This is a genomic window from Paraburkholderia kururiensis JCM 10599 = LMG 19447 (assembly GCF_003986935.1).
GTDB classification, from domain to species: Bacteria; Pseudomonadota; Gammaproteobacteria; order Burkholderiales; family Burkholderiaceae; genus Paraburkholderia; species Paraburkholderia kururiensis.
On record NZ_RJZE01000014.1, the window covers coordinates 113,268 to 169,050 of the forward strand.

The 55,783-nt window shown below is 65.0% G+C and carries 54 protein-coding genes and 1 tRNA gene (1 of these 55 running past the window's edge); 26 read left to right on the forward strand and 29 right to left on the reverse strand.

Annotated features, from left to right (window positions below; genetic code table 11):
- Together clpA and PKKP23_RS18105 are read left to right on the forward strand one after the other, a co-directional pair.
- Positions 1-79: the 3' portion of an ATP-dependent Clp protease ATP-binding subunit ClpA gene (clpA, locus tag PKKP23_RS18100; protein WP_017776807.1), read on the forward strand. Its footprint begins 2,219 nt before the window's first position; the window shows 79 of its 2,298 coding nt (coding positions 2,220-2,298); the start codon falls outside the window, past its left edge; the stop codon is at positions 77-79.
- Positions 80-227: 148 nt separating this feature from the next.
- Positions 228-1,613 carry an amino acid permease gene (locus tag PKKP23_RS18105; RefSeq protein WP_240659055.1) on the forward strand — a complete coding sequence of 462 codons (1,386 nt, stop codon included), beginning with the start codon at positions 228-230 and terminating at the stop codon, positions 1,611-1,613.
- Between the two features lie 34 nt (positions 1,614-1,647).
- Here the strand turns inward: PKKP23_RS18105 and dut are convergent, their stop codons facing one another.
- The 6 genes from dut to PKKP23_RS18135 form a co-directional block, all read right to left on the reverse strand.
- On the reverse strand, positions 1,648-2,094 hold the full coding sequence (dut, locus tag PKKP23_RS18110) for a dUTP diphosphatase (protein ID WP_017776806.1): 447 nt from the start codon (positions 2,092-2,094) through the stop codon (positions 1,648-1,650).
- A 55-nt stretch (positions 2,095-2,149) separates the two neighbouring features.
- The gene (locus tag PKKP23_RS18115; RefSeq protein WP_126877912.1) at positions 2,150-3,151 is read right to left on the reverse strand and encodes an LLM class flavin-dependent oxidoreductase; all 1,002 of its coding nucleotides are present in this window, start codon (positions 3,149-3,151) and stop codon (positions 2,150-2,152) included.
- A 181-nt stretch (positions 3,152-3,332) separates the two neighbouring features.
- Entirely contained in the window at positions 3,333-4,547 is a 1,215-nt protein-coding gene (coaBC, locus tag PKKP23_RS18120) for a bifunctional phosphopantothenoylcysteine decarboxylase/phosphopantothenate--cysteine ligase CoaBC (protein WP_126877913.1), read from the reverse strand.
- Between the two features lie 100 nt (positions 4,548-4,647).
- Positions 4,648-5,148, reverse strand: a complete 501-nt coding sequence (gene lspA / locus PKKP23_RS18125; RefSeq protein ID WP_017776803.1) for a signal peptidase II — start codon at positions 5,146-5,148, stop codon at positions 4,648-4,650.
- Positions 5,148-7,985: an isoleucine--tRNA ligase gene (gene ileS / locus PKKP23_RS18130; protein WP_126877914.1), complete on the reverse strand. Its 2,838-nt coding sequence runs from the start codon at positions 7,983-7,985 to the stop codon at positions 5,148-5,150. The genes lspA and ileS overlap by 1 nt, the downstream gene beginning before the upstream one ends.
- 190 nt (positions 7,986-8,175) lie before the next feature.
- Entirely contained in the window at positions 8,176-9,171 is a 996-nt protein-coding gene (locus tag PKKP23_RS18135; RefSeq protein WP_017776801.1) for a bifunctional riboflavin kinase/FAD synthetase, read from the reverse strand.
- Between the two features lie 150 nt (positions 9,172-9,321).
- Here PKKP23_RS18135 and purN point away from each other — a divergent pair, with 150 nt between their 5' ends.
- The 6 genes from purN (at position 9,322) to nadC (ending at position 16,415) form a co-directional block, all read left to right on the forward strand.
- Positions 9,322-10,005, forward strand: coding sequence for a phosphoribosylglycinamide formyltransferase (gene purN / locus PKKP23_RS18140; RefSeq protein ID WP_126877915.1), 684 nt, complete (start codon positions 9,322-9,324; stop codon positions 10,003-10,005).
- Positions 10,002-11,315, forward strand: coding sequence for an RsmB/NOP family class I SAM-dependent RNA methyltransferase (locus PKKP23_RS18145; RefSeq protein WP_126877916.1), 1,314 nt, complete (start codon positions 10,002-10,004; stop codon positions 11,313-11,315). The genes purN and PKKP23_RS18145 overlap by 4 nt, the downstream gene beginning before the upstream one ends.
- 54 nt (positions 11,316-11,369) lie before the next feature.
- A complete protein-coding gene (locus PKKP23_RS18150) occupies positions 11,370-12,734 on the forward strand; it encodes a mechanosensitive ion channel family protein (RefSeq protein ID WP_126877917.1) in 1,365 nt (454 codons plus the stop codon).
- Between the two features lie 313 nt (positions 12,735-13,047).
- Positions 13,048-14,244 (forward strand): DesA family fatty acid desaturase, encoded by a 1,197-nt coding sequence (locus PKKP23_RS18155; protein ID WP_026121848.1) that lies wholly within the window; start codon positions 13,048-13,050, stop codon positions 14,242-14,244.
- Between the two features lie 141 nt (positions 14,245-14,385).
- The gene (nadA, locus tag PKKP23_RS18160; RefSeq protein WP_126877918.1) at positions 14,386-15,516 is read left to right on the forward strand and encodes a quinolinate synthase NadA; all 1,131 of its coding nucleotides are present in this window, start codon (positions 14,386-14,388) and stop codon (positions 15,514-15,516) included.
- On the forward strand, positions 15,516-16,415 hold the full coding sequence (nadC, locus tag PKKP23_RS18165) for a carboxylating nicotinate-nucleotide diphosphorylase (RefSeq protein ID WP_017776795.1): 900 nt from the start codon (positions 15,516-15,518) through the stop codon (positions 16,413-16,415). Before nadA ends, nadC begins: the two co-directional genes overlap by 1 nt.
- Positions 16,416-16,479: 64 nt before the next feature.
- Here the strand turns inward: nadC and nadB are convergent, their stop codons facing one another.
- The 4 genes from nadB to radC all read right to left on the reverse strand — a co-directional run bounded on the left by nadB (position 16,480) and on the right by radC (position 19,760).
- Positions 16,480-18,078 (reverse strand): L-aspartate oxidase, encoded by a 1,599-nt coding sequence (nadB, locus tag PKKP23_RS18170; RefSeq protein WP_017776794.1) that lies wholly within the window; start codon positions 18,076-18,078, stop codon positions 16,480-16,482.
- Between the two features lie 240 nt (positions 18,079-18,318).
- Complete coding sequence (gene rpmG / locus PKKP23_RS18175; protein ID WP_017776793.1) at positions 18,319-18,486, reverse strand: 50S ribosomal protein L33; 168 nt, start codon at positions 18,484-18,486, stop codon at positions 18,319-18,321.
- Between the two features lie 10 nt (positions 18,487-18,496).
- The gene (gene rpmB, locus PKKP23_RS18180) at positions 18,497-18,730 is read right to left on the reverse strand and encodes a 50S ribosomal protein L28 (protein WP_026121846.1); all 234 of its coding nucleotides are present in this window, start codon (positions 18,728-18,730) and stop codon (positions 18,497-18,499) included.
- A 274-nt stretch (positions 18,731-19,004) separates the two neighbouring features.
- The gene (gene radC / locus PKKP23_RS18185; protein ID WP_017776791.1) at positions 19,005-19,760 is read right to left on the reverse strand and encodes a RadC family protein; all 756 of its coding nucleotides are present in this window, start codon (positions 19,758-19,760) and stop codon (positions 19,005-19,007) included.
- A gap of 201 nt (positions 19,761-19,961) precedes the next feature.
- Here radC and PKKP23_RS18190 point away from each other — a divergent pair, with 201 nt between their 5' ends.
- The 7 genes from PKKP23_RS18190 (at position 19,962) to PKKP23_RS18220 (ending at position 26,504) form a co-directional block, all read left to right on the forward strand.
- A complete protein-coding gene (locus tag PKKP23_RS18190; protein ID WP_126877919.1) occupies positions 19,962-20,417 on the forward strand; it encodes an FKBP-type peptidyl-prolyl cis-trans isomerase in 456 nt (151 codons plus the stop codon).
- 4 nt (positions 20,418-20,421) lie between these two features.
- On the forward strand, positions 20,422-21,381 hold the full coding sequence (gene ispH, locus PKKP23_RS18195) for a 4-hydroxy-3-methylbut-2-enyl diphosphate reductase (RefSeq protein WP_042300145.1): 960 nt from the start codon (positions 20,422-20,424) through the stop codon (positions 21,379-21,381).
- 581 nt (positions 21,382-21,962) lie between these two features.
- Complete coding sequence (locus PKKP23_RS18200) at positions 21,963-22,589, forward strand: hypothetical protein (protein ID WP_126877920.1); 627 nt, start codon at positions 21,963-21,965, stop codon at positions 22,587-22,589.
- 216 nt (positions 22,590-22,805) lie between these two features.
- Positions 22,806-23,756 carry a branched-chain amino acid ABC transporter permease gene (locus PKKP23_RS18205; RefSeq protein WP_017776787.1) on the forward strand — a complete coding sequence of 317 codons (951 nt, stop codon included), beginning with the start codon at positions 22,806-22,808 and terminating at the stop codon, positions 23,754-23,756.
- A gap of 24 nt (positions 23,757-23,780) precedes the next feature.
- A complete protein-coding gene (locus PKKP23_RS18210; RefSeq protein ID WP_017776786.1) occupies positions 23,781-24,950 on the forward strand; it encodes an ABC transporter permease subunit in 1,170 nt (389 codons plus the stop codon).
- A 61-nt stretch (positions 24,951-25,011) separates the two neighbouring features.
- Entirely contained in the window at positions 25,012-25,788 is a 777-nt protein-coding gene (locus tag PKKP23_RS18215; RefSeq protein WP_017776785.1) for an ABC transporter ATP-binding protein, read from the forward strand.
- Entirely contained in the window at positions 25,788-26,504 is a 717-nt protein-coding gene (locus tag PKKP23_RS18220) for an ABC transporter ATP-binding protein (RefSeq protein WP_026121845.1), read from the forward strand. Before PKKP23_RS18215 ends, PKKP23_RS18220 begins: the two co-directional genes overlap by 1 nt.
- Before the next feature lie 191 nt (positions 26,505-26,695).
- Here PKKP23_RS18220 and PKKP23_RS18225 read toward each other — a convergent pair whose 3' ends face one another.
- From PKKP23_RS18225 to PKKP23_RS18235, 3 genes are all read right to left on the reverse strand, one after another.
- Complete coding sequence (locus PKKP23_RS18225; protein ID WP_126877921.1) at positions 26,696-27,178, reverse strand: GNAT family acetyltransferase; 483 nt, start codon at positions 27,176-27,178, stop codon at positions 26,696-26,698.
- 8 nt (positions 27,179-27,186) lie between these two features.
- The gene (locus PKKP23_RS18230) at positions 27,187-28,371 is read right to left on the reverse strand and encodes an acetylornithine transaminase (protein WP_126877922.1); all 1,185 of its coding nucleotides are present in this window, start codon (positions 28,369-28,371) and stop codon (positions 27,187-27,189) included.
- Positions 28,372-28,678: 307 nt separating this feature from the next.
- Positions 28,679-29,710, reverse strand: a complete 1,032-nt coding sequence (locus PKKP23_RS18235) for a CDP-6-deoxy-delta-3,4-glucoseen reductase (RefSeq protein ID WP_126877923.1) — start codon at positions 29,708-29,710, stop codon at positions 28,679-28,681.
- 66 nt (positions 29,711-29,776) lie between these two features.
- Between PKKP23_RS18235 and PKKP23_RS18240 the strand changes: the two genes are divergently transcribed.
- Positions 29,777-30,859, forward strand: coding sequence for an NAD-dependent epimerase/dehydratase family protein (locus tag PKKP23_RS18240; RefSeq protein WP_126877971.1), 1,083 nt, complete (start codon positions 29,777-29,779; stop codon positions 30,857-30,859).
- Between the two features lie 85 nt (positions 30,860-30,944).
- Here PKKP23_RS18240 and PKKP23_RS18245 read toward each other — a convergent pair whose 3' ends face one another.
- Both PKKP23_RS18245 and PKKP23_RS18250 read right to left on the reverse strand, forming a co-directional pair.
- A complete protein-coding gene (locus tag PKKP23_RS18245; protein WP_126877924.1) occupies positions 30,945-31,133 on the reverse strand; it encodes a hypothetical protein in 189 nt (62 codons plus the stop codon).
- 157 nt (positions 31,134-31,290) lie between these two features.
- A complete protein-coding gene (locus tag PKKP23_RS18250; RefSeq protein ID WP_126877925.1) occupies positions 31,291-31,995 on the reverse strand; it encodes a pseudouridine synthase in 705 nt (234 codons plus the stop codon).
- Between the two features lie 509 nt (positions 31,996-32,504).
- Between PKKP23_RS18250 and PKKP23_RS18255 the strand changes: the two genes are divergently transcribed.
- Positions 32,505-33,782 carry an MFS transporter gene (locus PKKP23_RS18255; protein ID WP_126877926.1) on the forward strand — a complete coding sequence of 426 codons (1,278 nt, stop codon included), beginning with the start codon at positions 32,505-32,507 and terminating at the stop codon, positions 33,780-33,782.
- On the opposite strand, the gene PKKP23_RS18260 is transcribed toward PKKP23_RS18255, so the two are convergent.
- Positions 33,783-34,865 (reverse strand): tartrate dehydrogenase, encoded by a 1,083-nt coding sequence (locus PKKP23_RS18260; protein WP_126877927.1) that lies wholly within the window; start codon positions 34,863-34,865, stop codon positions 33,783-33,785.
- 135 nt (positions 34,866-35,000) lie between these two features.
- Between PKKP23_RS18260 and PKKP23_RS18265 the strand changes: the two genes are divergently transcribed.
- Entirely contained in the window at positions 35,001-35,951 is a 951-nt protein-coding gene (locus tag PKKP23_RS18265; RefSeq protein WP_126877928.1) for a LysR substrate-binding domain-containing protein, read from the forward strand.
- Here the strand turns inward: PKKP23_RS18265 and PKKP23_RS18270 are convergent.
- Genes PKKP23_RS18270 through hyfB form a run of 7 tightly spaced genes read right to left on the reverse strand, consistent with a single transcriptional unit; the run spans position 35,932 to position 43,536 of the window.
- Complete coding sequence (locus PKKP23_RS18270) at positions 35,932-36,264, reverse strand: hypothetical protein (RefSeq protein ID WP_017776774.1); 333 nt, start codon at positions 36,262-36,264, stop codon at positions 35,932-35,934. The two genes, PKKP23_RS18265 and PKKP23_RS18270, sit on opposite strands and share 20 nt — an antisense overlap.
- Complete coding sequence (locus tag PKKP23_RS18275; protein ID WP_126877929.1) at positions 36,261-36,863, reverse strand: NADH-quinone oxidoreductase subunit B family protein; 603 nt, start codon at positions 36,861-36,863, stop codon at positions 36,261-36,263. The genes PKKP23_RS18270 and PKKP23_RS18275 overlap by 4 nt, the downstream gene beginning before the upstream one ends.
- Positions 36,863-38,452 (reverse strand): hydrogenase large subunit, encoded by a 1,590-nt coding sequence (locus PKKP23_RS18280; protein ID WP_126877972.1) that lies wholly within the window; start codon positions 38,450-38,452, stop codon positions 36,863-36,865. Before PKKP23_RS18280 ends, PKKP23_RS18275 begins: the two co-directional genes overlap by 1 nt.
- Positions 38,453-38,454: 2 nt before the next feature.
- Entirely contained in the window at positions 38,455-39,918 is a 1,464-nt protein-coding gene (locus PKKP23_RS18285; protein WP_126877930.1) for a hydrogenase 4 subunit F, read from the reverse strand.
- A complete protein-coding gene (locus PKKP23_RS18290; RefSeq protein WP_017774442.1) occupies positions 39,911-40,579 on the reverse strand; it encodes a formate hydrogenlyase in 669 nt (222 codons plus the stop codon). Before PKKP23_RS18290 ends, PKKP23_RS18285 begins: the two co-directional genes overlap by 8 nt.
- Complete coding sequence (locus PKKP23_RS18295) at positions 40,580-41,530, reverse strand: respiratory chain complex I subunit 1 family protein (RefSeq protein ID WP_126877931.1); 951 nt, start codon at positions 41,528-41,530, stop codon at positions 40,580-40,582.
- Positions 41,527-43,536: a hydrogenase 4 subunit B gene (hyfB, locus tag PKKP23_RS18300; protein WP_126877932.1), complete on the reverse strand. Its 2,010-nt coding sequence runs from the start codon at positions 43,534-43,536 to the stop codon at positions 41,527-41,529. Before hyfB ends, PKKP23_RS18295 begins: the two co-directional genes overlap by 4 nt.
- A 326-nt stretch (positions 43,537-43,862) precedes the next feature.
- On the opposite strand from hyfB, the gene PKKP23_RS18305 reads away from it, so the two are divergent.
- The 5 genes from PKKP23_RS18305 (at position 43,863) to PKKP23_RS18325 (ending at position 48,344) form a co-directional block, all read left to right on the forward strand.
- Positions 43,863-44,360: a hypothetical protein gene (locus tag PKKP23_RS18305; protein ID WP_126877933.1), complete on the forward strand. Its 498-nt coding sequence runs from the start codon at positions 43,863-43,865 to the stop codon at positions 44,358-44,360.
- Between the two features lie 91 nt (positions 44,361-44,451).
- Positions 44,452-44,745: an HPr family phosphocarrier protein gene (locus tag PKKP23_RS18310; RefSeq protein ID WP_017774446.1), complete on the forward strand. Its 294-nt coding sequence runs from the start codon at positions 44,452-44,454 to the stop codon at positions 44,743-44,745.
- 130 nt (positions 44,746-44,875) lie between these two features.
- Positions 44,876-45,073 (forward strand): ribbon-helix-helix protein, CopG family, encoded by a 198-nt coding sequence (locus tag PKKP23_RS18315; RefSeq protein ID WP_017774447.1) that lies wholly within the window; start codon positions 44,876-44,878, stop codon positions 45,071-45,073.
- A 278-nt stretch (positions 45,074-45,351) separates the two neighbouring features.
- The gene (locus PKKP23_RS18320) at positions 45,352-47,259 is read left to right on the forward strand and encodes an OmpA family protein (protein WP_126877934.1); all 1,908 of its coding nucleotides are present in this window, start codon (positions 45,352-45,354) and stop codon (positions 47,257-47,259) included.
- 329 nt (positions 47,260-47,588) lie between these two features.
- Positions 47,589-48,344, forward strand: coding sequence for a response regulator transcription factor (locus PKKP23_RS18325; protein WP_161978114.1), 756 nt, complete (start codon positions 47,589-47,591; stop codon positions 48,342-48,344).
- Positions 48,345-48,438: 94 nt separating this feature from the next.
- On the opposite strand, the gene PKKP23_RS18330 is transcribed toward PKKP23_RS18325, so the two are convergent.
- A tRNA-Leu gene (locus tag PKKP23_RS18330) sits at positions 48,439-48,523 on the reverse strand.
- Between the two features lie 90 nt (positions 48,524-48,613).
- A complete protein-coding gene (gene hemN, locus PKKP23_RS18335) occupies positions 48,614-49,999 on the reverse strand; it encodes an oxygen-independent coproporphyrinogen III oxidase (RefSeq protein ID WP_126877936.1) in 1,386 nt (461 codons plus the stop codon).
- A gap of 253 nt (positions 50,000-50,252) precedes the next feature.
- On the opposite strand from hemN, the gene PKKP23_RS18340 reads away from it, so the two are divergent.
- The 3 genes from PKKP23_RS18340 to PKKP23_RS18350 all read left to right on the forward strand — a co-directional run bounded on the left by PKKP23_RS18340 (position 50,253) and on the right by PKKP23_RS18350 (position 52,223).
- The gene (locus PKKP23_RS18340; protein ID WP_240659058.1) at positions 50,253-50,576 is read left to right on the forward strand and encodes a YkgJ family cysteine cluster protein; all 324 of its coding nucleotides are present in this window, start codon (positions 50,253-50,255) and stop codon (positions 50,574-50,576) included.
- Positions 50,577-50,637: 61 nt separating this feature from the next.
- Positions 50,638-51,255, forward strand: a complete 618-nt coding sequence (locus PKKP23_RS18345) for a DUF1439 domain-containing protein (protein WP_420873237.1) — start codon at positions 50,638-50,640, stop codon at positions 51,253-51,255.
- 71 nt (positions 51,256-51,326) lie between these two features.
- A complete protein-coding gene (locus tag PKKP23_RS18350; RefSeq protein ID WP_017774452.1) occupies positions 51,327-52,223 on the forward strand; it encodes an undecaprenyl-diphosphate phosphatase in 897 nt (298 codons plus the stop codon).
- Between the two features lie 46 nt (positions 52,224-52,269).
- Here PKKP23_RS18350 and trmB read toward each other — a convergent pair whose 3' ends face one another.
- The 4 genes from trmB to PKKP23_RS33760 form a co-directional block, all read right to left on the reverse strand.
- Complete coding sequence (gene trmB / locus PKKP23_RS18355; protein WP_126877937.1) at positions 52,270-53,055, reverse strand: tRNA (guanosine(46)-N7)-methyltransferase TrmB; 786 nt, start codon at positions 53,053-53,055, stop codon at positions 52,270-52,272.
- Between the two features lie 528 nt (positions 53,056-53,583).
- A complete protein-coding gene (locus tag PKKP23_RS18360) occupies positions 53,584-54,234 on the reverse strand; it encodes a hypothetical protein (protein WP_017774454.1) in 651 nt (216 codons plus the stop codon).
- A gap of 241 nt (positions 54,235-54,475) precedes the next feature.
- Positions 54,476-55,483 (reverse strand): GlxA family transcriptional regulator, encoded by a 1,008-nt coding sequence (locus PKKP23_RS18365; RefSeq protein WP_126877938.1) that lies wholly within the window; start codon positions 55,481-55,483, stop codon positions 54,476-54,478.
- Between the two features lie 33 nt (positions 55,484-55,516).
- Positions 55,517-55,660: a hypothetical protein gene (locus PKKP23_RS33760; protein ID WP_161978115.1), complete on the reverse strand. Its 144-nt coding sequence runs from the start codon at positions 55,658-55,660 to the stop codon at positions 55,517-55,519.
- Between the last annotated feature and the right edge of the window lie 123 nt (positions 55,661-55,783).

The following is a 55,783-nucleotide window of genomic DNA, read 5'->3' on the forward strand; positions in this document are numbered from 1 at the left end:
GAACGACAAGGTGACCTTGACGTTCGACGAACATCCGGCACCGCGCAATCCGAATCCGGAGGCTGTCGAAGTAGAATAAGCGGTTCGTTTCCGGAACTGTCCATCGCGAAACGGCGCGGGCTCTTGGGCCCGCGCCGTTTCTGTTTGTGCGCCTGCCTGCGCGAATCTCCTCGCCGGGGGAGATCGGCTATGCGGCCCGCCAGGTACACATTGCAAGGGTTTTAGAGTTGTCTACACGTGAACGCGATACGTTCGACTCGATTGTCGAGCGCGAAAAAGGCCTGCAACGGGGGTTGGGCGCGGGCCAGATGACGATGATCGCCATTGGCGGCGCCATCGGAACCGGTCTCTTCCTCGGTAGTGCATTTGCCATTGGATTTGCAGGACCGGCCGTGCTCGTGTCGTATGCAATTGGCGCATTGATCGCGCTGCTGCTGATGGGCGCGCTTGCCGAGATGACGGTCGCGCATCCCACCTCGGGCTCGTTCGGCGCCTACGCCGGGCATTACATCGGTCCGCTCGCCGGTTTTGTGGTGCGCTATGCGTACTGGTCCGCCTACGTGCTCGCCGTGGGCACCGAAGTTTCGGCCATCGCGGTCTACATGAAGTACTGGTTTCCGGCGGTGCCCGGCGCGTGGTGGATCGTCGCTTTCTCGGCGCTCCTGATCGGCGTGAACGCCATGAGCGTGCGCGCGTATGGCGCCATCGAATATGCGTTTTCCAGCTTGAAGATTGCTGCGATTGCGGCGTTCATCGTGCTGGGTAGCTGGTTCGTCTGGCGGGCGCCCACAGGGTCGGGCGTGGGCCTGGCCAATTACACGTCGCACGGCGGCTGGCTACCGAAAGGATGGTGGGGCGTTTGGGTAGGCACCGTCGTGTCGCTCTTCAGCTACCTCGGCGTCGAGACCATTGCTGTGGCCGCCGCCGAGGCGCGCGACCCGCAGCGTGCCGTGACGCGCGCGTTTCGCGCCACGCTCGTGCGGCTCGTGCTGTTTTACCTCGTGACGCTCGCGCTGATGCTCGCCATCGTTCCCTGGACTCAGGCCGGCGCGGACCAAAGTCCCTTCGTGAAGGTGATGGCCGCGACGGGCGTGCCGTACGCTGCAGGCGCCATCAACTTCGTGATACTCGTGGCGGCGCTTTCCGCCATGAACAGCCAGCTCTACATTACGACGCGGATGATGTTCAGCCTCTCGCGCGCAGGCTATGCGCCGGGCCGCTTCGGGCGGCTCAACGGGCACGGCGTGCCCACCGCAGCACTCTGGCTCTCGACCATCGGCATTGCGGTTGCCGCCGTGGTGAATGCGCTGTACCCGCAGACCGCGTTTCCGCTGATGATGTCGATCGCCATGTTCGGCGCGATGTTCACGTGGCTGATGATTTTCGTCACGCACCTCTTTTTCCGGCGCCGCTACGCGGGGCCCGCACCCGCGTTTCGGATGCGCCTGCATCCGGTCGGCAGCGTGGCCGGTGCCGTGTTGATGGCTGCAGTGCTCATCGCTACGGCGTTCACGCGCGAATTCAGGATGACGCTCGTGTACGGCTTCGCGTTCCTGGTCGTGCTGATTGCGGCTTACGCACTGTGGTATCGGCGGGGCGCGCCGCAGCAGTAACCACGGGCGCAAGGTCCGCCCACCGTGCACTTCCTCAATGCTTGCCGGTGCTGCCGAATCCGCCCGCGCCGCGCTCGCTCGTCTCGAATTCATCGACGATGTTGAACTGCGCCTGCACGACCGGCACGATCACGAGCTGCGCGAGCCGTTCCATCGGATTGAGCGTGAACGTGGTGTGGCCGCGGTTCCACGTCGAGATCATCAGTTCGCCCTGGTAGTCCGAATCGATCAGCCCCACCAGGTTGCCCAGCACGATGCCGTGTTTGTGGCCGAGGCCCGACCGCGGCAGGATGAGCGCCGCGTAGCCTGGATCCGCCAGATGAATGGCGAGGCCCGTCGGCACGAGCGCGGTCTGGCCAGGTTCGAGCGAGAGCGGCTTGTCGAGGCAGGCGCGCAGGTCGAGCCCCGCGCTGCCGGGCGTCGCGTACTGGGGAAGCTGGTCGCGCATGCGCGCATCAAGAATCTTCAGGTCGAGTTTCATTGACGTTTCTGGTTCGTGGTGGATATCAAAGGCTTCGTCGGGTGCAACACGTGGGTCAGCGCGGCAACTGGAACGCCTGCGCCAGCAGTTCATACGAACGCAGCCGCGCGGCGTAGCTACCGGCGACCGTCAGCACGATCAGTTCGTTGGCCTGGAACTGTTCCTGCAGCGCATACAGTCTTTCCGTGACCTTTTCCGGCGTGCCGATGATGCTGCGCGGCTTCTCGCGGTCGATCACAAGCTGCTCGCGCTCGCCGTACTCCTGCGCGAGACCTTGCTCGGTGCTCGGAATGGGCGCGTTCAGACCATAAGCCATTTGCACGCGGCGCAGATCGACCGCTTTTTCGAGGTCGGCAGCTTGCTGTTCCGTGTCCGCGCAGATCACGAATACGGCGGCGGCCAGCCAGGGCTGCGCTTCGTGGCCTGCCGTAAAACGCTCACGGTAGGCGTTGGCGACCAGATGACCGAAGTGCGCGTTGATGAAGTGCGCGAACGCGAGGCGGATGCCGAGCTGCGCCGCGAGCGCGCCGCCGAACTCGCTGGAACCCAACATCCAGAGCTGCGGACGCGTGTCGATCTGCGGTTGGAGCACAACGCCGTGAGCCAGGTGGTCGGCAGGCAGCGTGCCGTCCATCAGCCTCACGAGGTCCGTCACCTGTTGCGCGAACAATTCGCCGCGGTTGTAGTCGCCCGCCGCCACAGCCTGCGCGGTACGCATGTCGCCGCCCGGTGCGCGGCCCACGCCGAGATCGACGCGATTCGGGAACAGTGCTTCAAGCATGAGGAACTGTTCGGCGACTTTGAACGGGCTGTAGTAAGGCAGCATGATGCCGCCCGAGCCAATGCGGATGCGCTTCGTCACGCTGCCAATCCGCGCGAGCATCACTTCGGGACAAGGATTCGCGACGCCGAGCAGCCCATGATGCTCCGCGCACCAGTAGCGCGTATAGCCGAGGTCATCGGCGAGCTGGGCGAGTTCCAGGGTGGCCGCGATAGCGTCCGCCGTTGAATGCCCGGCGATCACGGGCGTTTGATCGAGCACGGAAAGTAGCGTCATGGCGTTGCGCTCCTGGGGCTGACTGGGCGGATGAATTCGCGAATGAGCTAACAGACGGGTGGCCGGCAAGCGTGCGGGTGAGCGTGAGCGGTTGGGCAACGCTGCACGTTCGCGGCCTTGCTGGCGGCGACGACTCCCGGCCTTGACTCTTGGCTCCGACTCGCGACCTTCAACTCGCGCGCTACGAAATGAGGCTCGTGTCGGGCAGCCGTTTCGCAATCTCGGCGATCAGCGTGCTGGCGAGTGCCTGCTTGTCCGCGCGCGGCAGCTTCGTTTGCCCGCTGGCTTCGAACAACACGACTTCGTTGTCGTCGCGGCCGAACGTGAGCGGCCCGAGGTTGCCGATCAGAAGCGGCACGTTCTTGCGCGCGCGCTTTTCTTCACCATGCACGTCGAGGTCGCCGCTTTCCGCCGCGAAGCCGACGCAGAACGGCGGATGCGGCAGCCTCGCCACGGCCGCGAGAATGTCGGGGTTCTCGACGAACGTGAACGACGGCAGACGGTGGTCGGCCGTCTTCTTGATCTTGTGATCGCTCGCGTGATCGACGCGCCAGTCCGCCACCGCGGCCACGGCGATGAAGATGTCGTAGTCGGGCACCGCGCGCATCACGGCGTCGTGCATTTGCTGCGCGGTCTGCACGTCTTCGCGGAAGACGCCCCAAGGCGTATCGAGGGCGACCGGACCCGCGACGAGATGCACGTCCGCGCCGGCCTGTTGCGCGGCGCGCGCGAGCGCGAAGCCCATCTTGCCGCTCGAACGGTTGGTGATGCCGCGCACGGGATCGATAGGCTCGAACGTGGGGCCCGCGGTGAGCAACACGCGACGTCCGGCCAGCACCTTCGGCGCGAAGAACGAGGCGATGGCCTCATAGACGGCTTCAGGTTCGAGCATGCGACCGTCGCCCACTTCGCCGCACGCCTGCGGGCCCGAATCCGGCCCGAGCGTTTCGACGCCATCCGCACGCAGTTGCGCCACGTTGCGTTGCGTCGCCGGATTGGCCCACATCTGCCGGTTCATCGCCGGCACGACCAGCAGCGGACACTCGCGCGCCACACAGAGCGTGGTGAGCAGGTCGTCGGCCATGCCGTGTGCGAGCTTCGCGAGAAAGTCGGTGGAGGCAGGGGCGATTACGATGGCGTCCGCTTCACGCGACAGGTCGATGTGCGCCATGTTGTTCGGCACGCGCGCGTCCCACTGGCTCGTGTAGACCGGACGGCCCGAGAGCGCCTGCATGGTGACAGGCGTGATGAATTGCGTGGCCGCTTCGGTCATCACGACCTGCACGGTGGCGCCCGCTTTGACCAGAAGGCGCGTGAGCTCGGCGATCTTGTAGCAGGCGATGCCGCCTGTCATGCCGAGCACGAGATGTTTTCCAGCGAGTTCAGCGGTTGCCAAGGCAGGTCTCCGACACTCACGCCACGCCGGCGAGTGCGCCGGCGGCCGTTGCACTGGGGCGCGAACGCCCCACGTTTCTCAGACGCTCAGCGGCGTGCGCCTAGCGCGAGCCGCGTACGCGCCGCAATTCGTCGAACACGAGCAGCGCGGCGCCGATCGTGATCGCGCTGTCGGCGAGGTTGAACGCCGGCCAGTGCCATGCGCGCACGTGGAAATCGAGGAAGTCGATCACGTGGCCATACGCGAGCCGATCGATCACGTTGCCGAGCGCCCCGCCCAGAATCAGCGAAAGCGCGGTGCAGAAGAGCCGCTGTGCCGCGTGGCGCTTGAGCAGATAGCAGATCACGAGTGCCGCCACGATGCCGAGCGCGGTGAACGCCCAGCGCTGCCAGCCGCCGGCCGCCGCGAGGAAGCTGAACGCGGCGCCGCGGTTGTACACCAGCACGAGGTTGAAGAATGGCGTTATCACGCGTCCTTCGCCGTAGGCGAACACCTTCGCGATGGCGATCTTCGTGAGCTGGTCGCAGAGAATTACGATCAGCGCCACGCCCAGCCAGGGCGCCAGCGAACCGCCGGCTCGCTTCGAAAGGGTTCTGGCCATTATGCCGCGCTCCTCGTTTCGCCGCCGCCGAACAGGTTTGTCACGCACCGGCCGCACAGCGTCGGGTGCGCCGCGTCCACGCCCACGTCGGCGCGGTAGTGCCAGCAGCGCTCGCACTTCAGGTACTTCGAGGTGATCACCTCGACGCCTTCGTCCGCTTCGTTTTCCACCTTCGCGACCGTTGCCGCCGAGGTGATGAGCACGAACTTGAGGTCGTCGCCGAGGCTCGCGAGCGCGTCGTAGCGCGCGCCGCTCGCGCGAATCTCGACTTCGGCCTGCAGCGACGAGCCGATCAGGTTCGCCACGCGCGCTTCTTCGAGCGCCTTGGTGACGTCGCCGCGCACCGCGCGCAGCAGCGTCCATTTTTCGATCAGCACGGCGGCGTCGGGCACGTCTGGGAACGCGTGGAACGTTTCGGTGAAGATGGTTTCGCTGTTCGGCTGGAACACCTTCCACGCTTCTTCGGCCGTGAACGAGAGGAACGGCGCCATCACGCGCAGCAGGCTGTGCGTGACGTGATAGAGCGCGGTCTGCGCGACGCGGCGCGCGGTTGAATCCGGCGCGCTCGTGTAGAGGCGGTCCTTCAGCACGTCGAGGTAGAAGCCGCCCATGTCTTCGGAGCAGAACGTGAGCAGCTTCGCCACCACCGGGTGGAACTCGTAGCGGTCGTAGTGCGCGAGCACGTCGCCCTGCAAACCGGCCGTGAGTGCGACGGCGTATCGGTCGATCTCGAGCCATTCCGAGACCGGCCGCGCGTGCTTGCCGAAGTCGAAGTCCGAGAGGTTCGCGAGCAGGAAGCGCAGCGTGTTGCGAATGCGCCGGTAGCTTTCCGTCACGCGCTTCAGGATTTCTTCGGAGATCGCCAGTTCGCCGGAATAGTCCGTCGACGCGATCCACAAGCGGATGATTTCGGCGCCCAGGCGGTTGGCCACTTCATGCGGGTCCACGCCGTTGCCGAGCGACTTGCTCATCTTGCGGCCTTCGCCGTCCACGGTGAAGCCGTGGGTGAGCAGCGCGTCATAGGGCGGCCGGCCGTCGAGCATCGACGCCGTGAGCAGCGACGAGTGGAACCAGCCGCGGTGCTGGTCGGAGCCTTCCAGGTAGAGGTCGGCGGGGAACTGCAGCTCGTTTGCGTGCGAGCCGCGCAGCACGTGCCAGTGCGTCGTGCCGGAGTCGAACCACACGTCGAGCGTGTCGCGGTTCTTTTCGTAGAGGTTCGCGTCGTCGCCAATCAGCTCGCGCGGATCGAGCGACTGCCACGCCTCGATGCCCGCCACCTCGACGCGCTTTGCCACTTCTTCGAGCAGCTCCAGCGTGCGCGGATGCAGCTCGCCGGTTTCCTTGTGCACGAAGAACGCCATCGGCACGCCCCATTGGCGCTGGCGCGAGAGCGTCCAGTCCGGTCGATTCGCGATCATCGCGTAGAGGCGCTGCTTGCCCCAGGAGGGATAGAACGCGGTGGCCTCGATGCCTTCCAGCGCCGTTTCGCGCAGCGTCTTGCCGCCGCCCTTCGGCGTGACGTCCATGCCGGCGAACCACTGCGAGGTGGCGCGATAGATGATGGGCGTCTTGTGGCGCCAGCAGTGCATGTAGCTGTGCGTGTACTTTTCGCTGCGCAAAAGCGTGCCTGCGGCCTGCAGCGCTTCGACCACCTTCGGATTCGCGCTCCAGATCGACAGACCACCGAAGAGCGGCAGCGACTCGATGTAGCGGCCATCGCCCATCACGGGGTTGATGATGTCGGAGTCGGCCATGCCGTGCGCCTTGCACGACACGAAGTCTTCCACGCCGTAGGCGGGCGACGAGTGGACGATGCCGGTGCCGGTGTCGGTCGTGACGTAGTCGCCGAGATAGACGGGCGACGTACGCCGGTAGCCCGGATGCGCCGACGCGAGCGGATGATGGAAACGCAGGCCCGCGAGCTTCGCGCCCGGCGCGGTTGCCAGGGTGCGGCCTTCCAGGCCGAAGTCCTTGAGGCACGCCTCGACGCGTTCCTCGGCAAAAATCAGCAGCCCGCGCGACGTATCGACGAGCGCGTAGACGATCTCGGGATGCAGGTTTAGCGCCTGGTTGGCGGGAATGGTCCACGGCGTCGTGGTCCAGATGACGATGCCGCCTTCGGCGCGCGGCAGCGCCGTGAGCCCGAACGCGTGCGCCGTCTTTTCCGGCTCGGCGAAGGGGAAGACGACGTCGATGGTCGGGTCGGTCTTGTCCTTGTACTCGACTTCCGCTTCCGCAAGTGCCGAGCCGCAGTCGAAGCACCAGTTCACGGGCTTCAAGCCCCGGAACACGTAGCCCTTTTCCATGATCTTCGCGAGGGCGCGGATCTCGTTCGCCTCGTTCACGAAGTTCATGGTCTTGTAGGGGTTGTCCCAGTCGCCCAGCACGCCGAGACGCCGGAAGCCCTTCTTCTGCGTTTCGATCTGGCCGGCCGCGTATTCGCGCGCCTTCTGCATTACTTCGGTGGCGGGCAGCGACTTGCCGAACTGCTTTTCGATCTGGATTTCGATGGGCATGCCGTGGCAGTCCCAGCCCGGCACGTAGACCGCGTCATAGCCCGCCAGGTTGCGCGCCTTGACGATCATGTCCTTGAGGATCTTGTTCACCGCGTGGCCGAGGTGAATGTCGCCGTTCGCGTAGGGCGGGCCGTCGTGCAGGATGAATTTCTTGCGGCCTTTGCTGGCGGCGCGGATCTTTTCGTAGATCTTCCGCTCCTGCCATTCCTTGACCCACTGCGGCTCGCGCCTGGGCAGGTCGCCACGCATGGGAAACGGCGTGTCGAGCAGGTTGACCGGGTATTTCGCCTCGGCTTTGGAACTGGATTTCTTGTCGCTCATGGTCAGATCACGGTGAATTCGGGTGACGCGGTGACGCGTGGTGTTCGGTGCTTAAGGAGGCGCGGGCGGCCGGACAGAGGTCCGTCATACGCCAGCGGCTGGCTCGCTGCGGGCATGGGGCCCAACGCGGTGGGCGGCACAGGTCGGCGTGAGCCGGGTTACGTGTGCGAGCCCGGCGTAGGCGCCGCGATCATCTAATTCGGTCGGTGGCCGACGTGGCGAAGCCGGTGGCGCGGCTACCGGGGGCGTCGGCGCCCGCCGCGGCGAACCACTCGCGCGCATGGACGACGTCGCGTGCAATGGCTGCGGTCAGCGTTTCGAGGTCGACGTACTTTTCCTCGTCGCGCAGCTTCTTCAGGAATTCGACGCGCACGAGCTTGCCATACGCGTCGCCATGCCAGTCGAGCAGATGCACTTCGAGCAGCACGCGCCCCGAGTCGTCCACGGTGGGCCGCAGGCCGAGGCTCGCCACGCCCGGCAGCGGCTCGTCTTCGACGCCGTGCACGCGCACGACGAAGATGCCGGCCAGCGCGGGCCGCTTGTGGGCGATGGGCAGGTTCAGCGTCGGGAAACCGAGGTCGCGCCCCAGCTTGAGGCCATGCACCACGTGCCCGCTGATGACGTACGGCCGGCCGAGCGCCGCGCGGGCCGCATCGAGGTCGCCCGCCACGAGCGCGGCGCGCACGCCGGAGCTCGAAATGCGGGCACCCGACGGATCCGCGATGGTGGGCATCTGCTCCACTTCGAAGCCGTAGCGGTTACCGGCCGCCTTGAGCGACACGAAGTCGCCCGCGCGCTTTGCGCCGTAGCGGAAGTCGTCGCCGATCATCACCCAGCGCGCGTGCAGGCCGCTCACGATGATGCGTTCCACGAAGGCGTCCGGCGACTGGCTCGCGAAGGTGTGGTTGAAGTGCTCGACGACAACGCGGTCCACGCCGTTCGTGCGCAGCGCCTCCAGCTTGTCGCGCAGCATGGCGATGCGCGGCGGAGCGCTGGCGGGATTGAAGAATTCGCGGGGATGCGGCTCGAAGGTCATGACGCAGACCGGCAGGCCGCGCGCGTCGGCTGCGGCGCGCGCACGCGCGAGCAGTTCCTGATGTCCGCGGTGGACACCGTCGAAATTGCCGATGGTGAGTGCGCAGGGCGCGCGGCTCTCGGCATTGGGAAGACCGCGGAAGACTCTCACGATAGCGGGCAGGCAGTTAGCGTGCGAACGGACGGGGGATGAGCACGACGGCCTCAGGGCCGCACGACGAAACAGGAGATTATAAACGCTCAGGCGCGCCCCCGCCGCCGTGGCACGGTTTTTGGCTGGCCCGGATGATAAAATCCCCGGATGAAAAATCTCGTGATCCTGATTTCAGGGCGGGGCAGCAACATGGAGGCCATCGTGCGGGCCTCCTCGCGTGAAGCGTGGCCGGCGCGTGTCGTCGCCGTGATTGCCAACCGCCCGGAGGCCGCCGGCCTCACATTCGCGGCGGCGCACGGCATCGCCACCGCGGTGGTGGACCACCGCCAGTTCCCGGACCGCGAATCGTTCGACGCCGCGCTTGCGCGCGAAATCGACGGCTTCGCGCCCGACCTCGTCGTGCTGGCCGGCTTCATGCGCGTGCTCACGGCGGGCTTCGTCGATCGCTACGCGGGCCGCATGCTCAACGTCCATCCTTCGCTGTTGCCCAGCTTTCCGGGGCTCAAGACCCACCAGCAGGCGCTCGACGCCGGCGTGCGCGTGCACGGCGCGTCGGTGCATTTCGTCACCTCGCAACTCGATCACGGGCCGATCGTTGCCCAAGCCGTGGTGCCGGTGCGCACCGGCGACGACCCCGCCGCCCTTGCTGCACGCGTGCTTGCCGCCGAGCACGTCGTTTATCCGCGCGCCGTGCGCTGGTTCGTCGAAGGGCGCCTCGCGCTCGACGGCCTGCGCGTCACCGTCACGCCGCCCGAGCCGCAATGGTTCTTTGCCGACGAAGCAGCCGCTGCTTCGGCCGATACACAATCCACCACCGGGGAGGGCACATGAGGCTCCATGGTTTCCTGATCGGACAGATCGAAACGCTGCTGGCCGAAGTGCTCAAATTCGCCGGTCCCGCCGATGCGGTCACGAGCCGCTTCTTCCGTGCGCATCCGAAGCTCGGGCATGCCGAGCGCGGCATCATCGCCGAAGCGGTGTTCGCGGTTCTGCGACGTCGCATGGAGTTCGCGAACCTGGCTGAAAGCGGCACGGGCAACCCGGCGCGGCGGCTCGCGCTGCTGGGCCTGATGCAGACCGTGGGGCGCTCGGCGGTGCGTCCGTTCGTCTCGGACGACGAGGCGCAATGGCTCGAGCGTGTGGCGAAGGTCGATCCGGCCAGTTTGCCGCTGCGTGTGCAGATGAACCTGCCCGAGTGGATCGTGAAGTCGCTGGAAAGCCGCTTCGATGCCGCCGAACTCGGTCAGCTCGCCGCGGCGCTCAACTACCCGGCGCCGCTCGACCTGCGCGCCAACGTGATGAAGGCGACGCGCGACCAGGTGATCGCCGCACTTGCCTCGGCCGGCATCGAGGCCGGCGAGACGCCGTTCGCACCGTCCGGCGTGCGCGTGACCGGCAAGCCGGCGCTCACGAAGCTCGACGCCTTCCAGAAGGGCTGGATCGAAGTGCAGGACGAAGGCAGCCAGCTGCTGTGCTCGCTCGTCGCACCGCGCCGCGGCGAGATGATCGTCGACTTTTGCGCGGGTGCCGGCGGCAAGACGCTCGCGCTCGGCGCGGCGATGCGCTCCTCGGGCCGTCTTTACGCCTTCGACGTGTCGGAGCGCCGGCTCGCCAAGCTCAAGCCGCGGCTGGCGCGCAGTGGCTTGTCGAACGTGAATCCCGTGCTGATCGACAGCGAACACGACGCGAAGATCAAGCGCCTCGCGGGCAAGATCGACCGCGTGCTGGTGGACGCGCCGTGCAGCGGGCTCGGCACGCTGCGCCGCAATCCCGATCTGAAGTGGCGGCAGACGCCGGAGTCGGTGGCGGAACTCACGCCCAAGCAGGCGTCCATTCTCGCGAGCGCCGCGCGGCTCGTGAAGAAGGGCGGCCGGCTCGTCTACGCAACGTGCAGCCTGCTCGAAGCGGAGAACGAGGCCATCGTCACGCAGTTCCTCGCCGACCATCCCGACTTTGCGCTGGTGAGCGCGAAGGACGTACTGGCAGAGCAGCGCATCGATCTGGACACAGGCGACTACCTCTCGCTGTGGCCTCACCGGCACGGCACCGACGGGTTTTTCGCGGCGGTGCTGGAGCGCCGCGGGGCGGCGGCAGGGACGGCGGCAGGCGTGGCGACAGACGCAGCGGCCGTAAAACAGTAAGCGGCGATTGCCGCTCCGCGGTAATCCCGGGGCGGCGCAGCGAGCAGACAGACCATGCAGAACCGTTTGTTTTCCCACATGCTCGGCGACGTGGTGCGCGACTACGGGCAGCCGGTCATCCTCTGGCAGGCCGGGCTGCTGCTCGCGGCGCTCGTCGTTGCCTGGTTCGTTGCGCGGGTAGTGCGGCACGCGCTCGACCTGCGGCGTCAGACGCGCTACGAGTCGCTGCGGTTCGGCGCCGAAAGCCTCAACCGGGCGTTCTTTCCGCTCGTGGGTGCGGCGGTGGTGTGGGTTACCTCGGTGGTCGCGAGCCAGTTCATCCATACCTCGCTGCTCGACCTCGCACTCGTGCCGCTGTTCGGCATCGGGCTCATCTACATTGCGTTTTTCGTGGCGCGGCGCGTGTTCGGTCGCGACGGCGAGACGCACGTGTGGCTCGGCATCGTCGAGAAGGTTGTGTCGCTCGTCGTGTGGGTGGGCATGGTGCTTACCGTGATCGGCGTGCAGGACGACGTGATGACGTGGATGAGCGCCGTGCGCTTTCGCGTCGGCAACGTGCACCTGACGCTGCTCTCGCTCTGCAGCGGCTTGCTGTGGGTCGCAGTGACGATGATCGTGGCCGTCTGGGCCGGCGCGGCGCTCGAAGACCGGCTGATGCGGTCCACGACGCTCGACGCGAATCTCAAGGTGGTGCTCGCGCGCGTGGGACGTGCGCTCCTCATGCTGGCGGCGGTGCTCATGAGCCTGTCGCTCGTGGGCATCGACGTCACGGTGCTGGGCGTATTCGGCGGCGCGCTCGGCGTGGGGCTCGGCTTCGGCTTGCAGAAGATCGCGAGCAACTATGTGTCGGGCTTCATCATCCTGATCGACCGGTCGCTGCGCATTGGCGACGCGATCACGGTGGGTGGCTTGCAGGGGCGTGTCACGCAGATCCGCACGCGCTACACCGTTGTGCGCGGCCTCGACGGCACGGAAACGCTCGTGCCGAACGAAAAGCTGATTACCGACGTCGTGCAGAACCAGTCGTCGTTCCTCACGCGCGGCCGGGCCGCGCTGCCCGTGCAGGTCGCGTACACGGCGAACATCGAGCAGGCGATGGCGCTGCTTGTGGAGGCGACGCGCGACGTGCCGCGCGTGCTCGACGATCCGGCGCCCGCCGCCTATCTCGTGGGCTTCGGCGCGGACGGCATCAACCTGGAAGTGGGTTTCTGGATCGACAATGCCGCCGACGGCACGGCTGCGGTGCGTTCTGCCGTGAACCTCAACATCTGGCGGCTCTTCGAGCAGAACGGCATTTCGATCCCCTACGCGCAGCGCGAGGTGCGCATCGTCGGCAGCGGGGGCAGCGACATAGTGTCGCAAGTCGCGGCCGTTACGGACCGTACGGTCGTCGATGGGTCCGCTGCTGCGGCACCCTGAACGCGCCTGCTGGCGAGTCGGCTCGGTGCGGCATGGGCTTTGCAACCGCTTTGCAGCCGCGTACTCGCGTCCAGCTCGCGAGGAGAGTGGCGCTGACGGCGAAGAAGGCGATGCAGTGGCGTCGCAGCTTGCGTTCTGTCCCCGTAGTAAGGTTGCTGGCGTTGTCTGCGTACAAAAAAACCTCCTTTGTTACAAACACTTGGAGCGCTTCGAGTAGAATGCGGCTACCCGGTTGATGCTTTCACTTCCTTGACAGCTGCGCTGTCTCCGGCCGGGCCGTTTCCTCCGTTTTCCGTTTCACAGGTAGAGTGCCTTGTTGAATTCCTTGCTCGATTTTCTGGCCCACGGACTGCTGCGCTTTTCGTGGTGGCAAATCCTGCTTTTCACGCTCGCGGTGACGCACGTCACGATCGTCGGCGTAACGGTTTACCTCCATCGCTGCCAGGCGCATCGCGCGCTCGATCTGCATCCCGCCGCAGCGCATTTCTTCCGCCTCTGGTTGTGGATGACCACGGGCATGCTCACTGGCCAATGGGCGGCGATCCATCGCAAGCACCATGCAAAGTGCGAAACCGAAGAAGACCCGCATAGCCCGCAGACGCGCGGCATCTGGAAGGTGCTGCTCGAAGGCGCCGAACTGTATCGCGCCGAGGCGAAGAACGAAGAGACGATGCGCCGCTTCAGCCATGGCACGCCGAACGATTGGATCGAGCGCAACGTGTACACGCGCTACCCGATCCTCGGCGTGAGCCTGATGATGGTGATCGACGTCGCGCTCTTCGGTGTAGTTGGACTCAGCGTGTGGGCCGTGCAGATGGTGTGGATTCCCTTCTGGGCAGCCGGCGTCGTCAACGGGCTCGCGCACTTCTGGGGCTACCGCAACTTCAATTCGGCCGACGCGAGCACCAACATCTTTCCGCTTGGCATCCTCATCGGCGGCGAAGAGCTGCACAACAACCACCACACGTTCGCGACTTCCGCGAAGCTGTCGAGCAAGTGGTTCGAGTTCGATATCGGCTGGATGTATATCCGGCTGATGTCGGCCGTCGGTCTCGCGAAGGTCAAGAAGGTGGCGCCTACACCGCGCCTCGCGAAGGGCAAGATGGTGCTCGACCAGGACACGCTGCAGGCCGTGCTTTCCAACCGGTACGAAGTGATGGCGCGCTACGCGAAGACCGTCAAGCGTGCGTATCGCCAGGAACTCGCGCACCTCAAGGAAATGGGGGCGCGCGAGAAGTATCAGCTCATGCGCAGTGCACGCAAATGGTTCCACAAGGACGAAGCGGGCCTTGACGAGCCGCAGCGCCGCCAGTTGCCGCAGATCTTCGCGAATAGCCAGAAGCTGCGCACGTTCATCGAACTGCGCAACGAACTGGCGGCGATCTGGGAACGCTCCAACGCGTCGCGCGAACAACTGCTTGCGCAGCTCCAGGACTGGTGCCACCGTGCCGAGCAAAGCGGCATCAAGGCGCTCCAGGAATTCGCCATGCGCCTGCGCCGGTACGCCTGAGCAGAAAATCCAAAATCCATTAAAATTTGAAGACGTCACAAAACCCCGCGTTGGCGGGGTTTTGCTTTTTGGGCTGCCGGCCTCATATGGGTTTTTGTAAAGCCTGACAGGGCAGGCGGCATCGGCAGGGCAGAGGAGATCATGAGTCAGCCAATCAGGAGCGTCGAGTACGACCGCCCGCAGGGCGCGGTGTGCAGCGTCGGGCAAGCCTGGGCGAGGGTGCCGGACGCGCCGTCGGCCGCGGAAAAGGCCGGGCTGAAGGCTCGCATCCGCACGCTGCTCGCGCGGGAAAAAGCGGTGCTCGTCGCGCACTACTACGTGGACGCGGAGCTGCAGGAGCTTGCCGACGAGACTGGCGGTTGTGTGGCGGATTCGCTCGAGATGGCGCGCTTCGGGCGCGATCACGACGCCGATACGCTCGTTGTGGCAGGTGTGCGATTCATGGGCGAAACGGCGAAGATTCTGAGCCCGGGCAAACGCGTGCTGATGCCCGATCTCGATGCGACGTGTTCGCTCGATCTCGGTTGTCCGGTGGACGAATTCTCGGCGTTTTGCGACGCGCACCCGGACCGCACCGTGGTCGTGTACGCAAACACGAGCGCTGCCGTGAAGGCGCGGGCCGACTGGATGGTGACGTCGTCGATCGGGCTGGAGATCGTTGCGGACCTGCACGCACGCGGCGAAAAGCTGATCTGGGCGCCGGACCGCCATCTGGGCAGCTACATCCAGAAGAAGACGGGGGCCGACATGCTGCTGTGGCAGGGCTCGTGCCTCGTTCACGACGAATTCAAGGGGATCGAACTCGATCTGCTGCGCGAGCAATACCCGGACGCGAAGGTGCTCGTGCATCCCGAGTCGCCGGCAAGCGTCGTCGCGCTGGCCGACGTGGTGGGTTCGACCACGCAACTGATCGACGCGGCGCGCAAGCTCGACGCGACGCACTTCATCGTGGCGACGGACCTCGGCATCCTGCACAAGATGCGTCTTGCTGCGCCGGGCAAGACATTCATCGAGGCACCCACGGCCGGCAATAGCGCCACCTGCAAGAGCTGCGCGCACTGCCCCTGGATGGCGATGAATGGCCTTGCGAATCTGGCTGATGTGCTGGAGCGCGGCCACAACGAGATTTTCGTGGACCCGTCCATCGCCGTGCGGGCGAAGTTGCCGATCGACCGCATGCTGGACTTCGCCGCACGTCACAAGACGCGCGTGCAGGCGAGCGGCGACCTCGCGCGCGACGCATCGCTCTTCTCCAACGTGGGAGCGGCTTGATGGGTGCGCTCGAACTGATTGGCGTGGACGCTGTTTCGCCGCTCTATCCGGCCGTTCGCGCGCAATACGGCGACGCCTTCGACGCCGCGCTGACGCGCAATGTGGCGGATGCTCTGGCGGAAGACGTCGGTACGGGCGACGTGACGGGGCGCCTCGTACCCGCAGACGGCATGCGCGACGCGCGCATCATCGTGCGCGAAGAGGCTGTCCTGTGTGGCGTGCTGTGGTTCGACAAGGTGATGGCGAGCGTCGATGCTCGCATCGAAGTGCGCTGGCACTACCGTGAAGGCGACCGGATGGCGGCCGATTCGGTGGTGTGCACGATGCGCGGTCCGGCGCGCGGACTACTCACGGCCGAGCGCAACGCGCTCAATTTTCTGCAGTTGCTCTCGGGTGTGGCGACCGCAACACGGCGCTACGTCGACGCGATCGCTCACACGCGCACCAGCATTCTCGACACGCGCAAGACGTTGCCCGGTTTGCGGCTCGCACAAAAATACGCGGTGCGGGTGGGCGGCGGCGCGAACCAGCGGCTTGCGCTCTACGACGGCATTCTGATCAAGGAAAACCACATTGCAGCGGCGGGCGGTGTGGGCGCCGCCATGGACGCCGCCCTTGCGTTGCAGTCCGGCGTGTCGATCCAGATCGAGGTGGAAACGCTGGAGCAGCTGGAAATGGCGCTCGCGCACGGTGCTACGTCGATTCTGCTGGACAACTTTTCGTTCGAAGCGATGCGCGAAGCGGTGCGCATCACGGCCGGACGGGCGGTGCTCGAGGTTTCGGGCGGGGTCAATTTCGACACGGTCCGCACGATTGCCGAAACGGGTGTGGACCGGGTGTCCATCGGCGCGCTCACGAAAGACGTGCGCGCGACCGATTACTCCATGCGTATCGTCTGAGCCGACATGGCGCGGCCGAAGTGTGCCGCGCGGTCTCTCGTTGGCTAGGAGGAACGCCCAAAGGCTAGGCAGTGCGATTGCGCACGCGCTCCGGCGACAGCACTGTCGGAAGCGCTTTCGGCAACGCGGCGGGCCAGTCGCGGCTGTAGTGCAAGCCCCGGCTTTCGCGGCGCGAGCGAGCGCTGTCGACGATCAGCGACGCCACGTCTACCAGATTGCGTAGTTCCAGCAGATCGCGGCTCACCTTGAAGTTCGCGTAGTACTCGTGAATCTCGTCGCGCAGCAGTTCGATGCGGTGCTTCGCGCGCGTGAGGCGCTTGTCCGTGCGCACGATGCCCACGTAGTTCCACATCAACCGGCGCAGTTCGTCCCAATTGTGGGCGACCACGACTTCCTCGTCCGGGTCCGATACGCGGCTCTCGTCCCAGTCGGGCAGCGGCGCGTGCGCCATGGCACCGAAGCCTTCTTCGCAGATTGCGGCAGCGGCGGCGCGGCCGATCACGAGACACTCCAGCAGTGAATTGCTGGCCAGCCGGTTTGCGCCGTGCAGCCCCGTGCACGAGGTTTCGCCTACCGCGTAGAGCCCCGCCAGATCGGTGCGTCCCGCGAGGTCGGTCACGACGCCGCCGCACGTGTAGTGCGCCGCCGGCACGACCGGAATGGGTTGTTTCGTGATGTCGATGCCGAATTCGAGGCAGCGCGCGAGGATGGTGGGAAAGTGCTCGCGCAGGAACTCGGCGGGCTGATGGCTGATGTCGAGATAAACGCAGTCGATGCCGCGCTTCTTGATCTCGAAGTCGATGGCGCGGGCCACGATGTCGCGCGGCGCCAGTTCGGCCCGCTCGTCGTGTGCCGGCATGAAGCGTGTGCCGTCCGGCAACTTCAGCAATCCGCCTTCGCCGCGCACCGCTTCGGAGATCAGGAACGACTTCGCGTAAGGATGGAACAGGCACGTGGGATGGAACTGGATGAATTCCATGTTGGCCACGCGGCACCCGGCGCGCCACGCCATGGCAATGCCGTCGCCCGTCGCGGTATCGGGATTCGTGGTGTACAGATAGACCTTGCCGGCACCGCCGGTTGCGAGCACCGTGTGCGGCGCCTCGATGGTGACGGTGCGGCCCGTGTTCACATCCAGCGCGTACAGCCCGTGGCACCGCCGACCCGGCAGGCCGAGGCGGTCGGACGTGATGACGTCGATCGCATGGTGATCTTCCAGCAAGGTGATGTTGGGGTGCCGCCGCACGAGTTCGCTGAGGGTGGCGACGACCGCGTGGCCGGTGGCATCCGCAGCGTGAATGATGCGCCGGTGGCTGTGGCCGCCTTCACGCGTGAGGTGGAAGCCCAGCTCGGCGGCGTCGTCCCTCGTGAAAGGCACGCCTTGCGCGATCAGCCATTCGATCGCCGAGCGGCCATGTTCGACGATGTAGCGCGTTGCAGCTTCGTCGCACAGCCCGGCGCCGGCCACCAGCGTGTCATCTACGTGGTTCTCGACGCTGTCCGCTGAATCCAGCACCGCGGCAATGCCGCCTTGTGCCCAGTCGCTCGCGCCTTCGGTCATCGAGCGCTTCGCGATGACCGCGACACGCCGCGTGTCGGCAAGATTGAGCGCGACGGTCAGTCCGGCGAGGCCGCTGCCGACAATCGCCACATCGAAGTTCATACCCGCTTCTCCATCTGTTGTGCTGTTGCCGCGGCGCACGGGCCGCTTGCGCGCCGTCATCATGCACCGGTAAGTCAGCAAGCATACCCTGTTGACGGAAAGTGGGAAAACTTGCCGGCTGGCCAGGGCGCAGCGGGTCGGGAAACGTTGCGCAAATCGGGATGCCCAGGCGGCGCCCATAAAGAAAAAGCCCCGCTGGGTAGCGGGGCTTTTTCTCGTCTTCAGGCTCGAAACCAGACCTTACTTGATCTTGGTTTCCTTGTACGTCACGTGCTTGCGGACGACGGGATCGAACTTCTTGATCTCCATCTTTTCCGGCATGTTTCGCTTGTTCTTCGTGGTCGTGTAGAAGTGACCGGTGCCAGCCGTGGACTCCAGCTTGATCTTGTCGCGCGCGCCCTTTGCCATGATTTACTCCTTAGACTTCGCCACGTGCACGCAGGTCAGCGAGCACGGAGTCGATGCCGTTCTTGTCGATCAGGCGCAGGCCGGCGTTCGAAACGCGCAGGCGCACCCAACGGTTTTCGCTTTCAACCCAGAAACGGCGGCTTTGCAGGTTCGGGAGGAAGCGACGCTTCGTCTTGTTGTTTGCGTGGGAAACGTTGTTGCCGCTCATCGGCGCTTTCCCAGTTACTTGGCATACGCGTGCCATGAGAGCACTCCTAATACGCTTAAATTCTGAGTTCGAACGCCGCTGAAGTTTCCCGGAGCAGCGATACCGGTTTTCGCGTATGGAGCGAAAGAGGCCGCTTGCTTTCCTGGAAACCCGTTGACGGGCTTCGGAACAGGGTTGGAATGAGGCAAACCGCGATTCTAGCAGAAAAAACTGCGGAAAATCAAATGCGATTTGCAGCTCGCCAGATGAGGCCGCGAAAAGCCGCCGGTCCGCCTCCTACGCCCGTTTGCCGCACGCCTCACGTTGGCGTTCAGTCCCAGCCGGCACGCGCAAATGAGAACGTTTCGCTGCGGCCGATCACGAGATGGTCGATCAGTTGCACATCGATCAGCGTAAGCGTGTCGCGCAGCACGCGCGTGAGCCGCCGGTCGCTGGCACTCGGGTGGACCGCTCCGGATGGGTGATTATGCGCCACGATGAGGTTCGCGGCATTGAGGACCAGCGCGCGCCGCGCAATTTCGCGGGGATAAACGGCCATGCGCGTAAGCGTGCCGCGCGTGCATTCCTCGAAGCGGATCAGGCGGTGCCGCACGTCGAGGAAGAGACACACGAACATCTCGAACGGCCGCGCACCGATCATGAGGCGCAGGTAGTCTTCGACGGCGCCGGGCGAATCGATCAGCGGACGTTCCTGCAGTTTTTCGGCGAGCGCCCGGCGCGCCAGTTCGGTGATTGCCTGCAACTGCGACGCCTTGGCCGGGCCGATGCCGCGCAGGCCGAGAAATTCTTCCGGCTGTGCGTCGAGCATGGCGCGCAGCGAACCGAAGCGGCTCAGCAGCGACTCCGCGACGACAAATACGTTGTGGCCCGGCAGTCCGGTGCCAAGTACGAGAGCGACGAGTTCCACGTCGGACAACGCGGCCGGTCCCGCTTCGCGCAGGCGCTCCCGCGGCATGTCGCGCGAGCGGCCGCGTGGGGCGGGAGGTGCCGCTCGCGGGCCCTGCGTCGGTTCGTCGCGCACCGCGAGGGGACTGGATTCCGGCAACCAGCAGACGGCTTCTTGCATACCTCGACTCCCTGTTTGGACAAAGGCGGCCGGCGCCTGCGACACGTTGCGGGCGACCGATGCCGGGCGCCCGGCCGCGCACGACTCGGGCCGGATATGTGGCTTACAATGGAACTTTTGCAGGCGGCGCGGCACGCGCTTTCCCCTCCCGCGCACGCACGCCCTGGGCGCGCGCTGCGCGCTCAGACCGAACGAGACAGCATGAGCATCATCGACATTTCCGAAGTGAAACCCGGTTCCCATGTCACGCTCCACTACCGGCTTTCGCTTGCCGATGGCGCTGACATCGTCAATACATTTGTGGACCGTCCCGCCACGCTGCTCATCGGTGCCGGACAAATTGCGCCGCCGCTGGAAGAAATTTTGCTGGGACTGAAGGTGGGCCACCACTCGACCTTTCAGCTGCCAGCCGGCCAGGCGTTCGGCCAGCGCAATCCCGAGCTGGTGCAGCGCGTGTCGCTTGCCACGCTGCGCGAAAACGGCATGATCGGCGAGGATTTTTCTCCCGGCGATCTCGTCGAATTCAACGCGCCCGACGGCGGGCGCTACGCGGGCGTGCTGAAGGAGATTGGCGAAACCTCCGCGCTGTTCGACTTCAATCACCCGCTCGCCGGTGCGGCGGTGGCGTTTGAAGTCAAAATCATCGGAATCCTGTAAATACATGAGCACCACGGACACGACCCTGACCGACGCCGAAATCTTGCTGGCCCAGCCAAGAGGGTTCTGCGCGGGCGTCGATCGCGCGATCGAGATTGTCGAGCGTGCAATCCAGATCCACGGCGCGCCGATCTACGTGCGCCACGAGATCGTTCACAACGCCTACGTCGTCGAAGATCTGCGCAAGAAGGGCGCGATCTTCGTTGAGCAGCTCGACGAGGTGCCGGCCGGCAACACGGTGATCTTCAGTGCCCACGGGGTGTCGAAGGCCGTGCGTGCCGAAGCCGAAGCGCGCGGCTTGCGCGTCTACGACGCCACGTGTCCGCTCGTGACGAAGGTGCACATCGAAGTGGCGAAGATGCGCCAGGAAGGCCTCGACGTGGTGATGATCGGCCACAAGGGGCACCCTGAGGTCGAAGGCACGATGGGGCAGGTGGGCGAAGGCATGTATCTGGTGGAGGACATCGAGGACGTCAAGGCACTTCCGTTGTCCGACGCCAGCCGGATCGCGTTTGTGACGCAAACCACGCTTTCCGTGGACGACGCTGCCGAGATCATCTCGGCGCTCAAGGCGAAGTACCCCGGCATTCGCGAGCCGAAAAAGCAGGACATCTGCTATGCCACGCAGAATCGCCAGGACGCGGTGAAGTTCATGGCGCCCCAGTGCGACGTCGTGATCGTGGTGGGCAGTCCCAACAGCTCGAACTCGAACCGCCTGCGCGAGGTGGCTGAAAAGCGCGGCGTGCCGGCGTACATGGTGGATTCGCCGGATCAGATCGATCCGGCCTGGCTTGCCGGCAAGCGTCGCATTGGCCTCACGGCCGGAGCGTCGGCGCCCGAGGCGTTGGCCCAGGCGGTGATCCGGCGTCTGAACCAGCTGGGCGTGCATAACGTTCGCGCGCTCGACGGGATCGAGGAAAGCATTGCGTTTCCCTTGCCGCGAGGGCTCGGTCAGCCGGCCTGAGGCGAAGTTTCTCCTACCTATAAAGGGCGGTCCGCCATGGATTGCTCCCAAACCAAAAAGCGCGCCTCTTCGGCGCGCTTTTTTGTTTGGGGCGCCGAGCGACGCGGCAGGCATTTAATAGGTGGCAGATCACTGGGAAAAGCGAGTGCGCCGGGTGTCACCAAGCCTTGCTTCTGACTCTGCTGCGCACGGGTCGCGGGCCCATAATATGATGCGTCCCTTATAAATAGCCGACATTCAACAGACCCCAAGCCGCTCGCCTCATGACGGTGCACATGCGGCGATGTGGCTCCCAAATGCTCCTCTTTCGGGCAGACGCCCGTTGCGCAAGGCTGTACGGCCGTCGCCGTGCAACGATTGATGTCAAAAGTCGGCAAATTCGGCGCAACTGGTGCGTAAAGAGAGGTTGCAACCAGGTTGCGACGATTGAGCGGTATAAGTCTCAAAAAGCGGTTGCAATGCAGGAAAACCCTGCGGGATCAGAATATTGCCCACCGCATAATTGGAGTTACAATGCGCGCGTTCTGAAGGCCTGGCGGTCTGTGGACAACGGATTTTGCAAGGCGCAGGAGACCTGTTTGATGCGAGTCGAGTTTGCTTACGCCGTGTCCATTGCGGCCGCAGTCGTGACGTTTGCGACGGGCCGCAACAATAGTGATGACGTGGCGGGCAAGGGCGCAATGAGCGCAACCGCGGCGCCGGTAGACGGAATGACCGCTGGAACGACCGTTGTCGTACCCAGTCGCGCAGCGGCGCCGTTTCGCGATGGCGTCCATGAAGGCCCGGATAACGAAAGCAGTGCGCAAATGGCCGTTCGCGGCGTTGGCGCGCGCGATATCAGGATCGGTGGCCACGGGGATCGGCTCATTCGGAATACACGCTTCGCCGCACTTCGTTTGTCGAGTGGCATACATGTTGCTGTGACTTCGTCCTCGCGCGCGGGCTTGCCGCAATTGCAGACGGTGCGTCTGGCAGCGAACGATGCGGCGTCCGCAGAGCGGGCCATCCTCAGGAATACCACGAGCGTTCCGCGCGACACGGCAATGTTGCGCGAGACGAGTGCAGCCGTAGAGCAGATGGCCGCGCGTGTTGCCGTACCTTCGACCGCGCGTCTGGCGCATGACAGGGTGCGGACAGACAGCAGCGTCTTCGCGCTTGACGACTTCAAGGGCAGCGGTCAGGCCGTCCTCGGCGTCGCGAAGCTGTAAAGGATTTGTTGAACCGACGGCACCGAACCATCGGACGGTGCCGTTTTTGCATCCGCCGGTCGCGGATCGCTGTTGCCGGCAACGCGTGTGCCGGTGGCGGGTTGGCCTCGACCGGTTTTTTTATCAGTACCCGAGAGTGCAGTTGCGGTTCCGTGACCCATCGCCCACCGGCGCATGAAGATCGCGAATCCGGTCGCACGGGCTAAGGAGTATTAAATGGATATTTTCATCCAGCAGATCCTGAACGGACTGGTGCTTGGTAGCGTCTACGCCATCATCGCACTGGGCTACACGATGGTTTACGGGATTCTGGGCATCATCAACTTCGCTCACGGCGATGTGCTGATGGTGGGGGCAATGGTCGCGCTGTCTGCGATCGGCGTGCTGCAGAATCACTTCCCGGGTCTCGGCAACGTGCCCACACTCATCATTGCGCTCGCTATTGCCGCAGTCGTATGCGCGGTCGTGGGCTACACCATCGAGCGCGTGGCCTACCGGCCGTTGCGCCGGGCGCCACGGCTAGCCCCGCTGATCACCGCCATCGGCGTCTCGATTCTCCTGCAGACCCTCGCGATGATGATCTGGTCGCGCAATCCCCTCGCTTTCCCGCAGTTGCTTCCCACCGATCCCATCAACGTGATCAAGGCCACGGACACCACGCCGGGCGCCGTGATCTCGATGACTGAAATCGTGATCATCGTGGTCGCCTTCCTCGTGATGGGCGGTCTGCTGCTGCTCGTGCACAAGACCAAGCTGGGCCGCGCGATGCGCGCCATCGCCGAGAACCCCGGCGTCGCGAGTCTGATGGGCGTGAACCCGAACTTCGTGATTTCGGCGACCTTCATGATCGGCTCGGCGCTCGCCGCTCTGGCCGGCGTGATGATCGCGTCCGAGTACGGCAACGCGCACTTCTATATGGGCTTCATCCCCGGCATGAAGGCCTTTACCGCAGCGGTGCTGGGCGGTATCGGCAACCTGACGGGCGCCATGGTCGGCGGCGTGGTGCTCGGTCTCATCGAGCAGTTGGGTGCGGGCTACATCGGCAATCTGACCGGTGGCGTGTTCGGCAGTAACTATCAGGACGTGTTCGCATTCATCGTGCTGATCGTGGTGCTCGTGTTCCGTCCGTCGGGTCTCCTCGGCGAGCGTGTTGCGGATCGTGCCTGATCCGGGTTCTGAGGAGAGAAACAAATGACTTCAATTCAACCGATCGAGCCGTCCACGACGCTCATCCCCGAGAAGAACGCGACGAAGACCCTGCTGGTCGGCGTCGTCACCGCGGTACTCGTGATTGCAGCACCGATGATCATCGGCGCAGCCGGCGGCAACTACTGGGTGCGCGTGCTCGACTTCGCGATGCTGTACGTCATGCTCGCGCTGGGCCTGAACGTGGTGGTGGGCTTTGCAGGCCTGCTGGACCTCGGCTATATCGCTTTCTATGCCGTCGGCGCGTATACCGCGGCGCTGCTGTCGTCGCCGCACCTGACGACGCAGTTCGAATGGATCGCCCGTCTGGCGCCTGCCGGCCTGCACACACCGATCTGGCTCATCGTGCCGATTGCCATGGCGCTCGCCGCGATCTTCGGCATTCTGCTCGGTGCGCCGACGCTGCGTCTGCGAGGCGACTATCTCGCCATCGTGACGCTCGGTTTTGGTGAAATCGTGCGGATCTTCATGAACAACCTCGACCGTCCGGTGAACATCACCAACGGTCCACAGGGCATCACGGGTATCGATCCGGTGAAGGTCGGCGGCTTCAGTCTCCAGCAGACCCATACGTTTTTCGGCTTCTCGTTCCCATCCGTGTACATGTACTACTACCTGTTCGTGCTGTGCGCGCTGCTCGTGATCTGGGTGTGTACCCGGTTGCAGCACTCGCGTATTGGCCGTGCATGGGCCGCGATCCGCGAAGACGAAATTGCCGCCAAGGCGATGGGTATCAACACGCGTAACGTGAAGCTGCTCGCGTTCGCAATGGGCGCGTCGTTCGGCGGCCTTTCCGGCGCGATGTTCGGCGCGTTCCAGGGCTTCGTGTCGCCCGAGTCGTTCACGTTCTGGGAATCGGTCGTGGTGCTGGCCTGCGTGGTGCTGGGCGGTATGGGCCACATTCCGGGCGTGATTCTCGGCGCCGTGCTGCTCGCCGTGTTCCCCGAATTCCTGCGCTCGACCATGGGTCCGCTGCAGAACGCCGTGTTCGGCCACGAAATCGTCGATACCGAAGTGATCCGTCAGCTGCTGTACGGCCTCGCCATGGTGCTGATCATGCTGTACCGCTCGGAAGGCCTGTGGCCCGCGCCGAAGCACGAAGACAAGATCGCAAGACTGGCGAAGCGCAACGGCAAGAAGCCGGTGCGGGCATAAAGGCATGGGACCCGCGTAAGCGCTGGAACGTGAACGCGGGTCGACACAGGAGCACGACAACATGAGCAACAAGAGCATTCGACTCTCGGTGAAGGGCGTCAACAAGCGCTTCGGCGGTCTGCAGGCGCTTTCCGACGTCGGCCTGCAGATCGAGGAAGGCCAGATCTACGGACTGATCGGCCCGAACGGGGCAGGCAAGACCACCTTCTTCAACGTGATTACGGGGCTGTACACGCCCGATTCGGGCGAGTTCAAGCTGGACGGCCAGACCTACACGCCGACCGCGGTTCACCAGGTGGCCCAGGCCGGTATCGCCCGGACGTTCCAGAACATTCGCCTGTTCGGCGGTATGACGGCGCTCGAGAACGTGATGGTGGGCCGCCATGTGCGCACGAAGCACGGGCTGATCGGCGCCGTGCTGCAGACGCCGGCCGAGCGCAGGGAAGAGCGCGAGATCAAGGAGCGCGCCATCGAGCTGCTCGAGTACGTGGGTATCGCGCAGTACGCGGACTACACGTCGCGCAATCTCTCGTACGGCCACCAGCGGCGCCTCGAAATCGCGCGTGCGCTCGCGACCGATCCGAAGCTGCTTGCACTCGACGAACCGGCCGCAGGCATGAACGCGACGGAGAAGGTGGAACTCACGCGGCTGCTGGACAAGATCCGTTCGGACGGCAGGACGATTCTGCTGATCGAACACGACGTGAAGCTGGTGATGGGCCTGTGTAACCGGATGACAGTGCTCGACTACGGCAAGGTGATCGCCGAGGGTCTGCCGCAAGACGTGCAGAAGGACCCGAAGGTGATCGAGGCATATCTGGGCGCGGGGGTTCACTGATGGCTACGCCAATGCTGAAAATCAAGGGATTGCAGGTTAACTACGGCGGCATTCAGGCCGTGAAGGGTGTGGACCTGGAAGTGGGGCAGGGCGAGCTCGTCACGCTGATCGGCGCGAACGGCGCAGGCAAGACGACGACCATGAAGGCGATCACGGGCCTCAAGCCTTACTCGGCCGGCGACATCGAGTACCTGGGTCAGTCGATCAAGGGTATGCCGGCGCACGAGCTGCTCAAGCGCGGCCTCGCGATGGTGCCGGAAGGCCGCGGCATCTTCGCGCGCATGACGATCATCGAGAACATGCAGATGGGCGCGTACCTGCGCAGCGACACGGACGGCATCAAGAAGGACGTCGAGCGCATGTTCGGCTTCTTCCCGCGCCTGAAGGAACGGTCGACGCAGCTTGCGGGCACGCTCTCGGGCGGCGAGCAGCAGATGCTTGCAATGGCGCGCGCGATTATCAGCAAGCCGAAGCTGTTGTTGCTCGACGAACCGTCGATGGGTCTCTCGCCGATCATGGTGGAGAAGATCTTCGAAGTGGTGCGGGAAATTTCGAAGGAGGGCATCACGGTGCTGCTCGTCGAACAGAACGCCCGCCTCGCGCTGCAGGCCGCGAACCGTGGCTACGTGATGGACTCCGGCACGGTGACGATGTCGGGCGACGCGAAGCAGATGCTCAACGATCCGAAGGTGCGCGCGGCGTATCTGGGCGAGTAATGGAGTAACGTGCGCTGACGGACCTGATGGCGTTGCCGTGAGCGATGCCATCGGCTGCAATAACCGTCGGTCAGAAGACAAAGGCCGCATGCGTTTGCAAACGCATGCGGCCTTTTCTATTGGCGCGAGCAATAGCGAGAGCGCCCGGATCGGAGCGACGCGAACTAAAGCCCCCGCCGTCCGCAGAAAGACTAATCCGCCGTCTGGGTCACCACTCCAGCCTGCTGCGCCGACGCACCCAGCCGTTTGCCAAGGCTGATCACGGCGTCGCTGCCGTAGCCCAGTGCTTCGTAGAAGCGCAGTACGTCGGGCTTGCTTTCCAGCACCTGCAGATTCACCTTCGGACAACCCAGCGCCGCCAGTGCCTGTTCGGCATGCGCCACGAGCCGCGTGCCGATACCGTGCCGGCGCAGGTCCTTCGGAACCGCGAGCGAGTAGAGCCAACCGCGGTGTCCGTCGTAGCCGGCCATCACCGTGCCCGCGAGCCGCGCTTCGAGCGTCGCGACGAAGAACAGTTCGGGCTGCGTCGCGAGCTTGTTTGCGATGGACAGGCGCGGGTCGCGTTGCGGCCGGCTCGTGTCGCCATACTCGGGAAACGCCTGCTGCCACAGCGCAATCACGGCTTCTGTGTCCGCGACTTCGAAGCGGCGGATGACGAGCGTCGTGTCTGTCATGGCGGCCTTTACAGCGAATCGAGTACCGAGCGCAGCATCGCCATCATCTGGTCGATCTCTTCGATCGTCACGTTGAGCGCCGGCATGAAGCGCAGCAGATTCGGGCGCGCCGCGTTGAGCAGCAGGCCGTCGGGCTGCATGACGCGTGCCTTCTCGACGATCTGGTTGCCGATGTCCTTGCCCAGCAGCAGCGCACGCAGCAAGCCTTCGCCGCGCTCGCCTTCGAATCCGCGTTCGGCCGACAGTTCGAGCAGCTTCGCGCGCAGGTACTCGCCGCGGGCGCGCACGCCTTCGAGGAAGCCCGGCGCCACGAGTTGCGAGATCACCGAATGGCCCACTGCCGTCATCAGCGGATTACCGTTGTACGTGCCGCCCTGGTCGCCGGCTTCGAACACGGCAATCTCTTTCTTCGAGAGCAGCGCCGCGAGCGGAACGCCACCGCCAATGCCCTTGCCGAGCGTCATGATGTCCGGTTCGACGCCGGAAAGTTCATAGGCGAACAACGTGCCCGCGCGGCCGCAGCCGCTTTGCACTTCATCGACGATCAGCAGGATGCCGTGCTTCTTCGTGAGCTCGCGCAGTTGCTGCATGAATTCGCGCGTAGCCGGAATCACGCCGCCTTCGCCCTGAATGGGTTCGAGCATCACGGCCACGGTCTTGTTGCCGATCAGCTTCTCGACGGACTCGATGTCGTTCAGCTCGGCTTTCGGGAAGCCCGGCACCTGGGGTGCGTAGATGGTGTCCCAACCCGCCTTGCCGCTCGCCGACATGGTGGCGAGCGTGCGGCCGTGGAAGCTGTGATTGAACGTGATGATCTCGTAGGCGCCGTCGCGGAATTTCTTGCCCCACTTGCGCGCGAGCTTGATGGCGCCTTCGTTGGCTTCCGCGCCGCTGTTGGCGAAGAAGACCTTGTCGAAGCAGCTGTGTTCGGTGAGCAGCGCGGCGAGTTTCGCCATCGGCTCGTTATAGAAGGCCGGCGACGGATTGATCAACAGGCGCGCCTGCTTCTCGAGCGCTTCGATCATGCCGTCGTTGCAGTGGCCGAGGCTGTTCACGGCCCAGCCCTGAATGAAGTCGAGGTATCGCTTGCCTTCGTTGTCGTAGATCCACGACCCCTTGCCATGCGTGAAAACGATTTCGGGCCGGTTGGTGATGTACATCAGCGACTCGATCGGGTACTCGGTGAATTTCATGGCGACAGGCTCCGGCAAGACGGGCTAGAAGGTTGAAAAAGGGAGCGGAAAAAACAAAAAGCCACGGAGGTCCGTGGCTTTCATGATTCGAACAGCTTGCGCGTGGTGCAGCGTGTAGCGCGCGAGTCCGTGACGTAGCCAGGCCCCCACTATGGGTGCAGAGCGCGGCGACGTCGGAGTTCGGACAGGATGCGGTTCATGCGCGAAAGAATACGACAACGCGAACGCCGGTGTAAACCATGAATTTCGCACGGCGGGCACTTTTTTGCGGCTTGGCCCGCCGTGTTCGATGCGCGGGAAAACGCGCTTAAACGGGGTTGGCCAGGTCGGCCGCGCTCGTGAACGAATCCGCGTAAAACTCATCGGCCGGCAGCCCGTGGTGCTGCGTGAAGTCGCGCTGCGCCGATTCCACCATCACCGGTGCGCCGCACGCGTACACCTGGTAGCCCGACAAGTCTGGCAGGTCTTCGATGACGGCGCGATGAACGAAGCCCGTGCGCCCGGTCCAGCCGTCCGCCGCGTCGGGCTCCGAGAGCACCGGCACGAAACGGAAGTTGGGAATGTCCTTCGCCCATTGCTCGGCCAGCTCCATCAGGTACAGGTCTTTGCGCTGGCGCGCGCCCCAGTAGAGCGTCATCGGGCGTCCGATGTTCTTGAACGCCGCATGCTCGACGATGGCCTTGATGGGCGCAAAGCCGGTGCCCGAGGCGAGCAGCACGATGGGCTTGTCCGATTCTTCGCGCAGGAAGAACGTGCCAAGCGGGGCCTCGAAGCGCAGGATGTCGCGCTCTTTCATGGCGCCGAACACGTGGTCGGTGAACTTGCCGCCGGGCATGTGGCGGATGTGCAACTCGATCGGGCCTTCCTCGTGCGGCGCCGTGGCCATCGAGTAGCTGCGACGCGAGCCGTCCTTCAGCACGAACTCCAGGTACTGGCCCGCGAGGTACTGCAGGCGCTCGTTCGCGGGCAACTGCAGCTTCAGTACGACGACGTCGTCGGCCTTGCGTTCGATCGACATCACACGGCACGGCAGTTTGCGCACTTGAATGTCGCCCACGCCGGCGACTTCGCGCACGTCGATTTCGAGGTCGGTCTGCGCGGTCGCGCAGCAGAAGAGCGCCATGCCGCGCGTGCGCTCGTCGTTGGAGAGCGCCGACGACGAATGCGCGCCCTGTTCGATCTGCCCCGATACCACCGTGCCCTTGCACGAACCGCATGCGCCGTTCTTGCAGCCATAGGGCAGCCCGATGCCCTGACGCAGGGCTGCGGTGAGCACGGGCTCGTCGGGTTCCACCTGGAACTGACGGCCGCTTTGTTTGAGCGTTACATTGAATGCCATATACGAAGAGAACGAAGAGTCGGAAACCTGTGAGCGCCGCGCATGACGGCTAGAATTGCGTCCACCATGATCGCGACACGAACCTTGCGCCGGCCGCGCGTGCTGATTGTCGGCTGTGGCGACGTCGGCTTGCGCTGCGTCGCGCGCCTCTTGCCCCGCTCGCGCGTCTTTGCGCTGACGAGCCACGCCGCACGCGCCGGCGAACTGCGCGCGGCCGGCACGATTCCGCTGGTCGGCGACCTCGACGTGCGAACGAGCCTCGCACGTCTTGCCGGACTCGCACCTGTCGTGCTGCACCTCGCGCCACCCCCGAAGACAGGCGACGCCGATACCCGCACACGTGCCCTGTTAGCCGCGCTTGCCGCGCCGCGTCGACAGCCGGCACGGTATCGGCAGCGTGCGCAGTTTCGGGGGCGTGGGTGCACGGGCGGCCTTGTGGACCGCTTCGCAACGCTTGCGGCTCCCGCCACTCGCTTCGCAATCGGCGTGCCGCGCGGCAAGGCGCCTATTGTACCCGAGGGGGTGGGCCGCGCCGCCGCCCGTCCGGGCTCTCGCGCGCCGGTTCGCCTCGTGTATGCAAGTACCACAGGCGTGTACGGCGACTGCGGCGGCGCGCGCATCGACGAGACGCGCGCCGTGCACCCTGCGAACGCGCGCGCCATGCGGCGCGTTTCGGCGGAACAGCAACTGCGTGCGGCGACCGCACGCGGCGCGGTGCGGGCCACCATCGCACGCATTCCCGGCATCTACGCGGCGACCCGCCTGCCGCTCGCGCGGCTGGGAAAGGGCACGCCCGCCTTGATCGATGCCGATGACGTCTACACCAACCACATTCACGCCGACGACCTCGCCACCATTCTCGTGCGCATGGCGACGCACGGCCGACCGGGCCGCGCCGTGCATGCGAGCGACGACAGCGAACTGAAGATGGGCGAGTATTTCGATCGAGTGGCCGACGCCTTCGGTCTTGCGCGTCCGCCGCGCGTGTCCCGCACCGAGGCCGAGAAGACGCTCGACTCCACGCTGCTTTCCTTCATGCGCGAGTCGCGCCGGCTTTCGAACCGGCGCCTCAAGCGCGAGCTGGGCGTCCGGCTACGCTATCCGCACGTGGACGACTTCCTGCACGCAGTCGCTACCGCGCGCAAGTGAGTTGGGCGTCAGTGAATCGGGCGTGGCCAATGCACGCGTAGCGACCCTGTGCGGCACGCAGCGCGCGGTGCAGGCACGCGGACGTTCAGGTGAACGAAGGCAGTGTTTCAAGCAGAACGAAGCACAGCAAGGCGCCGATCAATGCGCCAATCAGGTTGGGCCGATACTGATGACGCGCATGCATGGCTGCCAGCAGCGCCCCGATCAGAATCGCTGCCATGCAGACAAACGCAATCATCATGTATGAAATCTTGAACGTGTCGTAGATGACCATGGCACGTCTCCCTTGGCGGTTTGTCGTCGTTCTGTAACCAAGTATAGGGCGCGATGTGGCGCGGGGCATGCGGCAACGCAACACATGGAGCCCGTTCCAAGGGACGTTGTGTGCGCCGTCGAACAGAGCCGCGCATCGTGCTGAACGGTCGCGGGGTTTACCCCTTGCGCAGCGCCGCGAGATCGGCGTCGTCGAGCCATTGCCAGGCGCCGGCCGCAAGCCCCGCAGGCAGCGCCCATCCGCCGATCCGCTCACGATGCAGCGCCTCCACGCGATTGCCCGCCGCGGCCACCATGCGCTTGACCTGGTGGTACTTGCCTTCGAGCACCGTGAGCACCAGTTCGTGGCGGCTGCGTGCTTCGGCGGCCACGGCCGCTATCGGCTTCGCCTCGCCGTGCAGCAGCACGCCGTCGCGCAATGCCTGAAGCTGCGCATCGTCGATGGCGTGGCGCGTCGTCGCCACGTAGACCTTCGGCACCTTGCGCTTCGGGGAGGTGAAGGCGTGAACGAACTGGCCGTCGTCGGAGAGCAGCAGCAGGCCGGTGGTGTCCTGATCGAGTCGGCCCACGGACTGTACGCCCCGCGTCGCGAACTGCGGCGGCAGCAGATGAAACACGCTGAGATGATGCTGCGGATCGCGCGAGCACTCGTATCCGGCGGGCTTGTTGAGCGCGATGTACACGTGCTCGCGCCATGGCCAGGCCGCGCCATCGACGCTGAATACCAGCGCGGTGGTATCGAACTGTGCATCGGGATCGGTGCATGCGACGCCGCCGATGGTCACGCGCCCGTCTGCAACAAGCGCGCGGCATTGACGGCGCGAGCCGAAGCCTTGAGTGAAGAGAATGCTTTCGAGGTCCATGAAGTGCGCGAAGCCACAAAGTCGCCAGGTGGCGAGGCCGTTGTCCAACCGGCAGCCCGGCGCATTTTAACCGGCCCTCCCCATCGGGCCTGAAGCAGCACCCTCTACCTGCGTTCCAGCACCTCGCGCGCTCCCGCTACGCGCTACTGCACACTCGTCCGGCGCTCCACGAAGCGCCACCGCCCAAGCCGCGCGCCGCGCGTGTGCCCGAGCAGTTGTCCTCCATCTCGCACGGCTCTCGAAACCCGTGGCGCCCGGCTTGTGCGTCGGGTATTTGCGAACGCCCCCGGCGTGGTGCTCGAAAGCTGCGGCCGTGATTCGCGGCGACTGCTGGATGACCGTGTCGCTCGTGGTCGAAATCGCCTCGCGTTGGGTGGAGAACGGTGAGATCGACCGGCTGTGTTCGATGCAGCGCGCACCCGGCGCGCCGCCAATGAGACCGCAAGAACCGGAGCGCGTCCCACGGCCTCACCGGCGACGATGGACCCATCGTCAACCGGAGGCCATCCATGCCATTCCGTCTCTCCAGCGCTTCATCGCGGCGTACCGCTTCGGTCAGTGCCGCCCGTCCCGCGTTCGGCGCGGCCTTCAATCGCCTTGCGTGGTCCAATCTCTTCGCGCAATCGGCGGAGCAGACCAGCCTTGCCGCGGCACCGCTCGTCGCCGTGTTCGCGCTCGATGCCTCCGCACGCGACACCGGTTTGCTGCAGACCGCGCAGACGCTGCCGTTCCTGCTGCTTTCCATTCCGCTCGGCGTTTGGGCCGACCGTCATTCGCGCCGCACGCTGATGACGGTGGCCGAAGCCGTGCGCGTCGCGGCACTCGTGGCGGTGCTGGCGCTCGTCTACACGCATGCACTCTCGCTGCCGCTACTGATGCTGCTCGGCTTTCTGGGCGCCACGGGCACGGTGGCGTACGGCGTGGCGGCGCCCGCGCTCGTGCCGTGGCTCGTGGCGCGCGAACAGCTGGCGGCGGCCAACGGACGCGTGGAACTGGCACGCAGCGTCGCGTACTCGGCGGGACCGGCGTTGGGCGGCCTGCTCGTGGGATGGATCGGCGCGGGCTGGGCGTATGGCGTAGCGGCCGGCTTATCGGCGCTCGCGGTGGCGTTGCTTGCGCGGTTGCGCGAGCCGCCGCGCGCCGCGTCGGCGCATCGGCATTTCCTGCACGAGTTGCGCGAGGGCGCCCGCTTCGTCGCGCGCGATGCCTTGTTGCGGCCCATGCTTGCTACCGCCGTGTTCTTCAACGTGGGCTTCTTCACGCTGCAGGCCGTCTACGTGCCTTATGCGGTGCACCGGCTCGGGCTGGGTGCGTCGGCGGTCGGCGTGACGCTCGGCGCCTATGGCGTGGGCATGGTGTGCGGCGCGCTTGCGGCGCCTGCTGTGGCGCGAGCACTCGCGTTCGGCCGCATGCTCGTGATCGGGCCGCTCTGTGGGCTGGCCGCTTCGCTCGTCATGGTGGCCACGCTCGCCGTGCCGTCGTTTCTGCTCGCCACGCTGAGCTTCTTCCTGCTGGGCGTGGGGCCGATCCTGTGGGTGGTCGGCTCCACCACGCTGCGTCAGGCCATTACGCCGGGCGGCATGATGGCGCGCGTGTCGGCCATCAACGCGACGGCGACGCAGGGGGCGCGTCCGCTCGGGGCGTTGCTGGGCGCCGCGATCAGCGCGCACTTCGGGATGGACGCCTGCCTCGTGGCGGCGGCCGCGGCATTCGCCGTGCAGGCCGCCATCATCGTCGTTTCGCCCGCAGCGCGGCTTCAGGGCGTGCCCGAAGCGGCCGCGGTCTGATTACAGCCGCTCGGCGACCGCTTCGCCGAGCGCGCTCGTGGATGCCTCGCCGCCCATGTCGCGCGTATGCGGGCCGTGCTTGAGCACCTCCGAGATCGCCGCGACGATGGCGTCGTGCGCCTCGTGCTCGGCGCCGCTCGCGTTGCCGAGGAAGTCGAGCATCATCGCCGCGGACCAGATCATCGCGATCGGGTTCGCGATGTATTGGCCCGCGATGTCGGGCGCGGAGCCGTGCACCGGTTCGAACAGCGAAGGAAAGCGCCGCTCGGGGTTCAGGTTCGCGGACGGCGCAATGCCGATGGTGCCCGTGCAGGCGGGGCCTAGGTCGGAGAGGATGTCACCGAACAGGTTGGTTGCCACCACCACGTCGAAGCGCTGCGGCTGCAGCACGAAGCGCGCGCAGAGAATGTCGATGTGCTGCTTGTCCCACGTGATGTCGGGATAGCGGGCCGCGATCTCGGCCGCGCGCTCGTCCCACCACGGCATGCTGATCGCAATGCCGTTGCTCTTCGTGGCCACCGTCACGTGGTGCCGCTCGCGCCGCTGCGCGAGGTCGAAGGCGAACTTCAGCACGCGCTCGGAGCCCACGCGCGTGAAGATGGACTGCTGCACGACGAACTCGCGCTCGGTGCCCTCGAACATCGTGCCGCCCACGGCCGAGTACTCGCCCTCGGTGTTCTCGCGCACGATATAGAAGTCGATGTTCTTCGCGTTGTGTGCCGCGAGCGGCGAGCGCACGCCTTCGAACGTGCGCGCGGGACGCAGGTTCACGTACTGGTCGAACTCGCGGCGGAACTTGAGGAGCGAGCCCCACAACGAGATATGATCCGGCACGGTGGCGGGCCAGCCGACGGCGCCGAACAGAACCGCGTCCACGCCTTCGAGCTGCGCCTTCCAGTCGTCGGGCATCATCTGACCGGTCTTCGCGTAGTAGTCGCAACTGGCCCACTCGATGTGGCGGAAATCGAACCGGATGCCGAAGCGCCGCGACACGGCGTCGAGTACGCGCAGCGCTTCGGGCATGACTTCGCGGCCGATGCCGTCGCCGGGAATGACTGCAATGCGATGGATTTTGTCTGTCATGTCGTACGCTCTCGGGTGGTGCCGCCTGATCGGGACGAGTCGCCCGACGATGCGGCATCGGCGGGCACCTGCACATTCTAGGCAGGCAGGCGGTGCCGTGCAGCCTCCAGCCGGTTAACCCACTTTCCACGAAACGTGAATAAAACGCCGAATCTCAACGATCTGCGCGTGTTCCGCGCGGTGGCGCGCCACGCCGGCTTCAGCGCGGCGGCAGCGGAGCTGGCCATGTCGCCCGCGTTCGTCAGCAAGCGCGTGGCGGTGCTCGAAGCCGAACTCGGTACGCGCCTTCTGCATCGCTCCACGCGACGCGTGGCGTTGACCGAAGCCGGCGAACGCGTGCTGGCATGGGCCCAGAAGATTCTCGACGACGTCGATCATCTGGTGGACGAGGTCTCCACCGCGCGGCGCGTGCCGCGCGGCACGCTGCGGGTGTCGAGCAGCTTCGGGTTCGGGCGGCATGTCGTGGCGCCCGCTGTGGCGCGGCTCTCGGCACAGTATCCGCAGCTCAACGTGCGGCTCGAACTGTTCGACCGGCTCGTGGACGTGGCCGCCGAAGGGTTCGACATCGACATTCGCGTGGGCGACGAGATCGCGCCGCATCTCATCGCGACGCGCCTCGCGTCGAATCATCGCGTGCTGTGCGCGTCGCCGGCCTATCTTGCGCGCCGCGGCGCGCCTGCCGAAGTCGCGGACCTGAGAACGCACGCCTGCCTGCCGATCAAGGAGCGCGACCATCCGCTCGGCGTGTGGCGCTTGACGGTGAATGGTGTGCCGACCACGGTGAAAGTGGACGGGCCGCTTTCCACGAATCACGGCGAGATTGCGGTGCAGTGGGCGCTGGCCGGCTACGGCATCGTGCTGCGCTCCATCTGGGACGTGGCGCCGCTCATCGCAAGCGGCGCGCTGGTGCAGGTGCTGCCCGAGGCGATTCAGCCCGCGAATATCTGGGCGGTTTATCCCGAGCGGCGCGCCGGGCTCGCGAAGGTGCGCGCCTGCGTCGATCTGCTCGCGCAGGAATTCAGCGAGTGGGACAACGGAGACAAGGACGAGAAGACGGTGTCGCCCGTCAAGGGCGTTCGGCGTTGACAAGCGCCTCAAGCTTCGCGCGTTCCTGCTGCACGTCGCCGTTCTGCTGCGGCCAGTCGAGCGCGATGCCGTCGTCGAGCGACTTGCGCACGAGCGACGAGTAATCCCATTTGCTCAACTGGCCCGACTTCATGGCGTCGGCCACGTCGTGTCGGAGTTCAGGTGGAAAGGCGGGCCAGGCGAGCGAGAGCGACGCGTACTGCCGTGCATCGATTTCAGCCGAGGAACGCGGCCAGACCCATATCACGACCGCCACGAGGGCGAGGAACGGCACGAACGTGTAACGCAGGACAAACTTGACGGGCTGCTTCATTCGGAAAGCGTGGTGGAGGAAGTGGACTTCGTGTCTTGCGCCGCGGTGCTCGCGCGCAACGCGGCCAGAATGCCTTTGAGCAGATCGGCGGGCGTGGGCGGGCAGCCGGGGATGCTGACATCGACAGGAAGCAGGGTCGACAGCGGGCCGCTCACGGCGTAGCTGCCTTTGAAGACGCCGCCGGTGCAGGCGCAGTCGCCCGCGGCTACGACGAGCTTAGGGGCCGGCGTGGCTTCATAGGCCTCGCGGACGGCTTCCCTCATGTTCAGCGTGAGCGGCCCGGTGACGAGCAGCATGTCCGCATGGCGCGGGCTCGCCACGAATCGGATGCCGAGGCCTTCGATGTTGTAGTACGGGTTGTTGAGCGCGTGGATCTCCAGTTCGCAGCCGTTGCACGAACCACCATCGATCTGGCGGATGCACAGCGCGCGGCCCAGTACGTCGAGAATGGCTTGCTGGAGCGCGGCCTGTGCGGCGTCTTCCGCGCCCTGCGTGCCCGGACCCGAGCTTGAGCCGGGTTGGCGCCACGCGTCCTCGGGCGCCGGCGCGGGCTCTGTCGGCGTGCCGGTTCGCGCGATCTGTTTGAGCAGTTGCCACATTACAGGTCGTGCCCCGCGTAGTTGAGGTTGAACGATTTGTTGATCAACGGAAAGTCGGGAACGATGTTGCCGATGATCGCGTGCTCAAGCGCGGGCCAGTTCTGCCACGACGGATCGTGGCAATGGCAGCGCGCAATCGTGCCGTCCGGGCCTGTTTCGAGTGCCACGAGCACGTCGCCGCGCCAGCCTTCCACCCAGCCGAGCCCGCCTGACGGCGAGCGGCTCACGTCCACGGGCGCGGCGATTTGGCCTGTCGCGGCAGCCTCGCCCGCGAGCCCCTCCAGTCCTTCAAGCAACACGCGGATCAGCCGCAGCGACTCGCTCACTTCGTTGAAGCGCACCGCGACGCGGGCGGCGACGTCGCCGCGGTCGTCGGTGACGATTCTTGGCGCGAGCGCGTCGTAGGGCGCATGCGGATGATCGACGCGCACGTCCATTGCCTGGCCGCTCGCACGCGCGGCGAGACCGCAGACGCTAAAGTGCGCCGCAACCGCGGGCGTCAGCCGGCCCGTGGTCGAGAAGCGGTCCTGCAAACCGGACTGCTCGTCGTAGATGCGCTGCATCACGCGAACCTCGCCTTCGATCTGCGCGCACTGTACGACGATGGCGTCGGCGAGCGCGGCTTCGAGGTCGCGCGCCACGCCACCGGGCACGATCTGATCCATGAGATAGCGGTGGCCGAACGCGCGCGCATTCAGGCGCAGCCAGTCTTCCTTGAGGCGCGAGAACTGCGCGAGGCCGAATGCGAAGCCGGCGTCGTTGCCGAGCGCGCCCAGGTCGCCCAGATGGTTCGCCACGCGCTCGCGTTCCAGCAGCAGCGCCCGCAGCCATTGGGCGCGCGGAGGAACCGGCACGTCGAGCGCGCGTTCCAACGCCATGCAGTACGCCCACGAGAACGCCACCGTCGAATCGCCTGCAATGCGCGCGGCAAGCCGGTGTCCTTCGAGCAGGGGCGTGGCCCCGAACAGGCGCTCGATGCCGCGATGCGTGTAGCCGAGCCGCTCTTCGAGCCGCAGCACCTTCTCGCCGACCACCGAGAAGCGGAAGTGCCCCGGCTCGATGGTGCCGGCGTGAATGGGTCCAACAGCGATCTCATGGACGCCATCGCCTGCCACGGGCACGAAGGCGTAATCGGCCTCGTTCGACTCGAATGATTCGCGCCCCGACCATTGGCTCTGCCGCAGCGGATGGTAGTCCGCCGGCCAGTTGCCATGATTGAGCCAGGGGCGCGTGTCCGCGGCGCCTGCCGCGCTTAGGCCGACCAGGTCGTGCACGGCGCGCTGCATGCGCGTGGCGCACGCGAAGATGCCGGACAGGTCGGGATAGGAGGCGCTGTCGGGCGTAGCGCCGTCCAGCGCGAGGCGTACCCACAACAGACCGTCTTCAAGTGCGTAGACGGCGTTGATCGAGAACTGGCCCGGCGCCTCTTCGGCGCCCCAGAGCGAGACTAGCCGGCCACCGCCCTGGCGTACCGTTTGTGCGGCGCGCAGCCATTCGCTCGCATCGACGTGCGCAATGAACGCAGCGGATCGAGCAGAGAGGGCGTGCAGGCGAACGAGATTGGCAACACCGATGGCATCGATACGCATGCTCACCCCGCAATCATGGCGGCCGCCTGCCGGTACCACTCGGCGAGATACGGCGGCACATAGAGGCCGAGCATGAGCCCGAGGCCCAGATGGACGAACACGGGCAAGAGCGCCGGCCGGTGCTCGAGCACCTTCGCCGTGGTGGTCTCGCCGAACACCATCGACTGCACGCGCGCGAAGATCGCCGCGAAGGCCACCGCGAGCGCGAGTAGCAGGAACGGCGCGGCCCAGGGCAGGCGGGCCATGGTCGTTGTGAGAATCAGGAATTCGCTGGCGAACACGCCGAACGGCGGCATGCCGAGAATGGCGAGCGCGCCGAGCATCAGCCCCCATCCCACCACTGGGCTCACGCGCAGCAGGCCGCGGATGTCGTCCATGATCTGCGTGCCCGTCTTTTGCACGGCATGCCCCACCGTGAAGAACACCGCGGATTTGATGAGCGAGTGCACCGTCATGTGCAGCAGGCCCGCGAACGTGGCCGCTGGGCCGCCCAGGCCGAACGCGAACGTCATCAGCCCCATGTGTTCGATCGACGAGTACGAGAAGAGGCGCTTCACGTCCCGCTGCCGGAACAGCGCGAACGTGGCGACGAGCACCGAAACCAGCCCGAACCCGATCAGCATGCGGCCCGGCAGACCATTGCCGAGCGCGCCGTCCGCGAGCACCTTGCAGCGCAGGACCGCGTAGAGCGCGACGTTCAGCAGCAAGCCCGAGAGCACGGCCGAGATCGGCGTGGGCCCTTCTGCGTGCGCGTCCGGCAGCCAGTTGTGCATGGGCACGAGACCCACCTTGGTGCCATAGCCGATCAGCAGGAACACGAACGCGAGCGAGACGATGGTGGGGTCGAGGCTTGCCTTGACGGTGTTCAGGCTGCTCCAGAGCAATGCGTCGCTGCCGCCCAGCTGTCGGCTCGCGGCGAGATAGAGCAGGATGGTGCCGAAGAGCGCCTGCGCGATGCCCACGCCGCACAGGATGAAGTACTTCCACGCGGCCTCGAGGCTCGCGGCCGTGCGGTACACGCTCACGAGCAGCACGGTGGCGAGCGTGGCGGCTTCCATCGCGACCCAGAGTATTCCCATATTGTTCGTGGTGAGCGCGAGCAGCATGGCGAACATGAAGAGCTGATACATGCTGTGGTAGAGCCGCATGCGCGAGGCGGTCATCCTGCCGCGGTCGCGTTCGATGCGCATGTACGGGCGCGAAAAGATCGACGTCGTCCAGCCGACGAAGGCCGTGAGCGCGACGAGGAACACGTTGAGCGGGTCGACGAAGAACAGCTTGCCGAGCGCGAACGACGGCCCGTGCGCGACCGTGAGGGCGGCCAGCAGCATCGCCGCCACGAACGTGAGGAAGCTGAACGCGACGTTGAGGTCCGGTGCGAACGGCCGCTGCCCGAGCATGGCGAGGCACGCGCCGGCGACGAGCGGCGTGCCGCAGACGGCCATCAGGATCCACGCGTCAATCATCTTTGAGCTTTTCGAGGTGATGGATGTCGAGGCTGTCGAACTGCTCGCGGATCTGGAACATGAAGACGCCCAGAATCAGGATGCCCACGAGCACGTCGAGCCCGATGCCGAGCTCCACGATCATCGGCATGCCGTTGGTGGCAGCCGCTGCCGCGAAGAAGAGTCCGTTCTCCATCGAGAGAAAACCGATCACCTGCGGAATCGCCTTCGAGCGCGTGATCATCATCATGAACGAGAGCAGCACGCAGGCGAGCGCAATGCCGAGCGTGCCGCGCGCCTCGGACGAGGCGAGCTGGCTGATCGGCGTGGCCACGTTGAACGCGACGATCACGAGCACGATGCCGATGAGCAGCGTGGCCGGAATGTTGAGCAGTGGCTCGACGTCCGTCTTCACGTTGAGGCGCTGCACGAGCTTGTAGAGAATCCACGGAATCACGCCGACCTTGAGCACGAGCGTGAGCATGGCGGAAACGTACAGGTGGGCGTCTTCGGCCACGTAGCCGAGCACGACATTCGCGCAGACGAGCGCAAGACCTTGCAGCGTGTAGAGATGAATCAGCGAAAGAATGCGCCGCTGGCTCAGCATCGCGAACGAGAGCAGCAGCAGGATGGCCGCGAGGAAGTTGATGATCTGCGTAGCGAGGCTGTGAGCGCTGTGCATTTACGCCCCCAGCAGGAAGTGAACCAGCATGCCGATCACGGCGAGCAGGAACGCGGTGGCGAGAAACTCGGGCACGCGGAAGATACGCATCTTCGCGTTGCTGGTTTCGATCAGCGCAAGTATGGAGCCGCCCGCCAGCAGCTTCACGGCGAGCGCCGGAATGGCCACGAGCAGCGCCAGCGGATTGCCGGCCTCGGCCATGCCCCAGGGCACGAACAGCGCGATGCCGATACACGAATACGCGAATAGCTTGAGGCTTGCCGCCCATTCCATGAGCGCAAGATGGCGGCCCGAGTATTCGAGGATCAGCGCCTCGTGGATCATCGTGAGTTCGAGGTGCGTGGTGGGGTTGTCCACGGGCAGCCGCGCGTTTTCGGCAAGCGAGACCATCGTGAACGCGATGCCCGCGAACGCGAGGCTCGGATAGAGCGCGAGCTCGCGATGGCTGAGCGTGGCGACGATGTGCGTGAGCAGCGTGGACTGCGTGATGAGCGAGGCCGAAAACAGCACCATCAGCAAGGCCGGCTCGGCGAGAAAGCCGACCAGCATCTCGCGCCGTGCGCCCAGCGTGCCGAACGCGGTGCCGATGTCCATGGCGGCGAGCGAGACGGCGACGCGTGCGAGCGCGAAGAGGCCGACGAGCGCGATGGCGTCGGCGGCGGAGGAAAGCGGCAGGTCGGTGGAAAGCGTGGGCACGATGGCGCAGGCGAGCGTCATGGCGCCCCAGATCACATAGGGCGCGCCGCGGAACACGGGGCTCGCGCCGTGCGCAATCACCGACTCCTTGTTGAACAGCTTGTGCAGCATCCGGTAGGGCTGCCAGATGGAGGGCGCGCGGCGATTCTGCATCCATGCGCGGCAGATGTTCACCCAGCCCGTGAGCAGCGGCGCGACCGCGAGCGCAACGACGATTTCGAGCGCCTGGGAGAGCAGGCCGGAGAACGTGATCATCGTCTCACCAGCATGAGCAGGACAACGAGCACGACGAAGCTGTACAGCAGATAGATCGCGATGCGCCCGGTCTGGAGCCGGCCCGCGAGCGCGGCGACCTGCTTCACGAGCCGTTCGATGGGCAGATACAGCAGCGTCCAGACGCGGTCCGAAACGGTGACGTGATAGGTGGGCTGCGTGTCGAACGGCGAAGGCAACTGCCGCTCGATCTGCATGAGCGGCGCGAAGATTTCGCGGATCGGCTGGCCGAATCCTTCCGCTGTGTCCTGCATGCGCGCATTTGCGAACGGAAAGCCGCAGGCCCATGGAATCGAGCGGCGCAGCCTGCCGTGATAGAAGCGGCGTACGAGCAGCCAGGCAAGGCCGCAGCAGCCGAGGAAGAAGAGCACGAACACTGCGGGCATGTAGCTGGCGCGGCTGGCTTCGGTCGGCACGAGCAGCAGCCAGCCATGCCGGGCCAGCGCCTGGCCGATGCCAGCGCCGACAAGCGCATTCGTGACGCGGTCGATCAAGCCCGCGTACTGTACCGGCAAGAGGCCGAGCAGCACGCAAAGCGCCGCGAGCCAGGCGAAGCCGATGCGTTCCCAGGGGCTCGCGTCATGCGCACGGGCGAGCTTGGCCTCGCGGGGCTGTCCGAGAAAGACGATGCCGAAGAACTTCACCATCGTGTAGCCGCCCAGCGCCGCCACGAGCGCGATCAGCGCCGCGACGATCGGCACGATCATGTTGAGGAACGGGTCGGGCAGGCCGGGCGTGAACAGAAAACTTTGCAGCAGCAGCCATTCGGAGACGAATCCGGAGAGGGGCGGCAAACCCGCACTGGAGAGGGCGCCCACCAGCGCGGCGAGCGCGGTCCATGGCATGTAGCGGATCAGTCCGCCCAGCCGGCCGAGGTTGCGCTCGCCCGTGGCATGGAGCACCGAGCCGGTCGAGAGGAACAGCAGGCTCTTGAACGCAGCGTGGCTCGCAATCTGATAGAGCAGCGCGGTGAGCGAGAGCGCCGCGAGCGCCGGCATGCCGTACGCCTTGAATAGCACCGTGAGGCCGAGGCTGGCGAACATCAGCCCGATGTTGTCGATGGACGACCAGGCGAGCAGCCGTTTCATGTCGGTCTGGACCGCGCTGAAGACCACGCCGGAGAGCGCCGAGAAGAGCCCGAGCCCCAGCATGACGACGCCCCACCACGCAATCTGCAGATGCAGCAAGTCGAAGACGACGCGCAGCACGCCGTAAAGACCGGCCTTCAGCACGAAGCCGCTCATGAGCGCCGACACCGGCGACGGCGCGGCGGGGTGCGCCTCGGGCAGCCACACGTGCAGCGGGAAGATGCCGGCTTTCGTGCCGAATCCGAACAGCGCGAGTACGAAAGCGAGCGAGGCCCAGAACGGATTCAGGTTCTGCAGCCGCATGTTGGCGAAGGTGTAGTCGCCGGTGCCGGCCTGCAGCAGGCCGAAGCACAGCAGCAGCCCGAGCGCGCCGACGTGCGAAATCAGAAAGTACAGATAGCCCGCGCGACGGATCTCCGGCAACCGGTGATTGCTCATGACGAGGAACGTGGCCGAGAGGGTCATGGCTTCCCACGCCACCATGAAGCAATAGGCGTCGTTGGCGATCAGGACGAACGCCATGCTCGCGAGGCACACGTGATATTCGAAGCAGAGAAGCCCCGGCGGCGTGCCTTCGCCCTTGCGGAAATACCCGCTAGAAAAGGCGCTGATGCCGGCGCTTATCGCGCCCAGCACCATGAGGAAATACGAGGAGAGGGCGTCGAGGCGCACGTGGAACGGCAGGCCCGGCAAGCCGACCGGCAGGATCGCTTCGGCGGGAGCCCGGAACACGCCGGCCGCGCCGATTGCCGCGAGCAACAGACCGATGGCGGCACCGGCGGGAAACAGCATATGAGCAACGATGCCCGTGCGGCGCAGGCTCGCGATACCGAGCGTTGCAACCGCAAGCCACCCTGCAATGACGAGGAGCACGCCATGAAGAAGGGAGGACGGGGCCATCGTGAGTCGTTCTCGTTGAGAAAGCTTATGAGCGCCGGGTGACGGCCGCGCCAGGCTGCGCGTTTTGGCCTGAAATACGGAGAATCATGTGGTTATCACAACATGGTAATGCTGTTAGCATGCTAGCAGCTTTGCCGGTGAGATTCCACAAGGCCGGCCGTGAGGCCGAACGGCCAGGTTGACCTGCGACGTTATGTCCGTTGCGCGATTCATGGTGCACGGCCTCGCGCTATGCTAATTTCATGCACATTCGATGTGTCGCGTTACGGTGAGGAGCAGTTATGTCGCAGTCACAAGCCGGTCCTGGCTTTCCTGAACCTCACTGCATGCCGGACGAGCCGGATGCCGCCAATCCGCAGGCGCTTATCGGCGGCAAGGCAATCGAGGCGTCCGCGCCGCTTATCTCGCTCGACTACACACCGAGGTTCGTCCGCGATCTGACGGGCGAGCATGGGCTCATCGTCGTGGGCATGGGCCGTGCCGCCGAACGGGGCTTCCAGATGCTCTACCGCTTTGCCGGCGCGTGCGGCGGACTTGAGGCGCAAGGCGTCAATGTCGCGTTCGTTTATCCCAAAGAATCGGCGCGGCACGTTTTCGATGCAACGTCTGTTCGTGCGGCGCGCTATCGGGCGAAGCCCGTCCTGTTTCTGGACGCAAGCGGCAAGTTCTTCCTGGAGCCCGTGGAGCCGAGATCGCTGCATGTCGTGCAGCTGGATCGCGAGTTGCAACAGACCAAGGCGGCGCACGTGACGCTGACCGACGACAGCTGGGATGCGCAACTGCTCGCCTTTTTTGCCGGTGCCAGTGGCAATGGAGCGGTTTGAGGCTGAGGTGTGATGGCGGATTGCCGCGGCGAATTCGCAAGTGCCTCGCACCGGCGTAAGGGATCGGTTTGCGCTGACTTATCTATGAGGAATGGTGGTGATGGAAGGGTGGGTTGAGGTGGATCGTCGTTGGGGGCGGCCAGGATATGAGCCGACGACGGTGGCCTGCATTGCCTCTGGCTTCGTGAGCGAGATTGTCTGCTTTGCGAATGGCCGTTTCGTCAACGGCAAAGACGCGATGTCGGTCATGTCGCTGCGGGTGAGGCCCGGCACAGAAGTCCGCATTGTTGCGACAGGCCCAGACGAGGCGGCGGCAGTCCAGGCTGTTTGCGAAGTGCTTGGCCCGCAGCGCGCCGCAGCCGACGTGTATCGACAAACGTGTTGACGCGCGGACGAGCGATGAACGGGGCGTGCTGCTCTGTCTCGCTGTCTCTTGCCTTCGCAGCCGACGTTGCCCGGCGAGCGGCGTGTATTATAATTTGATTAACATACGTCAAATTCTTCCTCCGTCTGCCATGGAAACAAAAAGCGCCCGACTGACTGTTCTGATCGATCCCGTGAAAAAGGAGGCGTTCGAAAAGCTGTGCGCGGCGCAGGACCTTACGCCGTCGCAGGTCGTGCGCCAGTTGATCCGCGACTACCTCGAGCAGCACGGTGTGACGTATCGCACGCGCAGCACGCTCGGAGCGCGTCCGCGCCGCAAGTCCGCCTGAGTCCCTGAGCACCTCCGCGCGGTGCTTTTCCTTTCCCTCTATCTTCCGATCCGGCCGTAGACGCGTTCTCGTCACGGCTTCCTTGCAGGAGCCGTCCTGCACTCCGCCGTGCGCGCATCCATTGCCCTTGCGTTGGGTCTATCGCACCGGCGTACCGTAACAAACCTTGACAGTCTGGCCATCGTTCCACTGCTAAGGTGCAAGCGGTTTGTCAGCCTGTCTGCCGTCGGGAAAACGGCAGATCGGGCAGTCCGCTTGTTCCTGAGCAGGGGTTCGCATTGAAGCAGATCGATCTAGTACAGTCGACCAATCACACGTTTTCCGAGCCGGTCAGGAAGCAGCTATCCACGCAGATCGGTCTGTCGCCTGAGATTCTCGAACACATGGTGGGCTGTGCCGCGCCTGTCCTCGTGGCCTCGTTGATGGCGGCGGCGATCTCGGCCGAAGGTAACGCCGCGATTTTCGAGGCAACCCGATCGAAGGAAGCGAATCCACATATCGCCGAAGAGCTGGTGCAGCTCACGGCCGCGACCGCCGGCATCAAAGACCTGGAGACAGCCGGCGACGCGCTGCTCACCCACGCTACCGGCCGGCGCGTTGCCGTGCTGGGCGATCAGGTGGCGGCGCAGACCGGGCTTCCCTCGCAGGCCACGCACGTGTTGACCGGCATGGTGGCGGCCGTGTTGTTCGGCGTGCTCAAGCACCATCTGCTGCTCGAACAGGCCCACGAGTCAGCGTTGCCCGCGATGCTTCGCGCACAGTTGGCGGCCGTCTCAGGTCGTATCTCCGATACCGTCGCGCAGGCCATGGGCTTCGCCGATGCCAGCGAGTTCCAGCGTTCGATTGCTTCCCGGCTGGGTGCCGCCACCCGTGCCGTGACCGCTGCGCCGGAAGTTGCTGCGCCGAGGCAGCCGGTAGCTGTTTCGCCAACGGCTGCCGCAGCGCGTTCTTCATCTGACGTTGCGCCGATCGAAGCCGGGAAGGCGGGCAGATGGGCATGGCTTCTTTTCGCCTTGCTTGCCATCGTACTGGGCGGGGTTTTCACGTGGAGCCGTCTGCACCCCGCAGGCGGGGCGGACGGTGCGAAGCCGGCTGCTGCGGCGGCCAGTTCCCGGTCTGTTGCCGCGACCGGGTCGGGCGGAACGACTTCTGTGGGCGCGGTTACGGCAGCGAGTACGGTCGCCGCCAGCAGGCCGGCAGCGGTCGCTGGCCCGGCGGTCGCCAGCCAGGCCGTCGCGGGCGGCTCGGCGGCTGCATCCACTGCGGCCGCATCCGTGTCGGTCGTGCCTGCAACGGCAAGTGCGCCCGTTGGCGCTTCCGCGGTAGCGGGGAGCATCCCCCTTGTGTCTGCGCTGCGTTCCGGTGAGCCGCACCCGCTCGAGCACGATACTGTGCCCAAGGCGCAACTCGCATTCGGCGCGAGTCGCGCTGGTGTTCCGATGCTTGAGGCCGTTCTGAAGGACGAAACGGAGAAGGAGAAGCTTCTCGACGCTCTGGGCCGCAACGCCGCCGCGGGGCGCGTCCATGTCGACGTGAGGCTCGACGCGCATGTGGCGTCCGCGGGCTGGCTTGGCCACCTCGACGATCTGCTGGCGCCCATGACTGTTCCGGGGGCCGCATTGCGGATCGAGGGAACACGGATCGAGCTCGCCGGCGCTCTCGCTGCGAACGCATCGGACTGGCGCTCGCGTTTGCAGCGACAACTTGGTCCCACCTACAACATTGCGGTCTTCAACGCGGACGAGGCCACCACCTCGGCCACCGATGCTTACCTGCGCGCCATGGCCCACATCGTCGAGACCGACCGCCGCTGCGTCGCGCCAGACATGGCCGGCGTTCTCAACCTGCAGGTGATCGGATTCGCGAGTTCGAGCGGGCATGTGCCAGCGTCGGCAAAGGAATCGCTGACCGAGGCCGCGCAGTTGATGAAGGCTTGCGCGGATGGCGGCCATCCCGTTCGATTAACCATATCGGCGTTTTCGGACAACGCCGGAAATGCCGACGCGAACCTCCAGCTGTCACAGAAGAGAGCCCAGGCCGTGCGCGATTTTCTCGTGAGTGCCGGTGCGCCTGCTGATCAACTGACAGCGACGGGCTACGGCCGCGCGCAACCCGTCGCGAGCAATCTGACGGCCGGCGGGCGATTTGCGAACCGCCGCATCGTTTTTGCGGCGGACGGGCGATGAAATAGCGCGAGTAACGCTTGCGAGTTAGCTTCAGGTAAAACGAAATGCCATACCGGCCAGCGTATTCCTGGTTCGAGGGCGATTACCGCGGAAGTACCATCCATGGCTCACCTTCGAGGTGGGCCTTTTTTTGTGCCCATTTCGAGTAATTTCTCGATACACGTGCGATTGCCTCGGGTCAGGCGAGGCCATCTTCCTGTACAGAAAAGTTCAAATATTTTCACCATTGATGATGCGACCATTAAAGTCAGATTAAGCGGTGACGAGAATTTCATTCTCATACTGAATTGTTAATGGCCATTCGGCCAATTCTTGGAGATATTCGCGGAATGAAAATTCTTGTTCTTGAGAGAAATTTTCTGGATGCCGCGCTCATCCAGGACGCACTGCTATCGCGCGGCTACGATGTCCATCACTTTAACGACGGCAGGCAACTCATCCGATACCTGGAAAATTCGACCGCGGATCTGCTGATACTGGACTGGTCGAGCGGGCCGTTCGCTGGCATCGAGGTGTTGGGCTGGGTTCGCGCGCGCATGGGGGTGTGGATGCCCGTGCTGTTCGCGACCAATCGTACAGCGGAGGAGGAAGTGGTTGCCGCGTTCGAGGCGGGCGCCGACGAATACATGATCAAACCGCTTAGGCGCGAGGAACTGGTGGCGCGTGTGGAGGCGTTGATGCGCAGGGTCGATTCACACGCGGCACAGTCGCACAGTTCACGCATCGAATTTGGATGTTATTCGTTCGATTTGCGTAACGGCACCATCGCAGTCCATGGCGAGCTCATTGATACCTCACCGAAGGAATTCGAACTCGCCTCGCTGCTATTTCGCAATATCGATCGAATCATGCCGCGTCATACGCTGATCAGATTGCTCTGGGGAAGCGATATGAACTTTTTCTCGCGAGGATTGGATACGTATGTCTATCGCGTGAGAAGGAAACTGCGTATCGGACGCGAATCCGGATTTCGCCTGCGTACGGTGTACAGCCAGGGGTATTGTCTCGAAAGATGCATTTGGGATCAGCCCTCACGATCCCCGATGACAAAAAGCATTGGGCTGCAAGTAGTGGCAGGGGTTTGAGCTTTCCGTCAGCGCTTGATCTATGTGCTGCGGCGCGGAGCCGCCATTAAACGCGCTTTTGCCCGACTGGGCCGGAGAGCCGAACAACATTTTTTGGTGCCCAGGGCCGGACTCGAACCGGCACGCCTTGCGGCGGGGGATTTTGAGTCCCCTGCGTCTACCTGTTTCACCACCTGGGCTTGTGTGGAGGCGCACGCACGGCAACCGCGCGTGGCGAAACGTGGATTATGTCGCAAATCTGTTTGCCGGGCAAGATGATGCCCACAGGCTCAGACTGTCCGCGAGAACCGCTCCATACGCTGCGTGCCGAGATAGCGGTCGAACACCATGGCGACGTTGCGCACCAGCATACGGCCGGCGGGCAGCACGTCCAGGCGGTTGCCGCCAATCGAAACGAGGCCATCGCGCTCGAATTCGCGCAGGCGCTCGAGTTCCTGTGCAAATGCGTTGCCGAAGCGAATGCCGTACGCCGCCTCGAACTCGTCGAAGCGCAATTCGAGGTTGCACATGAGCTGCGTGATGATGTCGCGGCGCAGCCGGTCGTCCGTAGTGAGGCGGATGCCGCGTGTGATCGCGAGGTGCCCTGCATCGATGGCCGCCGAGTAGGCCGGCAAGTCCTTTGCGTTCTGCGCGTACACATCGCCCACTTTGCCGATTGCCGAGGCGCCGAAGGCTATCAGATCGCAGTCCGCTCGCGTGCTATAGCCCTGGAAATTGCGATGCAGCGTGCGCTGCGCCTGGGCGAGTGCAAGCTCGTCGGTGGGCAGCGCGAAATGGTCCATGCCAATGTAGACGTAGCCCGCCGCGGTCAGCCGTTCGACCACGAGTCGCAGCAGCGCAAGCCGTTCCTGGGGCGACGGCAGTGCAGACGCGTCGATCTGGCGCTGCATCTTGAAAAGGTGAGGCATGTGCGCGTAACCGAACACCGAGAGACGATCGGGCGCGAGGGAGAGCATTGTGTCCAGCGTGCGGCTGAAGCTGTCGACCGTCTGGTGAGGCAACCCGTAGATCAAGTCGACGCTGATCGAGTGGAAACCCGTGGCCCGTGCCGCACGGATGACGTTCGTCGTGAGCTCGAGCGGCTGGATGCGGTTGACCGCTTGCTGCACCAGCGGATCGAAGTCCTGTACGCCAAGGCTGATCCGGTTGAAGCCGAGTGTGCGTAGCTGCACGATGGTTTTCGCGTTCGCTTCGCGTGGGTCGATCTCGATCGAGTACTCGCCCTCGGCGTCGGGGCGCAGCGTGAAGTGCTCGCGCGTCGCGGCCATCAGCTCGGCCATTTCGTCGTGCGAAAGGAAGGTGGGCGTGCCGCCGCCCCAATGCAGCTGCGACACCGGACGCGAGGTATCGAAGAGCGCGGCTTGCAGCGCCATTTCACGCTTGACCCGCTCCAGATACGGCCTGGCTCTTGCGCGGTTCTTCGTGATGACCTTGTTGCAGCCGCAGTAGAAGCACACCGTGTCGCAGAACGGAATGTGGAAGTAGAGCGAGAGATCCGTGTCGCTGGCGCCGGGATCAGCCGCCGCGCGGGTGTAGTCGGCGATGTCGAAGTCGTCGCGGAACTGGAGCGCCGTCGGATAGGACGTATACCGCGGACCGTTCGCGCTGTACTTCGCAAGCAGTTCGGGGTGAAAGAGGGTGTCGGCTGCGGTCATGGGAGCTTTCCGGCTGATGCCTCGCACGATAGAGCGCTTTGGCGCTCCTGCATCTCATTCCGGGGCACGAACGCGTGCAGCGAGCCAGGATGATCTGGCAGCAGCGGCATGGAATCGTCGTGATTGGCGGAGCGGTTGCGCATCGGGCTTCGGGTCTGGTCGATCTACGGGAGTGGCGATCCACCGCACTGTGCAAACGGTCGCACGGGTGGTCGATGGCACAATGTACTTCCGCAAAGCGGGCTGGATTTTGATGTATTGCAACTTTCTCCAAACCGGAAAGCCGTTGGTGAGTACCGATTCCCCCTTCAATGTGCCCGGCCACGCGTGTCGCCCGGGCTGCGGCGCGTGCTGTATCGCGCCGTCCATTACGACCCCCATTCCGGGCATGCCGCACGGCAAGCCCGCGGGCGTTCGGTGTATTCAGCTTTCGGACGATATGCGCTGCCGGATCTTCGGCTCGCCGGAGCGGCCTGCCTGCTGCTCCGGCCTCAATCCTCAGGTGGAAATGTGCGGCGAATCGCGCGGCGCGGCCCTGACGTGGCTTGCGAACCTCGAGGCGCAGACTCGACCCTAACGTCAAACTCGCGGCGCGCAGGCATGGCCTGCCGCCAGCATCAGGAAACAGGAGATTTCATATGAATCGAACCGCTGCACCGGTTTGCCGGCCACCGCGTGGTCGGCCACCGATTTCCCGACGCACCTTTCTGCTCGGGATGTGCGTGGCCGCCGGCGCCACCTTGTCGGTGACGGCGTGTGCAACGGGCATCTTTCCATTTATCCCCGACCACTACACGTTCTCCCAGCAGCAGGTGCAGGACGCGGTGCAGCGCAAGTTCCCGTACGAGCATTCGGTGTCGCAGGTCTTCGACGTGGCGCTCAGTCATCCGGTGGTGGGGCTGCTGCCCGACGCCAACCGCGTTTCCGTGCGGCTCGACGCGCATCTGGCGAGCCCGTTTCTGCGGCAGCCGGTTGACGGCGTCTTCACGCTGTCCAGCCAGCTCGCGTGGGATGAGGCCAGCCGTTCGGTGGTGCTGCATGAGCCGAGCGTCGACAACGTCGCGGTGAACGGCGACGCCGCGGCTTACACGCAGCAGATCAACGCGGCCGCTGGCGTGCTGGCTACCCAGCTACTGACCAACTATCCGGTCTACACCTTCAAGCCGGAGCAGCTTCAGTTTGCCGGGGTGAGCTACGAACCCGGTACAATCACTATCCTTACAAACGGCATACGCGTGCAGATCGTCGAGAAATGACGCGCGTGCGGCCGAAAGCGGGCCGCACGTAACCATCGCGGCTCCGGCACGAATACTCTGGAGAGAGCCCGATGGATTGGATTCTGACCTGCAAGGCACTGATTTTGGGTTTGGTGGAAGGCTTGACCGAGTTCTTGCCCGTTTCGAGCACGGGGCACCTCATCGTCGTGGGTAGCCTGCTTGGTTTCAATAACGACGACGGCAAGACCTTCGACGTGGTGATCCAGCTGGGCGCCATCCTCGCGGTGTGCTGGGAGTTCCGCCGCAAGATCGGGGATGTGGTCGCCGGACTGGCGTCGAAGCCGGATGCGCGGCGCTTCACGGCGAACGTCGTCATCGCCACGTTGCCGGCCATCGTGCTGGGGCTGCTGTTCGGGAACGCCATCAAGGCCGTGCTTTTTTCTCCCGTATCGGTGGCCTTTGCGCTCGTTTCGGGCGGCGTGATTATTCTCTGGGCGGAATCGCGTCAGCGGGAACGCCGGGCCGTAGCGGCCGCTGCAGGCGCGGCGCCAGGTGGCAGCGCTGCGGCCGGCGTCATCGCTCAATCGGAGGCGCGTGTGCAGTCTATGGACGAACTCACGGCCACAGACGCACTCAAGGTAGGCTGCGCGCAATGCGCTGCACTGATTCCGGGCATGTCCCGCTCGGGCGCCACGATTATCGGCGGCATGCTGTTTGGACTTGACCGGCGCGTCGCCACGGAGTTTTCGTTTTTCCTCGCCATTCCGGTCATCTTCGGCGCCACGGTCTACGAGCTGTACAAAGGCTGGCACGCGCTGTCAGCGAATTCGCTCGGCCTGTTTGCCCTCGGCTTTGCCGCTGCGTTCGTCAGCGCGTTTGCCTGCGTGCGGTGGTTGTTGCGCTACGTCGCCGCGCATGACTTCACGGCTTTCGCGTGGTATCGCATCGGCTTCGGGCTCGTGATCCTGCTGATCGGCTATAGCGGCGGCCTCGATCTGGGCGAATGACGCGGACGTCGCGTGGCCCCCACGCGTGCGCGGCCAGTGTGTTCCGTCAGTCCGCGCGACGCCTGAAAATCAGATCCCACACACCATGACCCAGCCGCAGTCCGCGGCGTTCGAACTTCGTCACCGGCCGATAGTCGGGGCGCGGCGCGTAGTCCGGCGCGGTGTTTTCGAGCGTGGGCTCGGCGCTCAGCACCTCCAGCATTTGTTCGGCGTAGTTCTGCCAGTCCGTTGCGCAATGCAGGTAGGCGCCCGGCTTCATGCGTGAGGCGAGCAGGGCGACAAAAGGCGGCTGAATCAGCCGGCGCTTGTGATGGCGCGCCTTGTGCCATGGATCGGGGAAAAAGATGTGCACGCCGTCGAGGCTGCCGGGCGCGATCATGTGTTCCAGCACTTCGACCGCGTCGTGCTGCACGATGCGGATGTTCGTCAGCTCGTGTTCCCCTATGAGCTTCAGCAGCGCGCCTACGCCAGGCTCGTGCACCTCGACGCCGAGAAAGTCGTCGCCGGGACGATGCGCTGCGATTTCGGCTGTGCTGTTGCCCATCCCAAAACCGATCTCCAGCACGCGCGGCGCCTTGCGTCCGAAGACGACGTCCCAGTCCGGATGCTCGGCCGCATACGGCACGACAAAGCGCGGGCCCAGTTCGTCGAGTGCGCGGCGCTGGCCCGTCGAAACACGGCCAGCCCGCGTCACGAAGCTGCGGATGCGACGGCGGTGAAGCACATCGCCGGTTGCATCGTCCGCGGACGGATCAGGCTGCGGAGCTTCAGCGGACAGGTTTGCGTCAGGCGTGTTGCCGGGCAGTTCGGCGTCGTTCTGGTCGTGGATCATCGTGTGAGACTGCGTGTCTGGGACTGCGGTGAGCGTATGAGGCAGGATTCTGGCGTCGCGTTCGGCCGCGGGAGCCCGTGGGGCGCGATAGCGAAAGACCGGCGGACGGAGCAACGACGAAAGGCGGCGTGTTGAGCGATGCACCGAAGCGCGATGCCGCGACCGTAGTTGACGCAGCGGATCGCAGCAGGTCGCCTGGCTGGAAAGCGCGCAAGGCGTACGCCAAATCGCAGTTGCGGGATGCGTCGCGTTGCTGCGGTTCATGCCACATGGCGAATCGCCCGCTTTTGCAGCGGTTGCCCGATTTCCATCAGCCCGCTCGCCGATCGCATCGAGGAGCGCCGGTACTTCGTCACCCATCTCTGCGCGATTCCACACTGTCGCGCCATATCGGTGGCGCCGTGTTCGTTGGTTTCGCAGGCGCGGATTATAGCAGCGCAGCCAGGCGGCCCTTGAACCAAGGGTCGCCTGGAATGTGTCGGCAGGAAGGGGGCCGCGGGGTCTGCTGGCGGCCAGAAAACAACGATCTCAGAAGCGGTAGCTCGCGCCGATCTGGACGATCGGATAGAAGCGGTAGCGCTGCACCGAATCGCGAATCTTTTGCTCTTCCCGCTGGATGTCGCCGTCCGCGAGCGCCTGCAGGTCGGGCGAGACGCTGAAGTCGACGCGCGGCCGTCCGTAAGCGACGCCCACATCCGCCACGAGCCCGAAGCCCTTGGCGGTCGGCTTGTGACCGAAGCCGATGCCCAGGTATGGCATCGCGACCGGGTACTTCACTGTCGTGTTCGCGTAGGCGCCGGGCAGCGCCGGGTAGGTCTTGCCGTTGAACGAGAACGTGCCGTTGGTCGGCACTGCGTTGCCTTGGAGCCGGTCGGCATCCAGAAGCAAGCCACCGGTCAGACGGAACGAACTGCTCGCGAACGGGAACAGGTCCAGATAGCCGCCGCCATGCAGGATGCGCAGATGCCCGTCGAACTCGTTGCCGCCTGCGTTGAACGAGTGACTGAAGGCGAAGCCGTTGACGTCGGCATGCAGGCCGAGCCAGTGGGTGACGCCGACTGCGAGGCCGGCGCCGCCACCTTGCGTGCCGCCTTGCAGATAGACTTCTTGTGCCGCGACAGGGCCGGCACAGAGCGCGCCGCCGAGTACGACAGTCGCGAGCGTGATCAGAATCTTCAAAGAACTTCTCCAGACGAATTGCGCGGTCAATGCAGTGCCACGCAACGAGACTGTAGAGAGAGTCGCCGTAAAGCAATGCGTGGATAAGGGGGGCGTTGAGGGCGTAATTCCGCGGCAGTTGTGCGGCACCTGGGCGAGCCGCGTGTTGTGATGTTGTCCGAAACATTTAGGGCTCGGCCCCAGCCGGCGTAGGCGTCGTGGCAACTCCGCTTTCGTGCCGCCGCAAGGTAGAACTTGCCGGTCAGCGCGGTGGTTTCTCGCGCGCAACCTCGGTATTGCCATCACGTTGCAGTGTGGCGCGGAATCGCTCGCGATATTGCATCGGTGTCGCGCCGATGCGCCGCATGAAGACGAGCCGCATGCGGTCCGAGGTGCTGAATCCGCAGTCGTAGGCGATCGTTTTCAACGCGGCATCCGTGCTCTCCAGCAGCTTGCGCGCCGAATCCATGCGCGCGCGCTCGACGAACTCGTGCGGCGTGATGTTCGTCTGCTGGACGAACACGCGCGCGAAGTGGCGGGCGCTCATGCCCGCAATTTGCGCGAGTTCGCTCACCGTGAACGATTCCCGGATGTGCGTCATCACGTGAGCCAGCACCTTGGCGACGGGCGATGTGTCGTCGGCAGGGGCCGTGAGGTAGGGGCTGAACTGCGACTGGCCGCCCTGGCGCTGCGCGAACACCACGAGCCGCTTCGCAACGGCAAGCGCAAGCTGCGGACCGTGGTCTTCGGCGACCAGAGCAAGCGTGAGGTCGATGCCGGCCGTAATGCCCGCGGACGTCACGAGCGGCCCGTCGCGCAGATAGATGCGATCGAAGTCCACGCGCGCTTGCGGAAACTGCTCGGCCAACTGTTGCGCGTGCTGCCAGTGCGTCGTGACATGGCGGCCTCCGAGCAGGCCGGCGCGGCCTAGTGCAAATGCACCTGTGCAGATGGAGCCGTAGCGGTTGCAGCCCGCGGCGACGCCGGAAAGCCATTCCGTAACGCCGGACGGTGCATCGCCTCGCGGCAGCGCCGGGCCGCCGGCCACGAGCGCGAGATCGAAGCGGCGCGGCGCGCGCGCAAACGTGTCGTGAGGCGCAAGCGTAAGGCCGTTGGAGGCGCGGACGGCGCCTGCGGTATCGGCGAGCAGCATGACGTCGTAGCGGTCTTCGGGCGCGAGAAACGCGTTCGCCTCGCCGAGCACGTCGACCGGGCCCGCGACGTCGAGCGCCTGCACGCCTGGAAAGATCGCAATCGCGACGGTGCGCATGAGGAAGAGTCCTTTGGGTTCTATGGCGCCGGCTCAATTCGCCGCGACGCGCGCATCGGCACTCGCCATCGCGGCGCGCACGGCGATGCGTGCGGCAGAAGACAACGTGCGTTTGGCAGTGTCCGGCGGTTCGCCGGCGTTGCCCGAGGAGGCCCGTACACCAATACTCGGTGGCATGGAAGTTCGCTTCCGGCGGGCAACGATGCACGAGCATAGCAAAGCCACTGGCGTCGATACGCGCCGGCACGCGCCTCGATTCCCGCACGGGCGCCTGCGCCCATGCCTACATCGAGCAGGGGG

Coding starts and splice junctions, on each gene's coding strand:
- PKKP23_RS18200 (WP_126877920.1), top strand. CDS start 21,963: ATGCGAGTCGAGTTTGCTTACGCCGTGTCCATTGCGGCCGCAGTCGTG.
- PKKP23_RS33760 (WP_161978115.1), bottom strand. CDS start 55,660: ATGCCACCGAGTATTGGTGTACGGGCCTCCTCGGGCAACGCCGGCGAA.
- ileS (WP_126877914.1), bottom strand. CDS start 7,985: ATGAGCGACAAGAAATCCAGTTCCAAAGCCGAGGCGAAATACCCGGTC.
- nadA (WP_126877918.1), top strand. CDS start 14,386: ATGAGTCAGCCAATCAGGAGCGTCGAGTACGACCGCCCGCAGGGCGCG.
- PKKP23_RS18325 (WP_161978114.1), top strand. CDS start 47,589: ATGAAAATTCTTGTTCTTGAGAGAAATTTTCTGGATGCCGCGCTCATC.
- PKKP23_RS18280 (WP_126877972.1), bottom strand. CDS start 38,452: ATGCGTATCGATGCCATCGGTGTTGCCAATCTCGTTCGCCTGCACGCC.
- PKKP23_RS18245 (WP_126877924.1), bottom strand. CDS start 31,133: ATGGTCATCTACGACACGTTCAAGATTTCATACATGATGATTGCGTTT.
- PKKP23_RS18270 (WP_017776774.1), bottom strand. CDS start 36,264: ATGAAGCAGCCCGTCAAGTTTGTCCTGCGTTACACGTTCGTGCCGTTC.
- hemN (WP_126877936.1), bottom strand. CDS start 49,999: ATGACCGCAGCCGACACCCTCTTTCACCCCGAACTGCTTGCGAAGTAC.
- PKKP23_RS18290 (WP_017774442.1), bottom strand. CDS start 40,579: ATGCACAGCGCTCACAGCCTCGCTACGCAGATCATCAACTTCCTCGCG.
- PKKP23_RS18225 (WP_126877921.1), bottom strand. CDS start 27,178: ATGACAGACACGACGCTCGTCATCCGCCGCTTCGAAGTCGCGGACACA.
- PKKP23_RS18230 (WP_126877922.1), bottom strand. CDS start 28,371: ATGAAATTCACCGAGTACCCGATCGAGTCGCTGATGTACATCACCAAC.
- dut (WP_017776806.1), bottom strand. CDS start 2,094: ATGAAACTCGACCTGAAGATTCTTGATGCGCGCATGCGCGACCAGCTT.
- nadB (WP_017776794.1), bottom strand. CDS start 18,078: ATGAACTTCGATGTGGCGATTGTCGGCAGCGGCCTCGCCGGACTGACC.
- PKKP23_RS18220 (WP_026121845.1), top strand. CDS start 25,788: ATGGCTACGCCAATGCTGAAAATCAAGGGATTGCAGGTTAACTACGGC.
- PKKP23_RS18145 (WP_126877916.1), top strand. CDS start 10,002: ATGAGGCTCCATGGTTTCCTGATCGGACAGATCGAAACGCTGCTGGCC.
- lspA (WP_017776803.1), bottom strand. CDS start 5,148: ATGGCCAGAACCCTTTCGAAGCGAGCCGGCGGTTCGCTGGCGCCCTGG.
- ispH (WP_042300145.1), top strand. CDS start 20,422: ATGAGCACCACGGACACGACCCTGACCGACGCCGAAATCTTGCTGGCC.
- PKKP23_RS18215 (WP_017776785.1), top strand. CDS start 25,012: ATGAGCAACAAGAGCATTCGACTCTCGGTGAAGGGCGTCAACAAGCGC.
- PKKP23_RS18315 (WP_017774447.1), top strand. CDS start 44,876: ATGGAAACAAAAAGCGCCCGACTGACTGTTCTGATCGATCCCGTGAAA.
- nadC (WP_017776795.1), top strand. CDS start 15,516: ATGGGTGCGCTCGAACTGATTGGCGTGGACGCTGTTTCGCCGCTCTAT.
- rpmB (WP_026121846.1), bottom strand. CDS start 18,730: ATGGCACGCGTATGCCAAGTAACTGGGAAAGCGCCGATGAGCGGCAAC.
- PKKP23_RS18305 (WP_126877933.1), top strand. CDS start 43,863: ATGCCGGACGAGCCGGATGCCGCCAATCCGCAGGCGCTTATCGGCGGC.
- PKKP23_RS18235 (WP_126877923.1), bottom strand. CDS start 29,710: ATGGCATTCAATGTAACGCTCAAACAAAGCGGCCGTCAGTTCCAGGTG.
- purN (WP_126877915.1), top strand. CDS start 9,322: ATGAAAAATCTCGTGATCCTGATTTCAGGGCGGGGCAGCAACATGGAG.
- PKKP23_RS18115 (WP_126877912.1), bottom strand. CDS start 3,151: ATGACGCTACTTTCCGTGCTCGATCAAACGCCCGTGATCGCCGGGCAT.
- PKKP23_RS18190 (WP_126877919.1), top strand. CDS start 19,962: ATGAGCATCATCGACATTTCCGAAGTGAAACCCGGTTCCCATGTCACG.
- PKKP23_RS18210 (WP_017776786.1), top strand. CDS start 23,781: ATGACTTCAATTCAACCGATCGAGCCGTCCACGACGCTCATCCCCGAG.
- PKKP23_RS18240 (WP_126877971.1), top strand. CDS start 29,777: ATGATCGCGACACGAACCTTGCGCCGGCCGCGCGTGCTGATTGTCGGC.
- PKKP23_RS18365 (WP_126877938.1), bottom strand. CDS start 55,483: ATGCGCACCGTCGCGATTGCGATCTTTCCAGGCGTGCAGGCGCTCGAC.
- radC (WP_017776791.1), bottom strand. CDS start 19,760: ATGCAAGAAGCCGTCTGCTGGTTGCCGGAATCCAGTCCCCTCGCGGTG.
- PKKP23_RS18340 (WP_240659058.1), top strand. CDS start 50,253: ATGTATTGCAACTTTCTCCAAACCGGAAAGCCGTTGGTGAGTACCGAT.
- trmB (WP_126877937.1), bottom strand. CDS start 53,055: ATGATCCACGACCAGAACGACGCCGAACTGCCCGGCAACACGCCTGAC.
- rpmG (WP_017776793.1), bottom strand. CDS start 18,486: ATGGCAAAGGGCGCGCGCGACAAGATCAAGCTGGAGTCCACGGCTGGC.
- PKKP23_RS18150 (WP_126877917.1), top strand. CDS start 11,370: ATGCAGAACCGTTTGTTTTCCCACATGCTCGGCGACGTGGTGCGCGAC.
- PKKP23_RS18260 (WP_126877927.1), bottom strand. CDS start 34,865: ATGACAGACAAAATCCATCGCATTGCAGTCATTCCCGGCGACGGCATC.
- PKKP23_RS18345 (WP_420873237.1), top strand. CDS start 50,638: ATGAATCGAACCGCTGCACCGGTTTGCCGGCCACCGCGTGGTCGGCCA.
- PKKP23_RS18310 (WP_017774446.1), top strand. CDS start 44,452: ATGGTGGTGATGGAAGGGTGGGTTGAGGTGGATCGTCGTTGGGGGCGG.
- PKKP23_RS18250 (WP_126877925.1), bottom strand. CDS start 31,995: ATGGACCTCGAAAGCATTCTCTTCACTCAAGGCTTCGGCTCGCGCCGT.
- PKKP23_RS18285 (WP_126877930.1), bottom strand. CDS start 39,918: ATGATTGACGCGTGGATCCTGATGGCCGTCTGCGGCACGCCGCTCGTC.
- PKKP23_RS18255 (WP_126877926.1), top strand. CDS start 32,505: ATGCCATTCCGTCTCTCCAGCGCTTCATCGCGGCGTACCGCTTCGGTC.
- PKKP23_RS18205 (WP_017776787.1), top strand. CDS start 22,806: ATGGATATTTTCATCCAGCAGATCCTGAACGGACTGGTGCTTGGTAGC.
- hyfB (WP_126877932.1), bottom strand. CDS start 43,536: ATGGCCCCGTCCTCCCTTCTTCATGGCGTGCTCCTCGTCATTGCAGGG.
- PKKP23_RS18295 (WP_126877931.1), bottom strand. CDS start 41,530: ATGATCACGTTCTCCGGCCTGCTCTCCCAGGCGCTCGAAATCGTCGTT.
- PKKP23_RS18350 (WP_017774452.1), top strand. CDS start 51,327: ATGGATTGGATTCTGACCTGCAAGGCACTGATTTTGGGTTTGGTGGAA.
- PKKP23_RS18275 (WP_126877929.1), bottom strand. CDS start 36,863: ATGTGGCAACTGCTCAAACAGATCGCGCGAACCGGCACGCCGACAGAG.